Origin of the sequence: Campylobacter felis (assembly GCF_030250085.1) — a bacterium.
GTDB lineage: Bacteria > Campylobacterota > Campylobacteria > Campylobacterales > Campylobacteraceae > Campylobacter_D > Campylobacter_D upsaliensis.
This window is the reverse complement of sequence record NZ_JANURX010000008.1, coordinates 1-55,530: the sequence shown is the minus strand read 5'-3', so window position 1 is coordinate 55,530 and position 55,530 is coordinate 1. Positions and strand designations below refer to the sequence as shown.

The following is a 55,530-nucleotide window of genomic DNA, read 5'->3' as shown; positions in this document are numbered from 1 at the left end:
TGATAAAAGAAAGTCCTAAGGTTAGCGGCACAAATAAAAAATGATAAAGTGCCGTAAGGGCAAATTGCGCCCTTGACCAATCCACGCTACTAAGTTCGCTCATTGATTTTCCTTTGAGATGAGATTTTGTATTACGAAATTTGATTTACTTGCATCATCTTTATAAAGACTTTTAAAATTCACATCAAAAACAAAAAGTTTGAGGATAATAAGAATCACAAAAAGCTTTATAAAGATAATTTTCCAAAGGGTTTTGCCTAAGGTTAAATTTTTAAAACCCTCTTTATAAAAATCAAAAATTTTAAAAATAAAACGCAAAGTCATCAAAATTCCTACTAATTTAATTAAGCTTGGGATTTTATCTCATTTTATGTTATGATAGACTTAAATAAAAAATGAGAAAGGTTTTTATGCAAAAATTGCTAAAATTTGGAATTTTATTGTGTGTTTTATTGACACTGAGTGCTTGTGGGACAAAAGAAATCAATCCGCTTGGCTCTTCTTTTGGAGCTAAAGATGATAGCGATCCTTTAAAACTTGGAGCAAATCCTACCTTCCCAGCCAAGCAAAAAACACCCACTCTCATTGAAGGACGCAATCTTGTCCCACAAACTAATGTCGTCCCCTTGCCACGCCCTATTCTAGGCTCATCAGGGGATAGCCCTTTGGCGAGTGATTTTATGAGTATTTTAGGACCTAGTGGGGCAGCTTTGACCGTGTGGGCTTTAGCACAAGGGAATTGGATTTGGGGCTATACTTTGCTTGATAGTAAAAGTTTTGGAGATGCAAGAGTTTGGCAGCTACTTATAAGACCTGATAATATCGTTTTAATTAAAAATGCGAAAACCTTAACTTGTCTTAATGCTTACAAAAATGGTATAGTGCATTTTTCTTGCGATGCGAGTAATCCTGCCCAGCTTTGGAAATTAAAACCTATGGATAATGGAGCCGTGCAGATTCAAAACATCGCCACTCAAAAATGTATCCAAGCACCTATTGACAATCCTTTGGGAGATTTTAAAGTTTTTAGTATTTTTATTAGCGAGTGTCAAAATAAGCAAAATTTAGACCAGCAGTGGTATCTTACCACTCCGCCTTTTAAGGCACAACCTTTATATAGGGAGAGATGATGAAAAAAATTTTTATACTATTTTTAAGCCTTAGCTTTCTTTGGGCAGATTTGGAAAAATATAATGTCGGCACTTGGAATTTGCAAGGCTCATCGGCGGCAAGTGAAAGTAAATGGAGTGTCAGCATACGCCAACTCATCACAGGCGATAATCCTTTAGATGTTTTAATGGTGCAAGAAGCAGGCGTTTTACCAAATTCGGCAATGATGACAGGTAGAATGGTGCAGCCGGGTGGCATACCGATTCACGAATACATTTGGAATTTAGGCTCAAATTCGCGTCCAAATTCTGTTTATATTTATTATTCTCGTGTTGATGTGGGAGCAAATCGCGTGAATTTAGCCATAGTTAGTCGCGTTCAAGCTGATGAAGTCTTTGTTTTACCTCCTCCTACAACCGCTTCACGCCCTATTATAGGCATACGCATAGGAAATGATGCTTTTTTCTCTATCCACGCTCTTGCTAGAGGAGGTAATGATGCGGGTGCTATCATTACTGCGGTGGATACTTTTTTTAGAGATCGCCCAGAAATTAATTGGATGATAGCCGGGGATTTTAACCGACCGCCTGATACGCTTTTAAGATTAGTCGATTTTGATGTAGCTAATCATGTTAATATCGTCTCTCCATCAAGCTTTACGCAGGTAAGTGGAGGCACACTTGATTACGCAGTTACAGGGAATTCAAACAGAAGACAGCCTTATATCGCACCGCTTTTAAGTGCGATTTTGATGTTAGCGAATCTAAGGACACATTTAGTATCCGACCATTTTCCTGTTAATTTTAGAAAATTTTAAGGAGTAAAAATGAGAAAAATTTTATTATCCTTTTTATTTGCGATAAGTTTTGCTTTCGCAGAAAATCCGGGCGAGGGAGATTTACAAGATTTTACGCAAATTTTTTCCTTGCGTAGTTTAGAAAATGGCATAGTTTTAAGCGTATTTAGAGATAGCACGGAGCTTTTACATCAAAACTGGCGTTTAAGAGAGCTTGTTTTAACCGCGCAACTTAGAGCTAAAGATAAAATGGCAGATAAAGCTCCTTTTGGTTATGTGCAGTTTGTAACCCCTACGCAAGATGATACTTGTATGGCGATTTTACCTAGCGGCTTTTTTGGTGCTAAGTCTTGCTCAAGGGACTTAGAAGAAGGGGCTTTGGAGACGGTTTTTTCTATTATGCCTACCACAACTTCGGCTGTGCAAATTCGTTCTGTGGTTTTAAATTCTAATGAGTGCATAGGCACTTTTTTCAATCCTAATGTCCCCATAGAAAAGCGTTTTGGACTGAAGCGTTGCACCTTTGACCCTTTTTCAGTGATTTTACCTGAAGACTTAATGATAATCACTCCGCCCCTACTTAAGGCTAATGTTTTATAAGAGTTTTTAAAACTCTTATAAAAATTTCTCACAAATTTTTTCAAATTCCTTATAATATTTCCAAGAATCCACGATGTCAGGGCGATTTGCTTTGATATGGGTTAGTTCTTATCTAAGATAAATTTTACTTGCATTAAATAATTTTTCATCTTTAATTTATATATTTGAATAAATTGAGAGACTATTTCATTTAAATCAATTGGTAAATAATTAAAATATTAATTCATATCTTTTATAGAATGGACTTAGACCTGTTTGAAAGTCTATTTATAATAAAGCGACATTTGATAAATGTAGTATATAGTATTTATAGATTTTAAAGATACTATTGTAGATATTACTTCTCTTTTTTGATCACTCCATTTAGCAAAGTATTTGTATTTTTAATACATTTGAGCTTCTTTTGAATGGTTTGCCAATAAGTTTTCTTGGGTAGGAAATATGATATCATCTATAAGTAGCTTTATAAAAGATACTTTTTGTAGATTTTAAAGATGATGAATAAATTAAGATAAGCCAAAGCGAACAAAACAAAGAATAATGGGTAATAAAATTTTTATGCTTCTATATAAATGGCTAGGTTTTATTTATACAGGAGAAAGCATTGCAGATTTTGTTCCGCAGATTAAATTTCAAACAGCGATCATTCAAAGAGAAAAAACAGTTTTGCAAACTAAAAACTTTTATTTTCAATCCCAAAACTTAGAGGCAAGTTTAAGAGGATATAGCGATCCAGTGGTATATAGTATTTATACAGGATTTGGTTATAACGCCCAAAGAAAATTTAAAATCGCAAAAATAGATTATGGCAATAGTATTTACTTTGGTGGAAATTTATCTATAATTTTAAGCCCTAAAATCACTTTGGATTTAGGAGCAGAACAAAGATTTCAAACCGAACAAAAAATCAATGGTGTAAAAAATTCAGAAATCAGATCAATTCCTACAATTAGTGGCGGTTCTACTTATAGCATAAATCAAGATACTGCTGTTTCAGTCAGTGCAAGTCTAGGTGGAAGCTCTGCTGCTCCTGATGCAATTTTTGGTATCAATCTATGGAAAAAATTCTAAAAATAGCATTAATGGTTGCTCTTTTGCCTTTGTTTTTAAAGGCAGAATTTGTAGTTAAGTCTTACCAAGAAATCAAAAATGAAAAAGTTGTAAGGCAAAATTATGAAGAATCTTGTGGTGCTGCTTCTTTGGCTACGCTTATTAATACACTTGATGATAATAATTTAACAGAATTAGATTTATTAAAAACCATGAGTGGACAAAAACTTTATACAGATATGGTAAGCTTTGCGGATTTAAATGACGCCGTTAAAAAGCTAGGCTATGAAAGTAAGGCTTATAAGATCGATAAAGAAATTTTAAAAAAACTTGTCAATGTCCCTATGCTTGTAAAAATTGAAGATGACCCTCGCTTCCCACATTTTGTGGTGATTATTAATCATAAAGGAAATTATTTGCAAATATTTGACCCAAGCTATGGAGAATATATTAGCTCTAAAAGAGAATTTTATAGTGTTTGGGATAGATATAAAAAAGGTGGATTTGCTTTAATTATCAATCCCAAAAAGCAACTTAAAGATTACAAACTCAATTTGCCCAAATCTTTAAATTTTGAAATTGAACATTTTGGATTTTAATATCAAAATATTAAAATCCTTTAATCAAAACCTAAACCCTAGTTTGTCCTATAAGATTATTAAGTCTATCCATTATAGAATCAGCGTAGGAGTTAATGGTGCTAGGTTTTGCTTTCCAGCCATTAGCTTTTGCTTGATTAAACTGATTATCAAACCAAGCTCCACCATAACCTATGCTTGTATTTTGCCAAGCAACTCCTTTTTCCATTGCATATATATCTGCATCAAGCCAACCATCTTGTGCATAGCCTTTTAACAAACTTGCAAAATCTACTTTGCCTGTCATAATGTCGTCTAAAGAAGCTAAAGAGCCATCAAAGCTTTCTTTCGTCATAGCTTCAATATGTGCTTTAACTAATGGATTTAATGTTGTATTACCACCTTCTAAAGCTTCTCCACCGCTAGATTTTAAAAAACTCATAAACAAAGCTTCTTTAGAATAACTTCCATCTTCATTTTGTGGATAAACTGACATATCAGGATTAAAAGTATATTTTGCACTATTTTCATCTAAATTTTGAGTTTGCATACTTTGCGGAGTGAAATTTAATGGTTGTAAGCCTATATTAATATGCCCAAACATTCCTAATTGTTCTGCTTCATTATATCGTTCTTGTGTATTATAGAAATTTGTTATAGTTTGACTATCTAAATTTTGAAACATAAACTTAAAATCCGTATTATGAATACTATACCCCTTTGGTAAAGAATTTAAATCTTCTACACTAAAGCTAGTTTTATTAGAATTACCAAAACTATGATTTATAATTTGATTAAATTTGGAATAGTATTGTCTTATGGTATCGGCCATATCTATGTTTGTATAATAATTTGAAACGCCTAAATCGTTTGCAGTGTGTTCTTTAAAACTTGTATTGAAACTATATATCTCATCCAAAGTAGATTTATGTATCTTAAAATCTTCAGGTAATCCTGCAGCTTTGTTAAAATCACTTCCCATATAGCCATCTTTATCTACACTATAACCATAGGCTGTATTGGTAGAAGTGCTTATATCTGCTTGTTTATATTTTAGAGTATGAACGGTATTTTGAAATTCGCTAAATAAGCCATAGTTTGTGTCAAGAGTGGAATTTGAGCCACTATTTAAAACTTCACTTTTTATTAGAGTTTGTGAATTAGCACTTTGAATTTCATTTAATTTACTAGCATTTTGTTTTAAAAAAGCATTAGCAAAACTTATTTTAGAATTCTCTTTACTAGCTTTTGCTTGTGAAAGTATAGAACTATAGCTTGAGTTATCGTTGATACTAAAGATACTCATATTAATTCCTTAATTTAGATTTTTTTGCCTTCAATCCAAATTCAAAGAAATACAAGCAAAATGTGTTCCATTTTAAGATAAAATGGAAAGCTTTAGCTAATGCTTGATTGCTGTAACACAAATAGCAACATTTATTATCTTGTTTTCAAAATAAATGTTTCCTTGTTGCCATTTAAATCTATTGAATTCCATAAATTTATAAATATCATATCACCATAAGATTTTGAATTATTTATACTATTATCACTTAAATATTTATAAAAATTTCTTTAACACTCATTCTTTAAAAATGAGTGTCTTGAAATAAATAATCCACTTACAAAAAAACACTAGCTTTTATTTATTTTTTATTAAATAAAAAGACGCTCCTACTAAACCACCGATCATTAAGATTATGAAAGCTCCCTCATATCAATCACATAGCGGAATTTTGCTGTGCCGTTAGTCAGTTTTTCATAAGCCTCATCGATTTGACTAGGCTTGATAAGCTCGGTTTCAGGGTAAATTTCGTGCTTGAGTGAAAAGTCCATCATTTCCTGTGTTTCTTTAATGCCACCTATCAAAGAGCCATACACCCTTTTACCCGCTTTATAAACAAAATCTTTCACACTAATGCTAGGCATATTATCGTGCGGAGGAAGCCCCACAATAGCAAATTCTCCGCCAAATTTTAATAAATCCAAATACGCACTTGGCTCATAAAAAGTAGGGATAGTGGAGAGGATTAGGTCAAATCTTTCTTTAACTTCATCTGTATTTGTGCTGGTATAAAAGCCGCTTACTCCCATTTTAAACGCTTCTTCTTTTTTCTTTTCATTTCTGGCAAAAACACTTACTTTAGCACCCATTTTTAAAGCATATTTCACTGCCATCACACCAAGCCCACCAAAGCCTGCCACACCGACTTTAAAGCCCTCTTTGACCTTGCTAAATTTCAAAGGACTATAAGTCGTAATGCCCGCACAAAGTAAAGGTGCGACCTTTTCCATAGGGGCATTTTCAGGCACAGTAATAGCGAAATTTTCGCTCACGACTATATTGTTAGAATAGCCTCCGTAGGTATTAACCCCTCCGTGAAAGATGTCTTTGCTATTGTAAGTAAAAATGGTTTGTCCTCTTTCACAAAATTGCTCTTGTGAGATTTTGCACGACTCGCACTCACCACAAGAATTCACCATACAGCCTACCCCAGCATAATCGCCCACTTTAAATTTACTTACCTTTTCACCCACAGCGACCACTTCACCCGCTATCTCGTGTCCTGGCACACAAGGATAAGTAGCCTCTCCCCACTCACTCCTTGCGGTATGTATGTCGCTATGACAAATTCCAGCGTAAAGGATTTTAATCAAAATATCCTTTTGTCCTAAGGCGTGGCGCGTGAAGTCAAAAGGCGTAAATTTCGCGTCCTTGCTTAACATCGCAAAGCCCTTACTTTGCACCTTACCATTTTCTAAAATCTTGTATGACATCAGCTTTTCTCCTTAATTGCAATTTTAAAAATTCTAAAGCAAAAAGGTTAATTAAAAAACAAGTTTAAAGACTAAATTTCCTCCAAAATAGCCCACTTCATCTTTGTTAAAACTATTTTTATAAAAGCCCTCTAAACCGACCACAGAATAAGGCGTAAGGTAAAAATAAGAACCTGTATTGATGAAAAATTTATAAGTATAAGGCGCCTTATATCTTAAAGGCTCTTTTGTCGTCCCTGCTAAAAAGTGCTGATAATCCTCTGTATTAATAATCGCACCTTGTAAGCCGGTATTAAGCTTTAAATAATTTTTCTCAAAATAAGTGCTAAACTCCACTCCGCCCACTACATCTAAATTATAGGCATTTAAACTTTCACTTTCTAAAGGCACGGCATTACCATTTTCTGCGATTTTACTTCTATGGTTATAAAAATGCTCCAAACCCACATAAGGCTTGATATTGAGAGTATTATTATAAACATAATTATAATTTAGCAAATTTTGCATACTAAGTTGATAAAAATTATAATCCCCCGTTGAGTTAAGATTAAAGGCTGGGAAAATCATAGTCCTAGAAGTGTCAAAAAGCCCTACACCAAGATAAATTCTATTATTCGTAGAAAGTCTATCGTCAAATTCATAATGCTGCGAAATTCCCACACCAAACAAATCGCCCTTTGATGAAGCTTTATGATAATCATCTCTTTTATGTAAAGAGCTATAACCATAATCTAACTCAAATCTTAAAAGATGCTCATACACTTCTTTATAATGATTGATATGAAAGCCAAATGTATAGCCCTTACCCTCGCCTAAAAAGCCTGAAGCAAAGGTGCTAAACTCATAAGGTTCATAATCCTTATTAAAACTCAAAAGCTCTCTATCTCGCATAGCATCTAAACTAGTGTGCGGTAGTGATAAATAGCTCATTCTAATGCCCTTATCCGTATCATCTAAAATGCCTCGCATAATGTCGGCATTATAGGAGCTTACGGCAAAGAAATTTTTTATCGCTTTAGCTTTTCTAAATTTAGTCGTTGAAATCCCCACAATGTCGCCTAAAGCTAAACTCCTTAGCAAGGCTCTTCCATTAGCACTTGCACTATTTCCATAGACAAGCTTTTCAAGCTGCTCGACTTTAGCGGGCGGATTTGAGCCGCCGCCACTTCCGCCTCCACCAGAGCTGCCGCCCCCTCCCGTGCTAGGACAGGTTAAAGTTTGCCCTTGCATACCAACAATGATAGAGCCATCGGGACAGGATAAGGTTTGAGTCATATTTGAGCCGCCGTTGATTGCTATATTTGTATTGCCGCTGATATTTCCTGTGATAAGCTGTAAATTTCCTTGTTGATTTATCCCTGTAATGTCGGCTTTAATTTCGCCATTATTTTGAAGCCCACTTCCCCCTACTTCAAGCTTTCCAAAAGTGCCGCCGCTTTGCGTAAATTCTATGGTTGAATTTATTTTATTTTCCATACCACCCTTAACTACAACGCTACCGCCTTGTATAGAAAGACTTGAATTTGTATTATTTTTATTATCGTCAAAACTCTCATTTGTCAGCTTTCCCTCTATGGTAATGCTTCCTCCCTCATTGACGATTTTACCATTTCCACAAGTTCCCATTTGCGCACAAATATCAGGGTTATTATTACCTCCTTTGAAAAAGCCATTATACACATCGCCTTTGATGTGGATAGTGCCATTTTTATTTGTAACTGTGGCAAGTCCTAGCTCATCACCTAAAACACTCTTGTTTAAACCTTGAATCGTTAAAGAATTCGCGCTAAATGTGCTATTTTCTATCAAAGCATCTTGACTAAAAGTTACTTGCGTCCCAATATCCACAACGGAATTATTTTTCGCGCTGAATTTTCCGGAAGTCGTAAAACTTGCCGTGTTTTTAATCGTCAATTTACTATTGTCTATATCGATATCTCCGTGCGTGGAGAAAGAATTATTTTGTTTATTTGTGCCTGTAAAAATGAGGGAGGATTTATTGGTTAAGTTAATACTTTGCCCAATAAAACTATCAAATCCTCGAATGTCAAAAGTTGCTTGATTTTGACTTAAATTTTGAAAATAAATTGGAATATCTTTGTTGTGCGTCGTAATGCCTCCTGATGGGTCTTGCCGTGTGATTGTGAGAGTGTGCTTACCTGTAATGCTTAAATCATAGCCACCATTACTGCCATTATAATTAAAAGCACACTGCTGATGATAACACGCGGCTTCGGCTTTATGTGTCTCATCTTGCGTTAGTGTAATGCTAGTGCTTGGAAATTTACTTGTATAATCTGCATAAGAATTTATGGCACAAAAACATATTATCGATAAAGTTTTTTTCATAATAATTATTACCTTTTTAAAAAATTTTGTGAAGCGGATTATACAAAAAAAAAAAAATAAGCCATAAAAATCCTAAAAAATTTTGTTGAATTTTTGGGCTTTAATAAGACTTTTTAAATCTTAAATAAAAAAATTTTAAGCTTTTATTAATAAATGTTAGAAAAAATGGAATTTTAAGAATAAATCTATAAATAATATTCTATAATTTGAACTTATCATTTAATTTTAAGGAGAGTCGATGCACCCAGGTAATGTGTTGAACTACGACTATACGGTAGCGAAATACTTTATGTTTGCGACCATATTGTTTGGAATTGTAGGTATGGCGATAGGAACGCTCATAGCATTTCAAATGGCATATCCTGACCTAAACTACTTAGCAGGGGAATACGCCACTTTTTCAAGACTTAGACCGCTACATACTTCAGGCGTAATTTTTGGTTTTATGCTTTCGGGGATTTGGGCTACTTGGTATTATATAGGACAACGCGTTCTTAAAGTTTCTATGGCAGAATCGGCGTTTTTAATGGCAGTAGGCAAACTTCACTTTTGGCTTTATATGATAACGATGATTATCGCTGTTCTTACGCTATTTATGGGAGTAAGCACTTCTAAAGAATATGCCGAGCTTGAATGGCCTCTTGATATCCTTGTGGTATTAGTATGGGTTCTTTGGGGTGTGAGTATCTTTGGACTCATAGGGATTAGACGCGAGAAAACTCTTTACATTTCTCTTTGGTATTACATCGCGACTTTCTTGGGCATCGCTATGCTTTATTTGTTTAATAATATGGAAGTGCCAACCTACTTTATCGCTGGACTTGGAGACTGGTGGCATAGTGTTTCTATGTATGCTGGGACAAATGATGCTTTAGTGCAGTGGTGGTATGGACACAATGCCGTTGCTTTCGTCTTCACCGTGGGAATCATCGCTCAAATTTATTATTTCTTACCAAAAGAAAGCGGACAGCCAATTTTCTCTTACAAGCTTTCTTTATTTGCTTTTTGGGGCTTGATGTTTGTGTATTTATGGGCGGGAGGACACCATTTAATTTATTCGACCGTGCCTGATTGGATGCAAACTATGGGTTCGATTTTTTCCGTTGTTCTTATCTTACCTTCTTGGGGTTCAGCGATTAACATCTTGCTAACAATGAAGGGTGAGTGGAGTCAGTTAAGAGAAAGTCCTCTTATTAAATTTATGATTTTAGCTTCAACTTTCTATATGTTCTCAACTCTTGAAGGTCCTATACTTTCTATTAAGTCAGTGAATGCTCTAGCACACTTTACTGATTGGATTCCAGGGCATGTTCACGATGGCACACTTGGCTGGGTTGGCTTTATGACTATGGCAGCACTTTATCATATGACACCAAGAATGTTTAAAAGAGAGCTTTATAGCAAATCTTTAATGGAGGCACAATTTTGGGTGCAAACAACGGGTATAGTGCTTTATTTCTCATCAATGTGGATAGCAGGTATCACTCAAGGTATGATGTGGAGAGCTACTGATGAATATGGCAGCCTACTTTACACTTTCATCGATACTGTTGAAGTGCTTATGCCTTATTATTGGATAAGAGCGATTGGCGGGTTGTTGTATTTGCTAGGATTCTTTATGTTTGTTTATAATATTTACAAATCAATTAGCTGTGGAAAAGTGCTTGACAAAGAGCCAAAAAGCGCTTCGCCTATGGCAGCATAAAAGGAGAAATAATGTTTGCTTGGTTAGAGAAAAATCCTTTCTTTTTTGCTGTGGCAGTTTTCATCGTCATTGCTTATGCTGGTATTGTTGAAGTTTTACCAAATTTCGCAGATAATGCAAGACCACTTGAGGGCAAAAAACCTTACACCGTTTTAGAGCTTGCTGGAAGACAAGTTTATATTAAAGATAGTTGTAATGCTTGCCATTCTCAGCTTATCCGTCCATTTAAATCTGAAACAGACCGCTATGGTATGTATTCAGTTAGTGGCGAATTTGCTTATGATAGACCATTTTTGTGGGGTTCAAAAAGAACAGGACCTGATTTAGCACGCGTAGGAAATTATAGAACAGCAGATTGGCACGAAAATCATATGCTAGATCCTACTTCTGTGGTGCCTGGCTCTATTATGCCAGCTTATAAGCATATGTTTAGCAATAATGCTGACATTGAAACAGCCTATGCGGAGGCACTCACAGTAAAAAAAGTCTTTAATGTCCCTTATGATGTAGAAGGACAAACTAAACTTGGCACTTGGGAAGAAGCACAAGAGGAAGTTAAGGCTCAAGCGGCTGAGATTGTGGAGCAGATGAAAAATCAAGAGGTTAAAGACGCTTTTGCTAGAGGGGAAATCAAAGAAATCGTTGCATTGATAGCCTATTTAAATAGTTTAAAGTAAGAGTATGCAGAATTTAGAAATTTTTTTTAGCGTCATAGGACAGCTTTTAAGCTTTAATTTGTCCGGTATAGAAAAACGCGAATGGGAGATTTTTCAAGGCTATGGCTTTTTCTCCCTTGTTGTTTTTTTAGTCGTTGTTTTATATGCGTATTGGTTTCATCTTTATAGAAGCGAAAAAAGGGGTGAAAGAAATTATGAAAAATATGCCGACCTTGCTTTAAATGATGAACTTGATGACCGTATTTTAGAAAATAAAAGGAGTGCTTGATGCAATGGTTAAATTTGGAAGATAATATCAATCTTTTATCTTTGATTGGGGCGATTCTTATTATCCTAATCACGCTTGTGGTTGTAGCTAGAATTTTCCAACAGATGAAAGAAAAAAAAGAAAGTGCGGAGCTTAGTGAGCATAATTGGGACGGCATAGGCGAGTATAAAAACCCTATCCCTGTGGGTTGGGCTATTGTATTTTTTCTCACTATTGTTTGGGCGATTTGGTATTTTTTGTTTGGATATCCTTTAAATGCTTATTCAAGAATAGGCGAATATAATGAGGAAGTCGCTGCTCACACAGCCAAATTTGAAGAGAAATTTAAAAATCTTTCCACAGAAGACAAGGTCGCTATGGGTCAAAATTTATTCTTAGTGCAATGCTCCCAGTGCCACGGAATTACCGCTGATGGGATTAATGGCAAGGCTCAAGATTTAAACATTTGGGGTTCTGAAGAAGGGCTTATCGATGTCATCACTAAAGGTTCTAAAGGTATGGGATATCTTATGGGAGAAATGTCTCCAGCAGCTGATTTAGGCATTAGCGAAGAGGATATTCCAGCCGTAGCTGCTTATGTAGCAAAAGAAATTTCAGCCATTAAAAAAACAGCAAACGAAAATTTAGTTGCTAGAGGTAAAGAAGTGTTTGCCACTTGTGTAACTTGCCACGGCGAAGATGGCACGGGCGTTATAGGGGGTGAGGTTATGGCTCCTGATTTAACAAAATATGGCTCTGCTGAATTTGTGGTTGAGGTCTTAAATAGAGGCAAAAATGGTGCGATCGGCTCTATGCCTAAATTTAATAGCGATCTCTTAAGCGATATTCAAAAACAAGCTGTTGGCGAATATGTCATTTCTCTTTCAAGGGGTGAGTAATGGAAAACACTAATCGTTGCGTATTTTCACTTTCGGGTGTTACAGGTATGCTTATAGCGACAGTTTTATTATTGGCGATTTTAGTTGGGCTTACTATTTGGGGTATTAAGGCACAGCAAGATGTTATGCAAAAGCCTTATAAACTTGAAAATCCACAAGCGATCAAGATGATAGGCTCTAAGGAACAAGATCATATAATTATAAAGGACACAAAATGAGTAAAACACTTGAATATTTAATCCTTGTGGGCTTAATCGTTAGTGCTGTGGTAACAGCTTGGTCTGTTTTAACCCTTAATCATCTTAACATAGGATGAAAAAATTTCTTCAAGGTGGCTTTTTAGCCATCTTTTTATCTTCTTTAATGCCTCTTTCTTGTTTTGCGTTAGAGGCGGTGATTTATAATGAAAATGTTTTAAGTCAAAAAGTCAGCAATGAAATTAACCTCATCGGCAAAGAATTATATGAAAAAACGGGAATTTTTTTAGCCATTGCCACTGGAGAACAAAGCTCGTTTGAAAACTTAGTTCAAAAACAAAAAGATTTACCAGAGCCTAATGTCTTGCTAATTCTTTCTAAAAATTCACACAAAGTCGATATAATAGGCTCTAGTGAAGCTTTAAGCTTTTTTGATAAAGAAGCGGTTTTAAGCCCTTATGCTGGCACAGGCACTATATTTCCTATACTAGCCTCTAAAAAAGGCGATATTTATAACGCTGCTCTTTTAAATGGCTATGGCGATATAGCTGATAGACTTGCTAAGTATTTTAATATCAAGCTAGAAAGCTCCATAGGTAATGCCAACAAAGACACGCTAAATATACTTCGCATTTTACTTTATGGCTTTATTTGCTTTGCTTTGCTTTACTACACGCAAAGAAGATTAAAAAAACGAGACACAAAAATAAAAACAAAAAGGAGACGCTTTGGATAAAAAGAAAACTTTTTGGCCTTATGGAATTTTGCTTTCTCTTTTTGCTATTGTTTTAGCTTGTGTGGCGACTATCATTTTTGCAAGTGGGTATCCTGTTTATGAAGACGATAGCTTTTTCTTAAGCTATCAAGAAGTGGAAAACAATTATGATCAAATCGAACTAAAGCAAAAAAAATTTTTTGAAAATTTTGCCTTAATACTTGATGATAGCAAGATAAATTTCGAAGAAAAAATGATTGATGAAAAACGCTCAAAAAAAGCTTATGTTTTAAAAGATGATAATATCACTTTACTTTTAGTCAAACAGCCAGAAGGCAAAATCGAACTAAAAGATATTCATTTAAGTGCTAAACTCACAAGACCTCATACAAGCGAAAATGATATGTTTTTACAAGAAAAAAATGTTAGCATTAAACTCTTTAATAATGGAGCTAAAGCAAAGGCTTATTTATTTAGTTTGCCTACACTTGCAAAAGGCAGGTGGCAGCTTAAAGTAAAGGCTGAAAATAAGGACATTTTAGGCTTTAAAAGTTTTGAGTTTTTCGTGCAATGAAACTTTATGTTTTTAGCTCCTCAAGAAAGATTAAAGAGTATTATCAACAAAGCAAAGGCACAAATGCCCTTATCGACCAAGCCTTAAGCGTAGCCGAATTTTTAGATAAAATTTGCCTAAGTCAAGGCTTTAGAGCTAGTGCTTATGAGCAATTATTATTAATGCAAGAAGCGTGCAAGAAGAGTCAAAATTTAGAACAAAAGCTTGGAATTTCAACCGAATTTTTTGCCTTTTTGAAAAATAATGAATATCTTTTTTCCTTCTTTAGAGAACTTGCCTTAGAAAATAAAAGCATTAAGGACTTGCAAAATAGTGATTATTATGCGAGTTACAATGAGCATTTAGAAATTTTAGACTGCGTTTTTCAAAATTATCTAAATCTTTTAAAAAGAGAAAATTTATACGATGAGCTTTCTTTGCCACTCTCTTACACTCTTAACTTGGACTTTTTGGAAGATTATGAAAGTATTATTTATGATTTGGAGGGTTTTTTAAGCCGTTTTGAGCTTTCTTTACTTTTGCAAATAGCAAAGCATAAAGAGCTTATTTTGCGTTTTAAGACAAGCAAATTTAATCTTGCTTATTTTAAAGAGCTGCCCTTTTTAAAAGATGTAAATTTAAAAGAAAATTACCATTATGAGTTTAACATCACGCAAAATATTTTACTTAAAAAAGAATCTTTAAAGCCAAAAAGTGCCTTTGTAAAAGTTCAGCAATTTGAGCTTAGGATTTTGCAAGCGGCTTTTGTTTTCGATGAAATTTCATCTTTTATAAGAGCGGGACTAAAGGCGGAGGATATTGTCGTCATTACGCCTGATGAGAGCTTTTGCGATTTCTTACGCCTTTTGGATCAAAATAATATGCTTAATTATGCAAGTGGGATTAGCATTAAAGAAAGCCTATTTTATCAAAGATTAAGAAGTCTTTATGAAAGTGCGAATTTGGACGATTTTTATTTTGATGACAATCAAAATTATTTTGACGAAGCACCAAATTTCGACCTGCATAATAGCCTTTTACACTATTTTAAGCTTGATTTTAAGGAATTTAAGGAGCATTTTACTAAAGAGTGTAAATTTTCTTATTTTGAAACCTTGATTAAACAATTTTTAGCAAATGAAAATAGCGAATTAAGCCTTTTTGTAGAAAAGGAGCTTTTTTTCATCAAAAATTTACTTACAAATCAAAAGTTAAATTTAAAGCAAATTTTAGAGCTTTTTTTTATGCAAATTTCTTCTTTCAAACAAAGCTATGTCGGCGGTGGGGCTGTTACTGCTATGGGGATTTTAGAAAGTAGAGGGCTTAGTTTTGATGGGGTGATTGTGGTGGATTTTAATGAAGATCTTATCCCAAAAAGAAGTGTTAATGAGCTATTTTTAAATAATGAAGTGCGTTCTAAAGCTGGACTTATAAGCTATGAAAAAAGAGAAAATTTACAAAGATTTTATTATGAACAGCTTTTTAAAAATGCTAAAAAAATAAGTATTTGCTATGTAGAAAATGAAGAAAAAAGCAGGTCGCGTCTTTTAGAAGACCTTGAATTTAGGCTTGATTTGACTAAGGAATTTAGCCAAAAGGCTTATTTAAACGCCTTAAAACTAAACTATAAAGCAAATATCATCAACCTAGAGCCTCCTCAAGCACCAAAATTAAAACATAATCTTTTCGCCACGCCCCTTTCTTACTCAAGGCTGACTTTATTTTTAGAGTCTAAACGCACTTATTTTTATAAATATATCAAACATTTAAAAGAGCCAAGAGAGCTAAAAATGGACATAAAAGAGCAAAACGATAGAAAGAGGCTTAAAAATTTAGGTATTTTTGTCCATCGTATTTTGGAGCTTTATTATAAACATTATGATTTTTTTGATGAAAAACTTTTTGCTTCCTTGCTTGAAAAAGAGGGGCAAAAAGAGGGACTTGACGCTCTTGATTTAGAACTTTTAAAGATAAAATTTAAAGAATTTGCAAAAAAGGAACAAGAGCGTTTTAAGCAAGGTTACCATATTAAGCATTTAGAACTTAATGTGGATAAAAGCATTATTTTAGAGGGTCAAAGGATAGAGCTTACAGGTAAAATCGACCGCATTGACTCAAATGAGCGTTTTGGGGAGCTGATATTAGACTATAAAAGTGGGAAAATCCCTGAAAAATCCTACCAACTCGCCTTTTATAAGCTTTTATATAATGAAAACGCCCACGCCGCTTTTTATGATTTAAATGATTTTGAGCTTAAAGAAGGTAAAGATACAAAAAGCATTTTTGCCCTTAAAGAGGAGCTTGAAAAGCTTTTAAAAGAGACGGATAAAGAAATCGTTTTTGAAAATGAAAAAAGCGATTTTTGTCCGTATAAATTACTTTATGAAAAAGATTTAAAATGAGTGAATTTAAGCCCTTTTTAGCCCTAGAGGCAAGTGCTGGTAGTGGAAAAACCTTTGCTTTGAGTATGCGTTTTGTTGCTTTGATTTTAAATGGAGCTAAAATTGATGAAATTTTAGCCATTACCTTTACCAAAAAAGCCACAAATGAAATGAAAAAAAGAGTGATAGAAAATTTCTTAACTTTTGACAAAAAAGAAGCCGAAACGAAAGAGCTTTGCAAGCTTTTAGGTAAAGATAAAGAGGAATTAGTCCGCTTAAGAGACGCTAAAAAAGAGGAATTTTTAAGAAAAAATCTAAAAATCTATACCTTTGATGCCTTATTTTCTCAAATTTTACGCTCCTTTGCTTTAAATTTAGGCTTGATGAGTGATTTTGAAAGTGTTGAAAATTCTCAAGATCTAAGAAGGACTTTTTTAAAAAAGCTTTCTAAAGAGGAGCTTAAAAAACTGGCAACTTATATTTTAAAAATTGATGAAAAAGAGCATTTTTTTAATGAGCTTGAAAGCCTTTATCAAAACGCTTATTTTAAAAGTCTTAATATAACAAATCAACCAGATTTATCCAAGCTTCAAAGTGCTTATGATGATTTGAGAAAATACTGCTTAAGTTTTGATAATGAAAAATTAAAAAATAATTTCAAAAGCGAAAAATTACATCTTAAAGAATTTTTAAAAAGTGCTATTATTGACCAATTTGAGGAAAGAAAATATTTGCGAGATTTAGCCCAAGAAGATGTCAATTTTACTGCAAAAAGAGAGCGTTTTTTAGAAAGTTTAAGGCAGTATGCCCTAGAGCTAGAGGACTTTAAAATAGCGAATTTAATGGAACTTTTAAAGATTTTTATCGAGGCAAAAAACGATTTACATAAAAATAAAAATATTTTAAGCTTTAGTGATATTAGCAGAAGGGTTTTAGATCTTATACGAAGTGATTTAAAGGATATGATTTATTTTAGGCTTGATGGGCGTATTAGTCATCTTTTAATTGACGAATTTCAAGACACTAGCGTTGTGCAGTATGAGACTTTAAAACCCATTATCGCCGAGCTTGTGAGTGGAGAGGGTGTGAAAAAAAATCGAAGCTTTTTTTATGTCGGGGACAAAAAGCAAAGCATTTACCGCTTTAGAAATAGCAAAAAAGAGCTTTTTGACCTACTTAGAAACACTTTTACGCAGATTAAAACAGAAAGCCTTGATACAAATTACCGCTCTTTAGGGCATTTAATCGAATTTGTTAATACTCAATTTAAAAATAAATTTGAAAATTTTATCCCTCAAAAGATTTTAGAGCAAAATCAAAATAAAGGCTTTGTTCGCATAGTGCAAAGCGAGGAAACAGACGCTAAAAAGACCAAGCAAGAACTTCTTAAAGTTTTAAAAGAACAGCTTGATTTCCTACATCAAAAAGGTGTTTTGTATGAGAAAATTTGCATTTTATGTTGGCAAAATAATGACGCAAATGAAATTTTAGAATATTTAAAAGAGCATAAAATCCCAGCTTTTACACAAAGTAATATTTTGCTTGAAAATAAGGCTAACGTGCGTTTGGTGTTAGAATATGCAAAATACTGCATTTTTGGCGATGCTTTTTATTTAGAAGTGATGAGGGAATTTTTAGGCTTTGAGCCTGAAAGATTGCAGCTTGATTTAGCTAAAAGTCCTGAGCAAAATGTGCTTTATCTTATTAAAAATTTAAAGCTTGACCTAGCCGATATAGCCTTGCTTCAGTTTTTAGAATATGCCAAGCAAAAGGACAATTTTATGGAGCTTTTATTTAGTCCTTGTCCTTTAAAGATGATGGGCGAGGAAAATTATGGCATTAGCATTATGACCGTGCATAAATCTAAGGGGCTTGAATTTGACTATGTTATCGTGCTTGATAGACTTTCAAAGGGTAAAAATGACAATGAGCAAATTTTACTTGAATACGATATTCAAAAAGGCTGGGAACTAAGGATTAAAAATGCTTTTCACAAAGCCGCGCGTGATACCTCCTATCAAAATTTTTTAGCGAGGATAGAAAAAGCTCAAAAAGATGATGATATTAACAAGCTTTATGTCGCACTTACAAGGGCTAAAAATGCTCTTATTGTCATTAAGAAAAATCCATTTTGCGTTAATGGTAACAATCCAAGCTATTTTAACGGCAAGGGTTATTTAGACCTTGAGTGTTGTGAAATAGGCACTCTTAATGAGCAAACAGCTCCTAAAAACGAGGAGCAAAAAGAGCAAAACACCCTTAAAGAATTTGTCAAAATTCCCCTACAAAATGTCGAAAAAATAGAACTTAAAGAAGAATTTCATTTTGGTAATGCCTTTCATTTTTGTATGCAAAGCTTAAGGCTTCCAAAGGGAGAAAATTTAGAAAATGTCAAGCAAAAAACAAGGGATAAATTCCGCCATTTTTTAAGCGAAGATGAATTTAACGCCCTTTTTAAAAGAGTGCAAAATTTACTTGAAAATAAAGATTTTCAAGCCCTTTTACAAGGTAAAAAATTACTCAAAGAACAGCCGCTTAGTTTTAATGGTGAGCTAAAAAGACTTGATTTACTAGCCTTAGATGAAAAGGAAGCGTTTATCATCGATTATAAAACAGGGGAATTTAATGCTAAAAATGCCGAGCAAATCGCCCTTTACAAACAAGCCATTAAAGAAATTTTAAATAAGCAAAACACAAGGGCTTTTTTGATATATTGCCAAGATGCAATTCAAATTTTAGAAAATTAATGAGAAAATGATGAAGCAATACCTCTACATCGCACAAGGAAGCTTAGAGCCTAGCAAATGCAAAATAGGCATTACAAACGATTTAAATCGCCGCTTGAAAGAATACAACTCCATTACGGGAATTTCAGCTGAAAATTCTTATTCTTATCTTTTTGCCGCCGAGGTGAATGATATGAGGGCTTTAGAACAAGATATTAAAAATAATTTTTCTCACCTAAGAGAACAAAAAAGCCGAGAAATTTATTTTTATAATCCAAGTCTTTTTGATATGTATGTTGATTTCATACAATCAAGCGAACATTTTCTTAAAAAAGTTCTTTTTAAAGAGCCTAAAAAGCCTAATATCGTAAAGCCAAAAGCAGTGCCAAGTATGAAAGAAAGGGGCATTGAAAAAAGAATTGATATTTTAAATAGGGCAAAAAGAGTAAAAGATGATGAATTTTATACGCGTATGGAGGATGTAGAGAAAGAACTCTCAATGTATCCAGCTAAAATTTGGAAAGATAAAGTCGTCTTTTGCAACTGCGATGATGCCATAGGAGTTAAAAGAGACTACACTGACTCTTCTGCTTTTGCCTTATATTTCTTAAAGCATTTCTTTCGCCTTAAGCTTAAAAAGCTTATTTGCACCCATTATAGTGGTAAAGTGGATTTATTTTCTTCGGGACCTAAGGGCTATATTTTTACTAAAGAAGGAGCAAATGAAATCATAGAAACACCAAAGGACTATACGGGGAGTTTTGACTCTGAGCTTTCTCTTAAAATTCTCAACGAGGAAGCTAACATCGTTTGCACTAATCCGCCTTTTTCAAAAGCGATAGAATATTGGGACATTTTAATAAAAAGTAAGAAAAAATTTATCATCATTTCTAATGTTACAATTCCCATAAGCACAGCTTTTATTCCTTATTTTATGAAAAAAAAGATGTGGGCTGGATATAATAGCATTGATGAATATCTTAACCAAAAAAGAATTCCCATAAGAGCTGCGGGACATTTTTTTACAAATTTCCCCATTAAAGATCGCCCTAAAATAAAGCATTTGAAATTCACACCTTTAAAGCAAATTCCTAATGAATATCAAAAATATGACGATAACGGCACACTTTTAGTGGATAATAATTTTATCCCAAATGATTATGATGCACCTTTCGCAGTTTCAGCAAGGCAAATTTTAAATGGAGTTTTAGAGTGTGGTTATGAAATCGTTTCACAAAAGCAATATACACCACTCATTGAAAATAAGCAAAAATTTAAAAGAGTGCTAATCCAAAAAATTAAAGAAAACTAAACTTTAAAAACGCTTAAATTAAGCTAAATTAAAGAAAATATTATTATAATTGCCTTTTTAAAAATTTTTGGCAAAAGGTAAGAAAATGACAAAGATAACAAAGCCAAACGAAGTCAAACGCGAATGGATCGTTTTAGACGCTGAGGGAAAGCGTTTCGGTCGTCTTTTAACAGAGGTGGCGACTATTTTAAGAGGTAAAAATAAGCCTTGTTATACGCCTAATGTTGATTGTGGAGATTATGTCGTCATCATCAATGCTTCAAAAGCTGTTTTCACTGGGGCAAATAAGGCTGAAGATAAGCTTTATCATAGGCATTCTGGCTATTTTGGAAGTGTGAAGAGTGAAAAATTTGGAGATTTACTTGAAAAAAACCCTGCAAAGCTTTATAAATTAGCCGTTAGAGGTATGCTTCCTAAAACAAATTTGGGTAGAGCTATGCTTAAAAAACTTAAAATTTACGCAGGAAGTGAGCATCCTCACACCGCACAAATCGCTAAAGAAGGAAAATAATTATGGCAAAAGCAACATACGCAACAGGTAAAAGAAAAACCGCTATCGCTAAGGTTTGGGTTAAGGCAGGTAGTGGGAAAATCAGCGTCAATGGAGTGGATTTAAACACTTGGCTTGGAGGACACGAGGCGATAAAACTTAAAGTCGTGCAACCCCTACTTGTAACAAAACAAGAAGCAAGTATGGATATACGCGCAACGACTTTAGGAGGAGGCTACTCCGCACAAGCTGAAGCTTTAAGACACGGAATTTCAAGGGCTTTAGCTGCTATGGACGCTGACTTTAGAGCCTTACTTAAACCGCAAGGCTTATTAACAAGAGATAGTAGAAGCGTAGAGCGTAAGAAATACGGACGCAGAAAGGCAAGAAGAAGTCCGCAGTTTTCTAAGCGTTAATGTGGATTTTAAATTCATTTTTGAAAGGTTTGTGATGAAAAAAATATTTTTATGTTTAGGTTTAGCAAGTGCTTTATTTGCAACGGATAATAGTGTCAAATTTGAACTAACCCCTACTTTTAGTTTTAATAAATTTGAGGGAAATTTAGACCTTGATGATAGGGCAGCCCCTGGTGTGAGACTTGGCTATCATTTTGATGATTTTTGGCTTGACCAGCTTGAGCTTGGCTTGGAGCATTATTCTAATGTAAAATATTCTAACACTGATAGAACAAATCTTACGAAAGTATTTTTAAGTGCGATTAAGGGCATTGATGTAGGTGAAAGCTTTTACTTTTATGGTTTAGCTGGTGGAGGTTATGAAAGATTTTCTAACGAGCAGTTTAACAATGAAAGCGGCGGTTTTGGACATTATGGTGCGGGTATGAAGTATAAACTTACAGATTCTTTAGCTTTAAGACTTGAGACAAGGGACCAAATAAGCTTCCACGAAGCAAATCATAACTGGGTTACTACGCTTGGTGTAAGTTTTGGCTTTGGCAGTGCAAAAGACGGAGCAGTTAGTAGAACTAGCTCCAAAGTAAAGGCTATTTGCCCAGTGCAGCCAAGAGAAGGTGCTTTGCTTGATGAAAATGGCTGCGAAAAGACTATTAGCCTAGAAGGACATTTTGAATTTGATAAAACGACTATAAATCCAGCTTTTGAAAGCAGAATTCAAAATATCGCCAAAGTCCTAGAAGAAAATGAAAAATACAATACCATTTTAGAAGGACACACAGATAACACAGGCTCAAGAGCTTATAACCAAAAGCTTTCTGAACGCCGCGCACAAAGAGTCGCAAATGAGCTTATGAAATTTGGCATAGAAAAAAGTCGCATTGAAGTTAAAGGCTATGGGCAAGATAAACCACGCTCAAGCAACGAAACAAAAGAAGGTAGAGCGGATAATAGAAGAGTTGAAGCAAGATTTTTCCTCGCTCAATGAAAGATAAAACTCTTCTTTTCGACCTAGATGGCACCTTGATAGACTCAACGTCTGCCATCTTAAATTCTTTTCACTTCGCCTTTGAAAAGCTGGGCTTAAAGCCTAGCTTAGATGAGGATATTAAACGCTTAATAGGGCTTCCACTTGATGAAGCTTTTAAAGTGCTTTGTAAAGAAAAGGCATATTTAGCCGAGCAATTTGTCGATTTTTATAGAGAAAAATACCGCACCATTTATTTAGACCAAACCACGCTTTTGCCTTTAGCTAAAGAGGCTTTAGAATTAGCCAACGAATTTGCAGATTTAGCGGTTGTAACGACTAAGGGGTCGCAATTTACTAAGCCTTTGCTAGATTTTTTAGGAGTGGGACATTTCTTTAAAAGCATAGTGGGGCGTAATGATGTGCAGTTTGCAAAACCTCACCCAGAGCCTATTTTAACGGCATTAAAAAGATTAAATAAAGACAAAACTCACGCTTTTATGATAGGCGATACTCAATTTGACATTTTAGCGGCTAAGGCGGCAGGAATTTCTCATATAGCCTTAAGCTGTGGTTATGAAAGTATAGAAAGCCTACAAAAATATAGCGATTGTATCAAAAATAACGCTTATGAAGCAGTAAAGCATATAGCAAATTTATAATTTTTACTTCACATTAACTTCACAAAAAAATGTTAAAGTTCTCTTATCAATTTAAAGGAGAAACAATGAAAACAAAAATCGCTCTAGCAGCTTTACTAAGTGCAGGTGTGCTTTACGCACAAGATATAGTTATAAGTCCAGCCCAGCTTCCTAACAATGTACAAAGCTTTTTAAACACACATTTTAAGGGTGTTAATATAGGACTTGCAAAAAAAGACCTAGATTCTTACGATGTAACTTTGACGGACGGAACGGAAGTTGATTTTATCATCAATGGAGAATGGAAGGAAGTTGATGGTAAATATAAGGCTATTCCGCTTGGATTCTTACCTTCTACTCTTGTAGCTAAAGTGCAAGTGAGCCAACCAAACGCACAAATTTTCAAAGTCGAAAAGCAAATTAACGGCTATAAATTTAAATTTAATAATAATATGGAAGTTTATACAGACTTTAATGGCAATATTTTGGGGCAAAAATTTGACGATTAAGCGTTAAAAAGGGAATTTAGTTTTTCTAAATTTCCTTGCATTATTTTCAAATTTTCCTCTACATCTTTTTTAAGATTGACAAAGAAAGGATTCGCCAAACAGGCGATCAAAACACGCCCTTCTTTAGCAAAATAGCTCGAAAGCTCGAAATTTTTTCTCACCACTTTTTCATAAATTTGCTCTTCATCGCCACCATTTAACACCTGCTTTGAAATCAAACAAATTCCACAAAAAAGACGCCCCAAATGATCCTTAAATTTCACATCATACAAGGCAAAATTTTTAAATTTAATGCCCTTTTCGCAATGAAATTCCCTTAAATCTTCGCTTAATTTAAATTGTATAAATTCCTCGCGTGAAAGCTCATTAATAGGAAAATACGCCTTATGACGCATTAAAAAAAGCTTTAAAACGCTAGTTTCAAGCTCCTTTTTGCTTTTTATAAGCTTTTTGCTTGTAAGGCGGTAAAAAAATACGCCTACAAACATAGCACCAATAATAGCAATCACCATATCTTTGATAAAAACAAAAGCTAAAAAGCCCACCAGTAAAGCTTCAATGAAACTTAGGAATTTCAAAATTCCTAAGCGTTTTAAGATATAGAGCCTTTGACTTTCTAAATTTGCCATTAAGATTTGCTCTTTTCCATCCTCTTTCTTTGAGTCGGGTCAAGATAGCGTTTTCTCACACGCACATTAAGCGGCGTTACCTCTACAAGCTCATCCTCCTCTATCCACTCCAGTGCGCGCTCAAGGCTCAGTTTTCTAGGCGGCACAAGCTTTATCGCATCATCGCTTCCACTTGCCCTAACATTAGTAAGATTTTTACCCTTGATAGGATTCACATCTAAGTCATTATTACGGCTATGCTCCCCTATAATCATCCCTGTATAAACCTTAGTCTGCGGCTCGATAAAAAGCACACCTCTATTTTGCAAATTAAAAAGAGAATAGCCCAAAGCCACGCCATTTTCCATAGAGATTAAAGCACCATTTGCTCTTTTTTCCACTGCTCCGCTAAAAGGTCGAAATTCTAAAAAGCTATGATTCATCACGCCCTCGCCCTTAGTATCCGTTAAAAACTGGCTTCTAAAGCCTATAAGTCCCCTTGCTGGGATTTCAAACTCAAGCCTTGTTTGTCCATCTCCTGTGGGCGACATCGTTTTCATTTCTGCTTTTCTTTTGCCTAGTTTTTCAATGACTGCTCCGCTAAATTCCTCCGGCACATCGATGACTAAATGCTCAAAAGGCTCGGTTTTCACGCCGTCTTCGTTTTTGACAATTACTTCAGGGCGTCCCATACAAAACTCAAAGCCTTCTCTACGCATATTTTCTGCTAAAATAGTGATTTGTAGCTCGCCCCTGCCGCTGACTTTAAATTTACCCTCGCCACTGCTTTCATATTTCATAGCGATGTTAGTTTTCATTTCTGCTTCTAGGCGTTCGGCGATTTTGTTAGAGGTTACATGCTTTCCCTCCGTGCCAGCAAGAGGTCCGTCATTAACGGCAAAAACTATGCTTAAAGTTGGCTCCTCAATGTGAAGGGGGTCTAAAGGCATAGGATTGTTAGGACAAACGACACTATCTCCTACATCTAAGGTTTCAAAACCTGCAATAGCCACGATATCCCCACTACCTGCCTCTTCGATATCCATTTTTTCTAAGCCCATAAAGCCTATGAGTTTGGAAATTCTGCCATTAACCTTTTCGCCGTCTGCTTTGACTAACATTACAGATTGATTTTTCTTTACAACGCCATTAAAAATTCTTGCTATGCCTATTTTACCGACAAAATTATCATAGCCTAGTGTGAAAACTTGAAGTTGGAGAGGATTTTGCTTATCTCCGCTTGGAGCGGGAACTCTTTCAAGGATTGTTTTAAAAAGTGGCTCCATATTATCACTTGTATCGTTTAGATCAAGTTTCGCATAGCCATTTTTAGCCGCCGCATAAACAATAGCAAAATCAAGCTGCTCGTCATTTGCGTCCAAGGCGACAAAGAGGTCAAAAATTTCATTAATCACGCGCTCAGGATCGGCGGCTGGTTTATCAATTTTATTAATCACAACTATGGGTTTTAAGCCAAGCTGCAAAGCCTTTTTAACCACGAATTTAGTTTGAGGCATCACGCCCTCTTGTGCATCGACTAAGAGCAATACTCCATCAATCATCTTTAAAACCCGTTCAACCTCGCCGCCAAAATCAGCGTGTCCGGGGGTATCGATGATGTTGATTTTCGTGCCTTTGTAATTAATGGCTGTGTTTTTAGAAAGTATGGTAATGCCCCTTTCTTTCTCTATATCATTACTATCCATAACGCGTTCTGCGATTTGCTCTCTTTCGCTAAAAGTGCCTGATTGCTTTAAAAGCTCATCGACCATAGTCGTTTTTCCGTGATCAACATGGGCGATGACGGCTATGTTTCTTATATTTTCCATTGTAACTCCCAAAGATTTAAAAGGGCTAATTATATAAAAACTTTGCTTAAAGATTGAAAATTTAACTATGACAAAGTTGGAATACTTTTTGCTTTAGTATCTGCAAGACTTAATTTTGAAAGGATACAAAATGTCAAAACCACTTAACGAAGTGCTTTTAAGCGAAATTTTTAACGCAGAGTGTGAAGCAAGGGAAAGCGAAACATTAATGCAAGTTCTTAATTTACTAGAAATTTTAAAAAGTGAAAAAAATAATAAAATGGCACGAATTTCAAGCGAATTAAGCGAACTTTTAGACAATGAGAAAAATTTCAAAAAAATTTCAAAAGCAAAGAATTTAAATGAGCTTTTAGAGCTTTTAACGAAATTACAAAAAGATAAAATGATAAAAGTTTATGAAAATTCTTATTTAGAAAAAAAATTTCCAGCCCTAACAAAGGACAATTTTTTAAAATAAACTAAGGATTAAAAATGTCAAATTTAGCCCCACAAAGCGAGATTTTAAATCTCGCCCCAAGTAAAACTAGTCAAACTTCTTTTAGTAAAACGATTAAAAATAATCCAAAAGAAGAAAAAGCTGGTGAAAATGAAAGGGAGAGCTTTTTAAATGCTTTACTTGCCTCCATTGAGGAGACAAATGAGCATTTGCCAACGCATATGAAGATAAGCGAAAGCGAAATCGTGGGTGAAGTGATACAAAAATTACAAATCGGCAATTTTGATGAGGGGGATAAAATAAGCGTTTTTGAATCCGCCCCTCTAATGCAAATTTTATCCGTGCTTGATAAATTAAAAACGGATCTTTCTAATGTAAAATTAGCCAATCTTGCAAATAATAATACCCTTTTACAACTCATCAAAAATGAAAATAATTTTAATGCTCTTAAAAATGCAAACAGCTTAGGAGAGCTTTTAAATTTGGCTAAAGATATGGGACTTGAGGTTAGGGACATTAAGGTCGATAGATTGCTTGATTTGAAAGCGACTTTTCCAAATTTAGATAAAAAAGACTTTTTTAAGGGGGCTATTGATAATGTTTTTAAAGAAGTTTTAAATCATAAATTAGCCCATATAGAAAAAGGCTTAGATAAAAATTTGCACACGCAAAATAAAACACCTGCAAAAACAAATGAGGCAAATTCCTTGCTTTCTAAAACTTTGCAAAATTTAGACTCTCTTATCAAAAAAGAGGATAAAACTCATCAGTTTGATAAAGCTAAAAAAGAAAACGATGAGGAGATAGAGCTAAAAATCCCTATAAAAACTAATAAAAATGAAATTTTAAACGAAGTTGTAGAAAAATTTTCACAAAAAACTAAAATCAATGAAAAAGAAACGCAAAGCAAAGAAACTCTTAAACTCAAAGAAGAAATAAAAGAGCCAAATTTAGAACCTAAAAAAGAGAATTTAAACATTCAAAAGGAAAATTTTAAGACTCAAAATTTAAAAGAGATGACTCATTTGGGCAAAGAGCCTTTAAATAAACCTGATGAAAATGTCAATTTACAAGAAAAAACTAAATCCCCTCTCAAAGAAGCCGTTTTAAATGCTACTTTAGGTAAAGATATAGCAAAAGAAACGATAAAAGAAACGCCCAATGTTAAAGATTTCATGCAACCTGATGAAAATGTCAATTTACAAGAAAAAACTAAATCCCCTCTCAAAGAAACCGTTTTAAATGCTACTTTAGGTAAAGATATAGCAAAAGAAACGATAAAAGAAACGCCCAATGTTAAAGATTTCATGCAAAAAGAATTTACACAAAAAGAAACTAGCAAAGAAAATCTTAAAGATGTGAAATTAAATCATCTTAGCGAGGGATTAAAAATCACAAGCGAAAATTTAACAAAAGTCGTGCAAAATAAAACGAGTGAAAATCTTTTTAGCGAACTTTTAAATAAAGAAACAAATAAAGAATTATTCACTAAAGAAAATGGCGAAAATACCGCCAATACAGAAAAGTCTGGCATAGATGATTTAAATAATCTTGTCAAAGATTTAAGCAGGGTGAGTCAAAATCAAAAAATCATCTCTCCAAAAGAGACCTTACAATACTTTTCTAAAGATTTAAAAGAGGCTATGGAACAGTATAAAGCGCCTGTTACCAAACTAAGCATTACGCTTAATCCTTCAAATTTGGGTGAAGTTGAAGTAACTTTAGTGCAAAGAGGAGCAAATCTTCACATTAATTTTAATTCCAATCATAATGCGATGAATTTATTTTTACAGCACCAAGCTGAATTTAAAAATTCTCTTGTAAATATGGGTTTTACAGGGCTTGAGATGAATTTTAGCGACCAAGGTAAAAAAGAACAGCAGCAAGAAAAGAAAGCAAAATCACATTATTATGAAGAAAATTTTGAAGAAGAAAATAGTCCTAAAATTAATTTAGAACTTGTTTTGGCAAAATATTTTTAAAGTGGAACAGTTATTGCTAAAACTATAAAAAAACAAAGGAGTGAAAGATGCAAACAAGTTGGAATCCAAATTTAAACTGGCAAAATGGAAGCGGTGGGACTCAGCAAAAACCTGAGGAAAACTGGAACCCTAATCTTAACTGGCAAAATAAACCTCAAACAGAGGATACACAAAAGCCTACAACTCCAAATCAAGGTAACCCAGGTGCAGAGCTAGATAAAGATGCGTTTTTAAAACTTCTTTTAATCGAAATGCAGCATCAAGATCCAACTGACCCTATGGATAGTGATAAAATGCTCACGCAGACCTCGCAGCTTGCCGCTCTTGAAATGCAGCAAAATACCAACAACGCCATGCAGAAAATGGTCGCGCAAATGGAAAAACTCTCAAACGCTATGGGAACAAGCCAAAGCATAGGTGCCTTAGGAGCTATCGGTAAAATGGCAACCGTTGCAGATAACAAAATCAAGCTTACAGGATCTAATGAAGTTATCGCCCTTAAGATGTATTTACCAGAAGCGTCAAATAAAGACGGAATTACCCTAGAAGTCTATGATAAAGATAATAAGCTTGTTTATACGGAAAAAGCGAGCGAGGGCAAGGAAACTCCGAGCGGACTCTTTACTATGGAGTGGCCGGGTAGAAATAATGACGGCGTTTATGCAGGGGATGGAAAATATACGGTTAAAATCGTCTATAACAATCAGCAAGGTGAGAAAGTAACAGCAAGCTATGGAACTTATCCTATCGAGGGTGTAGTGTTTAAAAAAGGGGTTGCCTATGCAAAAATGGCAGGGCAAGAAGTGCCATTTGACGCTTTAGGGGAGATTACAGATTATAAATTTAGTCTAGGTTCTAATAACTCGAACAATAATACAGGTGGAGATAGCGAAAAGCCAGAAACTGACAACAAACCAACAGACCCTAATGCAAAACCCGAAGAAAAACCTAAGGTTTAAGCAATGATGGGTGCATTTTATAACGGAATAAGTGGTGTTAAAACAAATAGTTTTGGTATTGACATCAGTGCGAATAATATAGCAAATGTCAATACCACAGGCTTTAAGTATTCTAATGCTGAATTTAAGGACATTTTTTATAGCACTATCACTTCGCAATCAACTAACCCAGCTCAAGGAGGATATGGTTCAACGCAAGCTTCTTCAAAACTAGTTTTTGAACAAGGCTCTCCTGTGGCAAGTGAGGGGGAATTTGATGTGGCTTTGCAAGGAAAGGGCTTTTTTGGTGTTTTGGGTGCTGATGGTATGCCTTATTACACTAGAAATGGGGCTTTTAAACGCGATGCAAATGGGCATTTGGTAGATTCTTATGGAAATTTTGTGTTAGGCACGATGAATCCAGCCTTTCAGGGTATAACATATAGCGATAGAGTAGCAGGGCTTATGGGCGATTACTTAAACACAGGAACACCCGTTAATAATGGCTTTACGGTAAATTCTAATGACAAATTTACTTTAGGCACCACAGGTTCACAAGGAGCTTTACAAGTGCCTATAAATATGTATCTTCCTCCAAAAGTTACGCAAAATGTGCAGTGGAAGGGAAATTTAAATACCAACACAAAAACTGAAGTTGTAACCATCGATTTAAATCCTAACAATTTTAAAGTGGAAAAAACACCAGATGGAAAATTTAAAGTCAGCGGAAGTGTAAGTAAAAATGAGGTTTTTAGTGCTAAGGAAAATGATAGAATTTTGCTTAATTTCATTGATAAAAATAGCGTTAAACAAAGCTTTGAAGCGACTTTGGATAAGGATTTAAATTTTGTTAGTAAAGAGCTTGACTTAAAGGGTTTAGATACCGACTCTATCAAGCTTGAATCCGCACAAATTAGCACGGAACAGCAAAAGGCAAATAAGGACATTTTAGAAGCTCCAATTTATAACGCTGATGGGAGCAAAAGCACACTAAGACTGACTTTAGAGAGAATTTTGCCTCAAGTAGGCGATACTATGGTATATAAAGCAAGCGCACAAATTTACAATGCTAAAGGCGAAGCGGTAGGAGAGCCAACTGAAGGAAGTATGACCTTTAATCAACACGGAGCCTTATTAAGCAATGACATTAAAAGCGTTAATAACCCTGAAGGAGGAATGATTAACATTGATCTAGGAACGCCTTATGATCCTAATATAGCAGGAAGTGGTTATAGTGGAATTTATGTTCAAGCGGGAAAAGAAAAAAATGTCATCACAAGACACGATGGCATAGCGGAAGGATTTTTCGACCAATACAGAATAGGCGATGGAGGTGAGTTAATCGCTCAATTTAGCAATGGACAAACCACAATAGTCGGCAAAATCGCCCTTTATAACTTCATCAACGAACAAGGCTTAATGGCTATGGGAGATAATATCTTCGCGGCTACGGGAAATAGTGGCGAGGCAAGTTTTATAATGAAAGATGGGGAAATTGTCAATACTGCTAAATTTAAAGGAGGCTTTTTAGAGCAGTCTAATGTCAATTTAAGTATGGAGCTTTCTAATCTTATCGTTACACAAAGGGCTTTTGATGCAAGCTCTAAAAGCATCACTACAAGCGATCAAATGATACAAAAAGCCATTAATATGAAAAAATAAGTCCTAAAATAGGACTTATTGACACATAAAATCTTTTGCACTATAATTTTTCGATTCTCAAAAAAGAATTAAAATGAAAATCAAAAAGGACACAAAATGAGACAATATGAAACTTATCGATGCCAAAAATGTGGCAATGAGGTTGAGGTGCAAAATGTAGGTGGTGGAACTTTAACTTGCTGTAATGAGCCTATGCAGTGCATTACGAAAGATTTAACTGCCATAAATTTAATGAAAGCTTTCGCAGGTGAGTCAATGGCAAGAAACAAATATGATCTTTTTGCCGATATCGCCGAAGAAGAAGGCTGGCACGCTGTGGCAAGGCATTTTAGAGAAGCCGCAGAAAATGAAAAATGGCACGCTAGAGCGGAATTTAAGGCTTATCACGAATTAGTCGATGGTAAGGCTTTAGACATCACGACTAAAAATCTCGTTTGTGCGGCTGAAGGGGAAAATTACGAGCATACTATAATGTATCCTAATTTTGCAAAAATCGCAGAAGATGAGGGTAAAAAGGCTATCGCTAGGCTTTTTACAGCCATAGGTAAAGTGGAGATAGAGCACGAAAGGGAGTATTTAGCCCTTAAAAAAATGCTTGAAGAAGAGGAATTTTTTAATAGCGAAGTTGAAGAATTATGGGTTTGCGAAGTGTGCGGACATATTCATCGTGGCAAAAAAGCTCCAGCAGCCTGTCCTTTATGTAAAGCGCCAAAAGAGTATTTTAAAAGAGAATTTTTAGGCTAATGCTTGTTGGTATCGATGAGGCGGGGCGAGGAGCTTTAGCTGGACCTTTATTTATGGCGGCTTGTGAGCTTTTAAAGCCCCTTAATGAGCTTAAAGATTCCAAAAAATTAAGTGAAAAAAAGCGTGAAAAACTTTATAATGAAATTATCTTAAATTCAAATTATCTCATTTTCGCCTTTTCAAACGCCCAAATTGACACGCTAGGGCTTAGTAAGTGTCTGCAAAGAGGACTTGAGATCATTCATTTGCATTTTGAAAAGCAAAGAAAAATTTTTGACGGCAATACAAATTACGGTGTTTTAGGTGTAGAAAATTTAATCAAGGCTGATAGCCTTATCGCCGAAGTAAGTGCGGCTAGCATTTTAGCTAAGGTTAGCAGAGATAAGGTGATGCAATTTTTAGCCTTAAAATACCCACAATATGGCTTTGAAATTCATAAAGCCTACGGCACAAAAGCACATAGAGAAAGCATAGCAAAATACGGAGCTTGTAAGCTTCACCGCTTAAGCTTTAAACTCACATAAAGCCCTTAAATCCCATAAAAGCAAGATAAATTCCATACCCTACTATCAAAATGGACGAAAGAGCTGAAAAAAGGTGGCTAAAACGCTCTTTAATATAATTTGAAACATAAGTGAAAAAAAGTAAAGCGGGCAAGGTAGAAAGCCCGAAAATAAGCATAATTAAAGTAGAATCGATAATGCTTGACTGACTTAAAGCACTAGCTAAGAAAAAATAAACCAAACCACAAGGCACAAAACCATTACAAAAACCTAAAATCAAAGCACCCTTAAAGCCTTTAAAATGAAGAGCTTTTTTAGCAAGTTTTGAGAAAAAAAGCTCCCACAAAATATTTCTTTCTAAAAAATTTAAAATCTGTCCTTTGAAAAATAAGGCTAAACCCAAAATACTCACAAAAATACCCAAAACAAAAAAACTAAAACTTTGAATTTTTGCATTAAAAGCAAGTAAAGAACCAAAAATTCCACACAAAATTCCAAGTAAAACATAAGCAAAAATACGCGATAAATGATAAGATAAATTTAATAAAAAAGGATTTTTAGCCTTGGAGCTTATCTTTAAAAAAGCGAGATTAAATCCCCCGCACATCGCATAGCAATGGCTAAAGCTCGACAAAAAGGCTATGGATATAATGCTAATGATTTCACTCAAAGCAAATTCGCAAATTCTTTAAAGATATATTTACTCTCATGAGGACCTGAGGAGCTTTCTGGGTGATGCTGCACGGAAATAATGGGATAGTCTTTATATCTCACGCCCTCGACATTATCGCCAAATAAATTTCTATGCGTAATAACCGCAACTTCACAAAGTTCTTCTGGGACATTATAATTATGATTTTGTGCGGTAATTTCGACTTTTTTATTTTCTAAATTAATCACAGGGTGATTTGCTCCGTGCTGACCGAATTTCATCTTATAAGTTTCATAACCAAAGGCATTACTTAAAAGCTGGTGTCCTAAACAAATGCCAAGCATTGGAATTTTAGCTTCTGCAAGTTTTCTAATCTCTGCAATTTCATTTTTTAAAATTTTAGGCTCACCCGGACCATTAGAGAGAAAAACGCCGTGAATTTCACCCTTTTTAAAAAGAGTGATTAATTCTTGTGCTTTCACATTGTAAGGGAAAACTTCGACAGCCAAATTTGCATCCACAAGTTCGTTTAAAATATTTCTTTTAACACCATAATCAATTACGGCGATTTTTTTCTTTGCTTTTTTAGGCTCATTATAAGTTTTGCCGTTCCATACGCCTTGCTCGTGTTTATAGGGCTTTTTAGTCGAAACTTCTTTGACAAAATTCACCTCATCGATCTTTTTACTTGCCAAAAGCTTTTCTTTAAGGTCCTCTTTATTTGAAATTTCTGTCGAAACAATGGCTCTTAAATTTCCGCTATCTCGTATGAGTTTAACCAAAAAACGCGTATCTATATCACAAATTCCTATTTTTTGATGCTTTTTAAGATAAGTATCTAAACTTTCCTTTGCTCTATAATTAGAAAAAGTGGAGCTAAACTCACGCACCAAAATTCCACTCGCAAAAATATCCTTGCTCTCGTCATCGTCCTCATTTGTGCCGACTATGCCGATTTCTGGCATAGAAAAGACGATGAATTGCCCTGCATAAGAAGGGTCTGAAATTATCTCTTGATAACCACTCATCGAGGTATTAAAAACAAGCTCTCCCAAAAAGGTCCCCCCACAGCCAAAAGCCCTAGCACTTAAAAAGACATCGTTTTCTAAATAAATATAAGCCTTCAAAACATACCCTTTTTTCTAAGCTCTTCTTGGTAAAGCTTTTCAAAGATAAGCTCATATTCTTCACTTCCTGGCACGGGCTTATTTTTATAATTACTAATCTTATCATAAACATCATCTTCGATTGTTTCATAAATTTTTAAATAATCTTCAATGCTTGAAAAAATGAGATTTTTTACCCTATTTTCACTCACAATGAAATTAATATAATCATTTTCAACAAGTGCATTTAAAATTTGATGAGAAAGGCGACTGTGTCTTTCCTCTTTATCTAAAATCACATCATATTCAGCAGCCAACTTTCGCTTCACAAGCCAAAACATATTTTTTCTATCAACTTGCATAAGTTCCATTTCATCTTCTTGCTTTTCAAGCAATTCTCTCGCTCTTTCGTCTAATTTTTTTTCTTTATTTAAATCCTCTTCTAAAATATTTTTTACGCATAAATTTAATTTTTCCAACTGGTCTTTAATCTCTATAAAAGAAGAATGGCTAATATCAAGCATAATTTTATTTGCTATATAGGGGATATGTGGAAATTTAATACGCATCTTTAAACCTTTATTTTTAATTTGAAATGATAGCTTATTTTCGGTAAAAAATGGTAATAAAAGCCTTAATTACTCGCGTTATTTTCCGTAGTATTGTCGCTTTTATCTTCTTCTTTTTTGTCTAAGTTTTGAAGCAGTAAAGTTAGCTCACTAGCCTTTTGTGGGTCCATTTTAGAAAGTATGCCTGAAATTTTTCTAGACTCTAAAGAAAGCATTATTTTACTAGCCTCTTCAGCGTCCATTTGACTTAAAACATCTGCCACAGCCGTATCTTTCATTTGAGAATAAATTTCTTTAATGCGACCCTCTGTTTTATTATTGATAGAATTTAAAATTTCCTCATTTTGCTTTAAAAGCCTTTCATTTTCCTCTCTTAAACTTTCAATCTTAGCTAAAGTCGCATTGACCTCGGCTTCTTTTTGATTTAAAGCGTTCATTTTTTCTTTTTGTAAGCTTTCAAAAGAAGCTTTAAAAGCCTCTAAAGCTTGTCTAGCTTCATCAAATTCGCGTGTTTGAATTTCTAGCTCTCCCTTTCTTGATTCAAAATATTGCTGACAATCCTCCGCAAAAACAACTCCAAAAAATAGTGCTAAAATTACAATTTTTCTATTCATCTTTATCCTTTTTAAAAAAACGACTAATCGCAAGCTCATCGAGGAATTTTTCCTCCGCTTTTTGCATAGCCTTTTGCATAGCCTTAAGCTCTTCACTTTGCAAATATTTTATCTTTTCATAATCTAAATGTGCTTTTTTGTATAAAAATTGATAATGATTAACTTCTTTATGAGAAAGCTCTACTTTTTCCTTAGCCCTAGCCAAAGCCTCTCTCGCAACACCTTCCATAAAAACATTTGCTCTTAACTCCTCACTTGAAATTTGACCCTTTAAAGAACCTAAATTTAACAACTCCTCCTGTGCTAACCCCAAAAGTCTCTCATTTTCTTTTTGCCTTTGCAAGGCGGCGTTTAAGTCTGTTTGTGCCTTGTCAAACTGCTGTTTTTTGACCTTGATAACGGCGTTAAATTTGCTTTTCATAAGATGATAGTGTCATCTCTTTCCGCACTTGTAGAAATGAGCTTTACCTTTACGCCGACTAATTCTTCAAGTCTAGCAATATATTTTTTAGCATTTTGCGGCAACAGGTCAAAATCTCGTATCCCAAAGACCTTATCCCAGCCATCAATTTCTTCATAAATGGGCTTAACTTTTTCTAAATCGCTTGGCATATAGTCAATTTCTTCACCCTCATACTCATAAGCACGGCAAATTTTAACCTTCTCAAAGCCGTCCAAAACATCAAGCTTCATCAAGGCTAAATGATCAAGTCCATTAAGCCTTGCTGTATATCTTACTGCCACAGCGTCAAACCATCCGCACCTTCTTTTACGCCCAGTGCTAACGCCTATTTCCTTGCCTATCCTTGCGATTTTCTCTCCCTCTTCGCCCTTATCCTCGCTAGGAAAAGCTCCATTTCCCACCCGAGTCGCATAGGCTTTTACTATACCTGTGATAGAACCAGCCTCCTTAGGATTTAGCCCAAGTCCCGTTAAAGCCCCTGCTGAAATGGTATTTGAGCTTGTTACAAAAGGATAAGTGCCGTGGTCAATATCTAGCATAGAGCCTTGCGCCCCCTCTAAAAGCACCCTTTTATCTTCATCTAATGCCTTCCAAAGCAATCTAGTCGTATCGGTAATATAAGGCGTTAAAATTTCACTAAAACGCTTTAAATCAACCAAAAGCTCATCTTGATTTGGAATTTCCACACCTAAAAATTCCAAAAAAGTTTGATTATTTTCAAAATCTCTCATCAAATTTTCGCATAATTTTTCAGGCTCTAAAAGCTCGGCAACTCTGTGTCCTACGCGGTTAATCTTATCTGCATAGCTAGGTCCTATACCCTTGCCTGTCGTGCCTATGGCGTTTTTGCCTTTAAGTTTTTCTTTTGCTAAGTCTATTAAGGAGTGGTGTTTTAAATTTAAATGCGCCCTATCGCTAATATAAAGTCGTCCTTTAAGATTGTCAAATTGTGCCATTTCGGCGATTAAAATCTCAGGCGAAACAACTACGCCATTACCTATGATATTAATGCAGTTTTGATGTAAAACACCTGATGGTATTAAGTGAAGTGCATAGCGGACACCATTGACCCAAATGGTATGCCCAGCATTATGCCCCCCCGCACTTCGGCATACAAAATCATAATTTTCACATAATTTATCGACTACTTTACCTTTACCCTCATCACCCCATTGAATTCCTACGACTATATCAGCCTTACTCATCGTTTTCCTTTTTTATGGCGAGAAGATGAGAGAATCGAACTCCCCAAAGAATAGCCAGCTACCCTTTCATCTGATTTGAAGTCAGTGGCGCTCACCAGAGTCGCTTATCTTCCGCTTTGATTATAGCATTTTAAGTCAATTTTACAAAATAAGCACTAACTCCTTTTTTCCAAGCTTAAAGAACGCATAATTTTATGCCAAAGCTTAGTATTACCAAGCCAAGCTCTCTTATATGCCTCACCTTTTTTATGCGTATCGTTAAAAAGATATTCTATAAAATGTAGCTTTTCTCCCCACTCTAACTCAACTTTTTTCATTTCCTTACAATTTAAATCGTGGCGGATATTAATAAGAGTATATTTTGCGTGATGAAACGCTCATAGTCACACTCTAAACTCTCCTCAAAAGAAAAATCGTGCATAGAACGCATCCCATTTTGCCTATCTCTTACCCAACGCTTATTTGTGGTGCTAGGCACTTCTTCGTATTCTTTGAAAAAATTTGCAAAATCCTCTTCAAAACAAGCATTAATATCACTTAAAGTATAAAGTCCTAGCCAGTCAAAGGGGGAAGAAAAAGTGCGTAATTTAAATTTTCTCAAATAAAACGCCACCTTACAACCCCCACCTGCACTTATAAAAACATCGGCTCTAAATCTTGTGTGGCGTTTAAAAAATGGTAGAAAATCAATCACCCAAATCAGGCTTCATCTCTAAAATTTTCCAAGGAAGCCCCTGTGAATTAAGTTCGTCCATAAAAGGCTTAGCGTCGAATTCCTCCATATTTTTCACACCAACCCCACTCCAAATTCCACGCGCTACAAGCTTTGCACCTATCATCGCTGGAACTCCTGTGGTATAACTCACTGCTTGAGAAAGAGTTTCTTTAAAACACTCCTCGTGATTGCAAACATTATAGATATAAACTTGCTTATCTTTGCCGTCTTTAATGCCCCTTATTACGCAGCCTATATTCGTATAGCCTTTTGTTCTTTCTCCAAGAGAGGCGGGGTCTGGTAAAAGGGTTTTAAGAAATTCAATAGGCACGATTTCTACTCCCTTATGTTTTACGGGTTTAATGCCTAACATACCGACATTTTCAAGGCATTTCATATGAGTAAGATAGCTTTGTCCAAAGGTCATAAAAAAGCGAATTCTTTTCAAACTTGGGATATTTTTAACTAAACTTTCAAGCTCCTCGTGATAAAGCAAATAGCTATCCTTTACGCCTACTTCTGGATAATCCCACTCGATTTTAATAGCCATAGGCTCTGTTTCTATCCACTGCCCATTTTCAAAATATCGCCCCTTAGCTGAAACTTCTCTAAGGTTGATTTCTGGGTTAAAATTGGTCGCAAAAGCATAGCCGTGATCCCCTGCATTACAATCTAAAATATCGATATAGTGAATTTCATCAAACAAATTTTGCTTCGCATAAGCACAAAAAACATTAGTTACTCCCGGGTCAAACCCGCTTCCTAAAAGTCCTAAAATCCCAGCTTTTTTAAAGTTTTCATCTTTTGCCCATTGCTCTTTATATTCAAATTTAGCTAGGTCTGGATGCTCATAATTTGCTGTGTCTATGTAGTGAATTCCTGTTTTCAAACAAGCGTCCATTAGACTTAAATCCTGATAGGGCAAGGCGAGATTAAGCAAAATTTCCGCCCCAGTTTTTTGGATTAAAGTAACCACTGCTTCGACATTATCCGCATCGACTTCCACTGTATCCACGCTTACACCCAAACGCTCTTTAATAAAAGAGGCTATGGCATCACACTTGCTTTTCGTGCGACTTGCGAGAGTGATTTTAGTGAAAACATCACTATTCATCGCACATTTCACACTTGCGACCCTACTAACTCCGCCCGCACCGATAATAAGAAGATTTGCCATTTCATATCCTTAAATTCAATTTTTGCTTATTGTAACAAATTTAAACTAAACACCATTACGAATTTTTATTATAATTTCTCATCTTTTTTAAAGGCTTAAGATGTTTTCAGCGTTTTTTCTCTCTAAAAAATGGGCTTTATGGGCTTATGCGGGACTTTTTGTGCTTTTAGCTTTTTTGTATTTACAAACAAGCCTTAATGTCGCTATTAACGAGTGGTATAGAGATTTTTATAATATTTTACAAAAACCAAATATCCAAAACGCCCCTTTAATCTTAGACGCAAATGCGACCAAAATTGCTAACGAAAATGCGCAAAAAGCCTTAGAAAATGCGAATTTCATTAATAAAGCCTCCATTTTTTACTACCAGCTTTTAAACGAATACTTTTTTTCTAGCAAAAGCATAGCCGCTCAAAAAGCCTATGCGATGAGTGATTTTTATTCTAGTATCGCTGTATTTTTGTGTATAGCCTTACCTTATGTTTTTATCGCAACGCTTAGTATTTATTTTGCAAGCGTTTATACCTTTAAATGGCGTGAGGCTATAACCTTTGCTTATTTGAAATTTTGGAAAAATAAGGACGATAATATCGAGGGAAGCTCACAAAGAATCCAAGAAGATGCCTATAATTTTTCCAAAATAGTCGAAAGTTTAGGACTTGCCTTTGTGAAATCCTTAATGATTTTAATGGCTTTTATTCCTATTTTATGGACTTTAAGCGAAGATGTTTCCAAAATTCTTTTTAAAAATTTAAGTGAAGATAGCATTTTTTATTTTTTAAAAGATATGCAAGGACTGCTTGTTTATGTGGCTTTGTTTATCTCGCTTGGAGGGCTTATTATATCGTGGTTTGTAGGCATTAAACTACCCGGACTTGAATATAATAATCAAAAAGCAGAAGCCGCCTTTAGAAAAGAGCTTGTCTATGCGGAGGATAATCGCAGGGATTATGCTAAAAGCGAGACGATGATAGAGCTTTTTACGGGACTTAAATTCAATTACAAAAGGCTATTTTTGCATTATGGTTATTTTAATATTTGGCTGATAATGTTTGAGCAAATCATCGTTATCGTGCCGTTTTTAATAATGGGTCCATCACTTTTTGCTGGAGCCATAGGGCTTGGCGTGGTAATACAAATTAACAATGCTTTTGACCAAGTAAGAAGCTCTTTTAGTGTTTTCATCACAAACTGGACTAAAATCACAGAGCTTAGAAGCATACACAAACGCCTTAGCGAATTTGAAAAAAATATCCTTTATAAAAATCAACCTTGACTTAGATTTTTTTTAAGACTTTTCAAAGCAGGAGAAAGTCTTAGCTCGTAGGTTTTTTTCGCATCAAGTAAGCCTTCATCAAGGCTTGAAAGTTGAGCTTTTGTAAAAAGGGCTAATGTTTCAATGCTTTTATTTGCATAAAGTCTTTTTCCCTCTTTAAAAACACAGCTCAAAAGCTCTTCACGCCTTAAATTCGGTGGCAAATTTTCTAAAACTTCATCATAAATCATAAGCTCATCATACAAAGCTTTTTCTCCCTCATAAACGCGAAAAAGTTTTTTAAAATGTGGAATTGTCGTTTTGAAAGAGTCTTGAGAAATTTTGATTTTGGGATAAATTTCTCCTTTAATCTCCACCGCCACAAGCTTATAAACGCAGCCAAAAATCGCATCGCTAAAAGCCGTGATTAAACGCTCTCCAACCCCAAAGCCGTCAATTTTAGCACCATTTTGAAGTAGGGTTTCAATGCTTTTTTCGTCCAAAGAATTTGAAGCGATGATTTTACACTCTTTAAGTCCAGCCTCATCGAGTTTTTTACGAATTTTAAGGCTTAATTCACATAAATTTCCAGAATCAATCCTCACAGCCCCCTTTTTAATGCCAAATTCTTTAAAAACCCTAATCGCATTTTCAAGTCCCAAAAAGCAATCATAAGTATCAATAAGTAAAGTTGCATTTTCAGGGTAAAGCTTCACAAAAGCCCTAAAAGCCTCATATTCGTCTGCAAACATTTGCACCCAAGCATGTGCCATAGTTCCGCTTGTTTTTAATCCATAAAGTTTAGCTGCAAGGGTATTTGAAGTGCCTAAACATCCGCCTATCATCGCTGCTCTAGCACCTTTAAGTGCTGCCTCGCCACCGTGAGCTCTTCTTGCTCCAAATTCTAAAACAGCCCTACCCCTAGCTGCTCTTACAATGCGACTTGCCTTAGTGGCGATTAGACTTTGATGATTGAGAGTGCAAAGCAAAAAAGTTTCTAAAAGTTGTGCCTCAATAGCCCTAGCTTTAATCACCATCACAGGTTCATTTGCGAAGATTACCGCACCTTCTTTAACGGAATAAATTTCGCCACTAAATTTAAAATGCTCCAAATATTTTAAAAAATCCTCATCAAAGCCCTTTTGCCTCAAAAAAGCAAGATCCTCCGCATCAAAATGCAAATTTTCTACAAAATCTAAAACATCTTCAAGTCCAGCAAAAATAGCAAAAGCCCCTCCATCAGGAGCCTTTCTAAAAAAAATATCAAAATAGCAAATCGTGTCCGCAAAACCCTCTTTTAAATAGCCTTGCGTCATAGTAAATTCATAAAAATCACAAAGAAGATGATATTTAAAAGTCGTCAAAACTGATACTACCTTTAGAATAATTTGTAACTTTGCTTTCAAAAAAATTGCTTTTTTGGTCATTGAATTTAGAAAAATCATCAACCCATTTAATCGGATGCTTGGCATTGTAAATTCTATCCAAATTAATCGCTATAAGCCTTTGATCGACTAGATAATGAATATATTCTTCGATAATATCGTCCGTAAAGCCCATAATTTGATTTTGTGTGATGTATTTACCCCACTTAATCTCAAGCTCGCCAGCTCTTTTAAACATAGAATAAATTTTATCGATATTTTGTGCGTTAAATAAATCAGGTCTTTCTTTACGCACAGAATTGATCATATTTTGAAATAATAATAAATGCGTAATTTCATCTCTTTGTATAAAGCGAATCATTTGTGCAGAGCCTAGCATTTTACCCGCTCTTGCTAGAGCATAAATTGCCGTAAAACCGCTATAAAAATACACGCCCTCTAAAATTTGATTTGCCACCATAGCAAGAAGCAATTTATTATCATCAACATCACCTGCTAATTCTTCATAAATGCCTGAAATAAAGTCATTTTTTTCCCTTAAAGTCGCATCGTGCTTTTCCATTTCATAGATTAAATCCGTATTATCACAAATCGCCTCGACCATTACAGCATAGGATTTGGAATGATTTGCCTCCTCATAAGCTTGGCGTGCTAGGACAGCGTTGATTTCAGGGGCTGTGATATAAGGATTAATATTATCGGCTAAATTATTTGTTTGAAAACTATCCATTGAAATGAGTTGAGACCAGACAAGATCATACATTCTTTTTTCTGCTGCGGTTAAATTACAGCGGTAATCAAGAGCGTCTCTTGTCGTATCGACTTCTTTAGGAAACCAAGTGTTTGCTTCCATTAAATCCCAAAGTTTTAAAGCCCAAGTGTATTTTGCCTTAGTGAAATTTAAAATTCCGTGCGGATTACCTGAAAAAACCTTTCTATCGCCTAAACTTTCATTTGAATTTGGATTATAAATTCTTTTTCTTTGCATTTTTACCCTTTCAAAACTATGCAAGTTTGCGTTAAAACATCGTGCAAATTTAAACGATCTTTTCTTAAAAAGCTTACAAATAAGCCAAAAAATAAACCAAAACTAACAATAAAAATTAAATATCTTAAAAAAATTCGCAAAAAGCTTACCTTTTTGCCCGTTTTTTTGTCTATCAAATACAATTCATAGGCTTTAAGTCCGGGACTTTGCGCCTTTAAACTTAAAAATATAGTTTGCACAAAACCAAAAAATAAAGTGCAAAAAAGCGGTATTAAAACACTAGCCAAAAAAGCTTCTTTTGAGCCTAAAACAAAATAAAAAGCGTATAAAATTGGCACATAAATTAAAAAAACATCAATTAAAAAAGCACGGAACCTAAGCCACCTTGACGCAATCCTCGCCTTAGTTTTCATTAATTGCCACGACTTCCTGGTTTAACCGCTTTACTTCCTTGCAAACAAAGTGGGCATTGCCGTGCCTCATAAATTTCAAAATTAAAATTTCCTAAAGCAAAAAGCGGTAAATTGCTAGGAAGTTTGGCATTTTCTTTTCTTTCGTTATTTAAATTTTGAACCGCACAAAAACCGCGATTTGCCAAAGCTGCGTAAGCTACGACTTCGCCACCCAAATTTTCAATAATTTTTGCACTTTCTAAAGCACTACCACCTGTTGTGATAATATCTTCACAAATAATGAATTTTTCGCCCTTTCTCACTTCAAAGCCTCGTCTTAAAGTCATCACTCCCTCGACTCTTTCTGTGAAAATAAAACGCTTTTTACTAGCCCTAGCTAATTCATACCCTGCTAAAACTCCGCCCAAAGCAGGAGAGCAAATGCTATCAAATTCTATCTTATAAGAAGTGATGATTTTAGCTAAATTTTCGCATAATTTTCCTGCTAAAATGGGATTTTCAAGCACTTTTGCACTTTGGAGGTAAAATTGCGAGTGTTTGCCAGAACTTAACAAAAAATGCCCCTCTAAATACGCTCCACACTCTTTATAAATTTGCTCCAAATTCATCATCAAACCTTTAAAAGTTGCGTTTCTTTATCTTTAACGCTTTCGTCAATTTTATGTGTGTAAAGGTCGGTTAATTTTTGCACTTCATCATAAGCTTTTTTAGCTTCATCTTCTGAAATAGCCTTATCTTTTTCAAGCTTTTTAATGGTATCATTGGCATCTTTTCTGCCATTTCTTATAGAAACCTTAGCCTTTTCTCCCATAGCCTTAGCATGCTTGACATTTTCTTCTCTTTGCTCCTTAGTCATAGGAGGGAAAAAGAGCTTGACGCTTTCGCCGTCATTGTTTGGATTAACGCCGATATTTGCTGCCGCGATAGCACTTTCAATAGCCTTTAGCATAGGCTTTTCCCAAGGGGTAATGCTAATGGTTGAAGCATCACTTGCTAACACTGTGGCAACTTGATTAAGCGGAGTTGCACTTCCATAATAATCCACTTGTATAGGATCTAATATATGGATATTAACCTTACCTGTTCTTAGGGTCGTAAAGTCCTTTTTTAGAGCCTCTAAACTCTTTTCCGCTTGAGCTTTTTGCTTTTCATAAATTTCATTTAGCATTTTAAATCCTTATTTGCTTGTATTAACTTCACTTGGAAGCTGTGGAGCACTCGGCGCACTTGGTATATTTGCTGGTAAATTTGGTAAAGTCGCATTAGAGTCAATTTGCACTTTTTCTGCTAAGGAATTTTTATTAGAACTATTATAAAGATAGCCTAAAGCTATGGTATTTGCGATAAGTAAAAGACCCATTATAAAAGTAAATTTTGCCAAAAAACCAGCAGGACCTTTCGCACCAAACAAACTCTCATTGCTTCCACTATAAGCACCAAGTCCTATACTTGAGCTTTTTTGTAATAAAACAGCAACACAAATTACCACAACAATAACAAATTGCAAAACAATTAAAAGAGTAATCATAACCAAATCCTAAGATAAAAAATTTAAATTGACATTGTAGCTAAAAAAGCTTGAAAAGAGTTTGAAACCCCAAAATTTGCGAGAAAACTCGCAAATTTATCGGCTGTTAAAACTTCTTAAAATGTTAAGTAAAGAAATGAAAAGATTGACAAAGTCAAGATAAAGGGCTACCGCACCTTCAATAGGCGTTTCGTAATTTCCGCGTATGATATTTTGCGTATCATAAAGGATATAAAATGAAAAAAGTATCGCCGCCACAGCAGAAACTGCTAAATTTAAAATGCTACTCTGAAAGAAGAGATTGAGTAAAGACGCTGCCACAACGACTATTAAAACGATAAATAAAGCTTTACCCATCATTGTAAAGTCTTTTTTGGTATTCATCGCGAAAATGCTAAGTCCCCCAAAAGCTACCGTTGTCAAAGCAAAAGCCTGCGCCACAATCACTCCACCCGTTGGCAATGCCAAAACAGAAATAAGTAAAGGCGTCAGCGTAAGCCCTGAAACAAAGGTAAAGGCAAAAAGCAAGATAAGATTAAGCGGAGCTTCTTTTTTCTTATACATTAAGCCAAAAAGTAAGCCTAACTCGACCGCAAAAAGTATCCAAAATGTAATTTGAGATTGCATAAAAAACTGCGCTAAGGCAAAAATTCCTATATAAGCACCCACGGTCGCTGCTAGAAGTGAAGCGGCAAAAAGCTGGTAAGTTTGCTTAATAAAAACGCTTAATTCACTTGAACGAGTGTTTTCAAATGCACTAGATTTAGAATAATCTCTATCATAAAGACTCATTATATACTCCTTAAATTTTAAGTTGTGAAATTTAGCATACTTTTTTTAAAAAATAGTAAATTAATCTTTCTTTTACACAAATTTATTATAATCGAGTTTTATTTAGGTAGGGAAAATTATGGAAAATCTTATTAGCGGTGCGATTAAATTTATGCAAGAAGACTTTAAGGAGCATTCTGCACTTTTTGAAAGCTTGAAAAATAAGCAAAATCCTCATACACTTTTTATAGGCTGTTCTGATTCTAGGGTAATCCCTAATCTCATCACAAATACAGGTCCAGGAGAGCTTTTTGTCATAAGAAATATCGCCAATATCGTTCCGCCTTACCGCGTAGGAGAGGATTATTTAGCTACAACCTCAGCGATAGAATACGCACTTACAAGCTTACAAATTAAAAACATTGTCGTTTGTGGGCATAGTAATTGTGGGGGTTGTAACGCTCTTTATAGTAGTGAAGAAGAGTTAGAAAAAGTGCCAAATGTCAAAAAATGGCTCACTATGCTAGAGCCTATCAAAAAAGATGTTTTACTTTTTTCTAACAATGATTTAGCAATGCGTTCTTGGCTAACTGAAAAGCTTAATTTAGTCAATTCTTTGCAAAATATCCTTACTTATCCTGGAGTTGAAAAAGCTTTAAATGAAGGGAAAATCGAGGTGCATGCGTGGTATTACATCATCGAAACGGGTGAAATTTATGAATATGACTTTAAGGCTAAAATTTTTACCCTAATTCAAAATAGGAGAAATGTATGAAAAAAATCTTTTTAGCACTCTTTCTTTCTTTTTTTTCTTTTTCTTTTGCTCTAAGTAGCGATTTAACAGAAAATAATAAAAATGTAAGAACAGAAAATAATCTTTTCAATCTCGTTCAAAGCTATGTCGAGCTAAATACCAAAATAAAAGAATACGCTCAAACAAGCGATACAAATTCAAGCACTTATAAACAAATTATCGATGAATTAAATCAAGAGAAACAAAAAATTCTTTCAAGAATCCCAGAAATCATCGTCTCACAAGAAGTTGAGCAAAAAGATGTCGAGCTTTTTTTACAAAAAAAAGAAGAATTGAAAAAGCTTAAAAATAAAAGTCCTAAACAAAGCTTTATCTACATTAATGCTGACCTTGATTTGCTTTATTTACAAATTTTAGAGGAATTTTATAAGGCACTTGCTGAGCTTAAGGAGCTATTTAAAAATGCCGCAAGTAGCGAGGATATGATTAAGCTTATTGACGCAAGTATGGAAAATTTGCAAATGTTTGTCAATGCAGATTTTTCTCCTTATAAGGATAAAATCACAAACACAGCAGAGCTTGAAACAATCAACACAAAAGAAACGCTCATCAAAAATACCTTTAGCTCATATAGCGAAATTTTAAAATATCTTAGAACTAACGCAAGGCTTTTAGAAAGCAACTATCTCTTTAGTGCTTTAGGACTTCAAATTTGGATTGATAAAATCAATTCTTTTTTTAATATAGAATTTCTTAATGTCGGTAAAATCGTCATATCCTTGCTTGTTTTAGTCTTTTTTATGTCGCTTAGGAGATTTTTCTCTCACATTGTTTATTTTTTTCTTGTGAAATTAATTTATCGTGGCAGGGCAAATGTCGATGAGATTAAAACGATGTTTATAGAAAATATCAAAAAGCCTGTGGGTTTTTTGCTTGTTGTTTATGCTATTAGTCTTTGTCTTACCATAGCTTTTTATCCAGCGCCTATGAATTTAGGACTTAGCAATACCTTTTACATCATTTATGCGATTTTTATCGCTTGGCTTATTTTGACTATTTTAGACGGCTATGGTATGGTTTTAATCTCAAAACTTGCCCAAAAAAGCGGTAAAAAAGAAGTTGTCAATCTCATCATTAAAATTTTATATTTTGTTATTATCGTTATCGCTCTTTTGTTTATCCTAGCACAGCTTGGCTTTAATATTTCAGCCATCATCGCTTCACTAGGAATTGGTGGTTTAGCCGTAGCCTTAGCGGCAAAAGATATTATCGCAAATTTCTTTGCGTCTATACTGCTTTTATTTGATAATAGCTTTAATCAAGGTGATTGGGTTGAAGTTTCAGGCGTGGAAGGCACGGTTGTAGAAACGGGGCTTAGAAAAACGACTATTAGAACCTTTGATAATTCTTTAGTTTTTTTACCAAATTCAATTATTATGGGAGCAAATATCAAAAACTGGAGCAAAAGACGCATAGGACGCCATATTAAAATGTATCTGGGTGTAGGCTATGACGCTACTCCTGAAAAATTAGAAGCTTGCGTTAAAGACCTTAAAGAGCTTTTAAGCACAAGCGCTTTAGTCGCTCACCCTGAAGATAGTGCTTTAAAATACGGCGATAGCTCCGCTAAATATAGACAAAATCTCGTCTCCATTAACGACCTTGAGGGCTATAAAAATGCTTGTTATGTAGGGCTTAGTGATTTTGGAGAAAGTAGTATTAATATCGAAATTTATTTTTACACAAAAGCCATTACAGCAGATGGTTTTAGAGATGCTAGACAAGCTTTAATGCTCGAATTTATGCGTATTGTAGAGAAAAATGGATTAAGCTTTGCTTTCCCAAGTAGAAGCATTTATATAGAAAATTTACCCCCACTTGATAAGGTTTTTAAACAATGAAATTTGTGCATTTTTTATGGAACGGCGAAAGGCATTTAGGTGTGCTAAATGCTGAAAATAAGGTCATTTGCTTTAAACATTTGGGTATTAAAACAAATGATATGAACGCATTTATTATCCATTATGATGAATTTAAAAATAAGCTTATTGATCTTAATGCACATCCAGCCATAGAAGTGCCAAAAGAAAAGCTTTTAGCCCCTATAACAGAGCCTTTGCAAGATATTATTTGTCTTGGGATTAATTTTTTAGACCACGCAAAAGAATCGGCGAAATTTAAGGGTGAGAATTTTGAAGAGAGAAAATACCCCGTATATTTTGGCAAAAGGGTTAATTTTGCAAGTGCGCCTTATGGCAAAATTCCTTTACATAGTGAAGTAACAAATCAGCTTGATTATGAGTGTGAATTAGCCTTTATTTTGGCTAAGGACGCTTATAAAATCAAAGCAGACGAGGCGAAAAATTATATCTTTGGCTATACTATCATTAATGAAATTTCAGCTAGAGATTTACAAGCTAAGCATAAGCAGTTTTACCGTGCAAAAAGCCTAGAGGGTAGCACTATAATGGGTCCTTGCATCATAAGTGCTGATGAGATAGATTACCCTCCCAAACTCGCACTTAAAAGCTATGTCAATAACGAACTTAGACAAAATGACAATACAAAAAATTTCATCTTTGACATCGCTTATGTTTTAGAGGAATTAAGTGCCAGTATGCGTTTAAAGGCTGGAAGTATCATCTCAATGGGAACGCCAAGTGGAGTGGGTATGGGGCTTAATCCGCCGCAATTTTTAAAAGATCAAGATGAAGTGCGTTGCGAAATCGAAAAAATCGGCACACTTTGCAATATTATCGATAAGAACTTATAAATTTAATTGATAAAAGCCGTTTTTAAGTCTTTTAAAAAGCTTTTTTTCTTCTAAAAATTTAAACGAAGCGATAATGGTAGGCTTACTTTGCCCAAGCTTTTTTTCCAACTCGCTTATTTTAATCATCACAAAGCCATTTTCATCGGCATTTTCACAAAGAAAATAAAGTAATTCAAAACGCTTTTTGCCTAGAATTTTTTCTAAAGCTTTTTTAAAATTTTCACACATAAAAAACCTTAAATAAAATCACCCCCCAAGAAAATAAAGCAAAAATAATAGCAAAAAACACAGCCGCACTTCCGCAATCCTTAGCCATTTTAGCCTTTTCGTGCCATTTATTAGTGATTAAATCCACACAGGCTTCAATCGCCGAATTTAAGGCTTCTGTGATGAGTATTAGCACCAAAACCCCTGCTAAAAACAGATGCTCCATTAAAGTAAGAGGTAAAAAATAATTTAAAATCAAAGCGGGGATTATGATAAAAAGCTCTATTTTAAAAGATTTTTCAAATTGAAGTAAGGCTAAGAAACCTTGCAAGGCGTATTTTGTATTAGCAAAAAAGGAGTATTTTGGCTTCACTTTTTCTCTCCAAATTTAAGATTTAAAAAGTCAAATTCTTCTTCATAAAAAGGTGTTTTAATCTCAAAATAACCCAAAATCGTGCTAAAAATACTATCGTGTGAAGTAGCTAAATTTCTATGCTTAAGGGCTATGTTTTGCAAATTTTCATCATTACTCCATAGAATCATAGGAATATGCGTTTGCGTTTTGGGTGCTATGGCGTAGGGTAATCCGTGCAAATATATGCCATTTTCTCCCAAACTCTCGCCGTGGTCTGAAATGTAAATGAGAGTGTTTTGATAATCTTTAATCATCTTAAGCTCGTCAATCATCTCTTCGACCACCCAATCTGTATAAAGTATAGTATTATCATAAGTATTGGCGATTTGCTCTGGGGTGCATTTTGAAAGCTCGTTTGTATCACAAGTGGGCGTAAATTTTTCAAATTCTTTAGGATAGCGTTTGCAATAAGCTGGTCCGTGTGATCCTTGCAAATGCACGATGATAAAATTTGCCGTGTCTAAATTTGTTAAAGTTTTTTTAAGCTCTTCGATTAAAAAACCATCATATTCTTCTTTAAAAATATGCGTTTGTTTAAGCCTTTGGCAAACGCCTTGACAACCACCTGAATTATTATCCAGCCAAGTCGTATTAACGCCCATTTTATCTACAAAATCTAGCAAATTTTCCTCATAAGTTTTATTGGAAAAATCATTTTTTTTCGAAGCAGAAAACATACAAGGCAAACTTATAGCCGTAGAAGTGCCGCAGCTTGAAACTTTGTCAAAATATATCACACCTTCGTGAGGGGTTGCCAAATTAGTTTGATTTTTATATCCTCCAAGAGAATAATTTGCCGCCCTTGCCGTTTCTCCTATGACAAGCACTAGGTTTCTTTTTGTAGTATTATTTTCCCTATAAGCTTCATTACTTAAAATTTTAAGCTCTGCTTTAGGAGCTAGATAAATTTGATAGTAGCGAAACAAGGCGTAAAATTGATAAAAAGGCACATTATACATTCTCATTTCACTATAAGTTCTAAAAAACGGCACAAAGCTTTTAGTCAGCGGTAAAAAAACGGCACAAAAAATTCCAAATGCCAAGAAAATATTTAATAACCTAACGCCAAGTTGCTTTTTAAAAGGCGGATAAAAAATTGTAGTTTTTAAAATCAAAAAACTAACAATAATAAGCCCCAAAACAAGCAAAATTAAAGGTATATTAACCAAATCAAAAGCCTCTTTAGTATCTGTGTTAAAAACATTGCGTAGCATATCGCTATCGATTAAAACCCCATAACTTTGCATAAAATAAGCACTCATACCAGCCGTAATCAGCAAAATAATAGAAAAAAATTTGCTTAAAAATCTTACAAAAAGCACACAAAATATCATATGCACCAAGCAAGCATAAGCGATGATAAGGGCTAAAGTTAGCCATAATTGATTGGATGATAAATTTTTATAAACAAAAATAAAGCCGTTAAAATTCAGTAAAACAATTAAAAATGTATTTAAAAATACAAATTGAAACCAAGAAATTTTCAAATTTTATCCTTTTTAGTGTCCGCTTAAAGAGCGTGATTATATTTTTTTATTATTAATATTTAGCAAAATTTGATAGAATTAGCCCTTTTGAAAAGGATAAAAATGAAATTATTATCGTGGAATATTAACGGTTTAAGGGCGATTTGTGATAAAGGCGGCTTGGAGTGGCTAAGAGAAGAAAAAATTGATTTTATAGGCTTTCAAGAAATTAAGGCGAGTGAGGATAAATTCCCTAAAAAAATTTACGAATTTCCTTTTAAGCATATGTATTTTAATTCTGCTAAAAGGGCGGGTTATTCTGGCGTGATGAGTCTTTGTAATTTTGAAAGCGAAACGAAAAAATGCGAATTTTTTGACGATGATGAGGGGAGGGTTTTAGAGCATAATTTCAATAATATCGTGCTTTTTAATATTTATTTTCCTAATGGGCAAAAAGACGAAATTCGTTTAAATCACAAGATGAAATTTTATGCGGATTTTTTAGTCTATTTAAATAAGCTTTTAAAAGAAGGAAAAGAAGTCATCATCTGCGGCGATGTCAATACCGCTCATAAAGAAATAGACCTAACTCACCCTAAGGCAAATGCCAATACTTCAGGCTTTTTGCCTATTGAAAGGGCGTGGATTGATGATTTATTAGCACTTGGTTTCATTGATAGCTTTAGAGAAATTAACGGCGAGATTAAAGAAAAATACTCGTGGTGGTCTTATAGAATGAAGGCTAGAGAAAGAAATGTGGGCTGGAGGATTGATTATTTCTTCATCTCAAAGGGGCTAAAATCTAAACTTAAAAATGCCTTCATCAAAGATGACATTTTTGGCTCAGACCACGCTCCAGTAGGGATAGAGCTGGACATTTAATCCCAAAATAAATGCGAAATAAGTATTTTAAAGCCAAGCAAAATTAGCACACTCTAATTCCACCTTACCTTTAAGATGAGTGCCAAAGCAATTGCCTATTTTAACGCAATAATACAAAAATAAAAGTAATGCTACCTATAAGAAAAAGTGCAAGAGTGAGTGAAACCTGTAAAAAAGCGAAGCTCACACCGACTAAAAAACCAAGTGCGGGTATTAAAGCCACCAAAATAAATCCAACAAGAAAATAATGCCTTAGCGTAAGAGTTTTAACGCTAAAGCTCTTACATAAAGATACGGCAAAAGCGTCCATTGCCAAGGCACAAGAAAGCAAAACAAGCTCAATAAAACTCGCAACTTAGTCCTCATCCTCTTCATCTTTTATTTTTCAAAAAGCATTTTGGCAATCTCCGGCTTTGTAAAATACTCATCAAATGATTATTGAGATTTTTCTCATCACGCCACCATTGACATATTTTAAAGTCATTTTTGTCCTTATATATTTTTCATAATTATAGCAAATTTCAAATTTTCGCCTTAAAAAATTTACATCTTTGGCATAAATTTTCTAGTCTTTCTCCTCTTTCAAAGCCTTGCTTTAAATCTAAAAATTTTTTTGTTTCTAGCAGATTTTGAAAGGAATTTTCAAGCACATTACCCAAATTAATCGCTCCGCTGCTATCCAAACAGCAAGGCACAAGTGTGCCATCGCTTAAAATCCCCACCTGCTCTTTTAAAGCGTAGCAAAAGCCCTTTTTAGAAATAAAAGGGGCGTTTAAACTAGGCCAAGTAAAACGCCTTGCTTGGTGCAATATGATATGCCTTTGAAGGCGAATTTTTGACATTTGAAAATTAAATTTCCCCTCAAAACTTCGTCTTAAAAGCTCATAAATCGCTTCATTTTCTTTAGGTGCTTTAAAATCCATATTAAAATTCCATAATCTTAAATTAATAAAACTTGAATTTTTACACTTAAAATGTCTCTCGCAAAGCTTTAAAATAGGCTTTAAATAGGCGTTTAAATCGAGCCTTTTTTGCGAAAAAAAAGCAGCAAGAGAAAAATTTATTTGATGGATATTTTCATAATTTAAAAGCAAATTTTGATTTTTCTCACTGAGATAAAATCCGCTTGTTGTGATTTCAAGTCTCATTTTATAAGCCTTAGCTATGCTTAAAAACTGCTCTAAATTATCTAAAATCAAAGGGTCTCCCAAAAGATGAAAGGTAAAAATTTCAGCCCTTTCACAAATTTGCATAGCAATTTTTTCAAAATCTTGCAAAGACAAAACGCCTCTTCGTGCTTTTTGAGAAGGGCAAAATTCGCATTTAAGTCCGCAAATATCGCTTAATTCTATGTAAATTTTTTTAAAACGCATTTTGAGCCTTAAAGATTTGTAAAGCCTTTAAAGAAAGGTTTGAAAGGGCTAAATTTTCAAGCTCCTCTAAGCTTTTAAACTCAAATTCCATATTTTCTTTTTGTAAGATTTGATGATAAATTTTAATCTTTAATTTATATTTTGTATAAGTATGCTTAAATTCCCCTAAAAACCTTGCTTTATAGGGTTTTAAGTTCTCTTTAAAAGGGAAATTATAAAGCCCATTATAAAGCTTTTTTGTGCTTTTTTCAAGGGCAAATTTACCTCCAAATTCTAAAAAAACTAAATCAAGTTCTAAATTTTCGTAGGATTTTTTAGGGCTTTTTGTGTAAAGTTCAGGCGTATTTTTACCCTTACAAAAAGCATTTAGCGGACAAAGCTTACATTTTGGATTTTTGGGAAGACAAAGTAAGGCGCCCACATCAAGTAGGGCTTGATTATGATTAAAAGGTTCTTTTGCGTTTAAAAGAAGTTTGGCTCTAAATTCAAGCTCTTTTTGCGTAGGATTTTCTAAGGCAAAAAGGCGTTTTAAAATACGGCTAATATTCGCATCGACAAAGCTCTCACACGCATCATAACCAAAGCAAGCCACCGCCCCAGCAGTGTAAGCTCCTATTCCGCATAATTTTAGCAAATCGTCTTTTTTACGCGGTAAAAGCCCGCCAAATTCCGCCACACACTGCCTTGCTGCCTTTTTTAAATTTCTAGCCCTTGAGTAATAACCAAGCCCCTGCCAAGCCTTTAAAAGTTCGTCTTCTTTAGCATTTGCAAGGCTTAAAAGCGTGGGGAATTTTTGTAAAAAAGGGAAATAAAATCTTTCTAAAACGACCTTAACTTGCGTTTGTTGAAGCATTATTTCACTAATATAAACGGCGTAAGCTCTATTTACATCATTTTGTAAATTTCTCCAAGGAAGCGTTTTGCGTCCGTTATTTTCATACCATTTGAGTAAATTTTTTTGTAATTTTTCTATCATCTCTTTTTGCATGAGGGCAAAAGTATAGCAAAAATTTTCATTTTTTTGTTAAAATTCATCAAAATATAAACATTAAGGAAAGAAAATGCTAACATTTTTTAAGGGTTTAGGCGTAGGATTTTTGTGTCTCTTGCTTTTTGTGGCGGGAGTTGTTTTTAATGTCGAGTTTTTGGGTAAAAAAGCGAATTCTAATGCAATGCAACTTAGCACACAAATTGAAGCTTATACGAAGTTAAAGCCCGATACTTACGAGACTGAAATTAATTTTTGGGCAAATGAAAAATTAAGCACGACACCAAATTTAAGCGAGGCAGAAAAGGAGCAAATTTCACAAATTTTTAAAGAAATTCTAGCAAGAAGTGCGAAAGATAATTTTTGCATAGGCGGAGCTTATAGTTTAGGGGCAAATTATTCTTACGAAAATAATCTTAAAATTCCTAAAGGACAGAGGCTAAACGCTACTTTACAATGTGAGATAAAGGGCGAAAATTTAAACGCCTTTAATGCTTTTTTAAAGGATCTTAATGACATCGTTGCAAAAAGCGAATTTATCGGCGTTTCGACACCTGCCTTAGTGGCGGTTTATTCTAAAGAAATGCAAAGAAACGCAACAGAAAAGTTAAACGATGAGCTTTTAAACAAGGCTTATGAGTATGAAAAGGTTTATTCTGCTAAACTTAATAAAAAATGCGTTTTAACGGAATTTAGTTTTAATCAAAATGGTATGGCAAGGAATTTTCAAGGCGTGATGATGAGTGCGAAAAGTTTAGAAAAAGAGGCTGTGTCATTGCCTTTAACTAAAAAAGAAGAATTAAACGCTAGAGCAAATTTACTCTTTACTTGCAAATAACTTAAAGCAAAATAAACTCTATTTAAGTTTATTTTGCTAGAATTTCGCTTTTAACTTTATGCGGGAATAGCTCAGGGGTAGAGCACAACCTTGCCAAGGTTGGGGTCGCGAGTTCGAATCTCGTTTCCCGCTCCACCTGCCCGGGTGGTGGAATTGGTAGACACAAGGGACTTAAAATCCCTCGGAATTTTTCTTCCGTGCCGGTTCAAGTCCGGCCTCGGGCACCACACTTATGAAATTTAGACTTTGAGGCGACATAGCCAAGTGGTAAGGCACGAGCCTGCAAAGCTCTGATCCCCGGTTCGAATCCGGGTGTCGCCTCCATAACGGGAGATGGCTGAGTGGTCGAAAGCGGCGGTCTTGAAAACCGTTGAGGGTAACACCTCCAGGGGTTCGAATCCCTTTCTCCCGGCCACGATACCCACTATCTAAATAAAATTAAATGCTAGTCAAATTTAATTATTTCAATGCGAAGAAACGAAGCGTGAGCCAGTAGTTAAACTCACCACCACCAAGCATATCTAAACATAAGGGCGTGAGATCTTATAATATTAGCTGAAGAGAAAATTCCACTATATCCTAAAGAAATATCAGAATC

The 55,530-nt window shown here is 34.7% G+C and carries 61 protein-coding genes, 5 tRNA genes and 2 pseudogenes (1 of these 68 only partly in view); 37 read left to right on the top strand and 31 right to left on the bottom strand.

Annotated elements, in window-relative coordinates:
- Both NYG92_RS05815 and NYG92_RS05810 read right to left on the bottom strand, forming a co-directional pair.
- A protein-coding gene (locus NYG92_RS05815) for a cytochrome ubiquinol oxidase subunit I (RefSeq protein WP_220519423.1) crosses the window boundary here: on the bottom strand, window positions 1–103 show its start. 1,433 nt of this gene lie to the left of the window's left edge; 103 of the gene's 1,536 nt are visible here — the first part of the coding sequence; its start codon is at window positions 101–103; the stop codon falls past the left edge of the window.
- Window positions 100–324 (bottom strand): DUF4492 domain-containing protein, encoded by a 225-nt coding sequence (locus NYG92_RS05810; protein ID WP_027304355.1) that lies wholly within the window; start codon window positions 322–324, stop codon window positions 100–102. The genes NYG92_RS05815 and NYG92_RS05810 overlap by 4 nt, the downstream gene beginning before the upstream one ends.
- Before the next feature lie 86 nt (window positions 325–410).
- Here NYG92_RS05810 and NYG92_RS05805 point away from each other — a divergent pair, with 86 nt between their 5' ends.
- Genes NYG92_RS05805 through NYG92_RS05795 form a run of 3 tightly spaced genes read left to right on the top strand, consistent with a single transcriptional unit; the run spans window position 411 to window position 2,506 of the window.
- Window positions 411–1,130, top strand: a complete 720-nt coding sequence (locus NYG92_RS05805) for a cytolethal distending toxin subunit A/C (protein WP_270977384.1) — start codon at window positions 411–413, stop codon at window positions 1,128–1,130.
- Window positions 1,130–1,927, top strand: coding sequence for a cytolethal distending toxin subunit B family protein (locus tag NYG92_RS05800; RefSeq protein ID WP_270960762.1), 798 nt, complete (start codon window positions 1,130–1,132; stop codon window positions 1,925–1,927). Before NYG92_RS05805 ends, NYG92_RS05800 begins: the two co-directional genes overlap by 1 nt.
- Window positions 1,928–1,936: 9 nt before the next feature.
- Window positions 1,937–2,506, top strand: coding sequence for an RICIN domain-containing protein (locus NYG92_RS05795; protein WP_004276668.1), 570 nt, complete (start codon window positions 1,937–1,939; stop codon window positions 2,504–2,506).
- 15 nt (window positions 2,507–2,521) lie between these two features.
- Here NYG92_RS05795 and NYG92_RS05790 read toward each other — a convergent pair whose 3' ends face one another.
- Window positions 2,522–2,578 (bottom strand): DUF2972 domain-containing protein, encoded by a 57-nt coding sequence (locus tag NYG92_RS05790; protein ID WP_270984958.1) that lies wholly within the window; start codon window positions 2,576–2,578, stop codon window positions 2,522–2,524.
- Between the two features lie 501 nt (window positions 2,579–3,079).
- On the opposite strand from NYG92_RS05790, the pseudogene NYG92_RS05785 reads away from it, so the two are divergent.
- Together NYG92_RS05785 and NYG92_RS05780 are read left to right on the top strand one after the other, a co-directional pair.
- A pseudogene (locus tag NYG92_RS05785) lies at window positions 3,080–3,577 on the top strand (hypothetical protein); the annotation flags it as partial.
- Window positions 3,562–4,155, top strand: coding sequence for a cysteine peptidase family C39 domain-containing protein (locus tag NYG92_RS05780; RefSeq protein WP_289233797.1), 594 nt, complete (start codon window positions 3,562–3,564; stop codon window positions 4,153–4,155). The pseudogene NYG92_RS05785 and the gene NYG92_RS05780, both read left to right, overlap by 16 nt.
- 31 nt (window positions 4,156–4,186) lie before the next feature.
- Here NYG92_RS05780 and NYG92_RS05775 read toward each other — a convergent pair whose 3' ends face one another.
- The 3 genes from NYG92_RS05775 to NYG92_RS05765 all read right to left on the bottom strand — a co-directional run bounded on the left by NYG92_RS05775 (window position 4,187) and on the right by NYG92_RS05765 (window position 9,261).
- Window positions 4,187–5,440: a Cj0814 family flagellar-dependent secreted protein gene (locus NYG92_RS05775; protein WP_289233796.1), complete on the bottom strand. Its 1,254-nt coding sequence runs from the start codon at window positions 5,438–5,440 to the stop codon at window positions 4,187–4,189.
- A 392-nt stretch (window positions 5,441–5,832) separates the two neighbouring features.
- The gene (locus NYG92_RS05770; RefSeq protein ID WP_270977387.1) at window positions 5,833–6,912 is read right to left on the bottom strand and encodes an NAD(P)-dependent alcohol dehydrogenase; all 1,080 of its coding nucleotides are present in this window, start codon (window positions 6,910–6,912) and stop codon (window positions 5,833–5,835) included.
- Window positions 6,913–6,963: 51 nt separating this feature from the next.
- Window positions 6,964–9,261, bottom strand: a complete 2,298-nt coding sequence (locus NYG92_RS05765) for an autotransporter domain-containing protein (protein WP_270977388.1) — start codon at window positions 9,259–9,261, stop codon at window positions 6,964–6,966.
- Window positions 9,262–9,499: 238 nt separating this feature from the next.
- On the opposite strand from NYG92_RS05765, the gene ccoN reads away from it, so the two are divergent.
- The 16 genes from ccoN to NYG92_RS05685 all read left to right on the top strand — a co-directional run bounded on the left by ccoN (window position 9,500) and on the right by NYG92_RS05685 (window position 23,693).
- On the top strand, window positions 9,500–10,966 hold the full coding sequence (gene ccoN / locus NYG92_RS05760) for a cytochrome-c oxidase, cbb3-type subunit I (protein ID WP_289233795.1): 1,467 nt from the start codon (window positions 9,500–9,502) through the stop codon (window positions 10,964–10,966).
- A gap of 11 nt (window positions 10,967–10,977) precedes the next feature.
- Window positions 10,978–11,643 carry a cytochrome-c oxidase, cbb3-type subunit II gene (gene ccoO / locus NYG92_RS05755; protein WP_270960767.1) on the top strand — a complete coding sequence of 222 codons (666 nt, stop codon included), beginning with the start codon at window positions 10,978–10,980 and terminating at the stop codon, window positions 11,641–11,643.
- 4 nt (window positions 11,644–11,647) lie between these two features.
- The gene (locus tag NYG92_RS05750; protein WP_289233794.1) at window positions 11,648–11,911 is read left to right on the top strand and encodes a cytochrome c oxidase, cbb3-type, CcoQ subunit; all 264 of its coding nucleotides are present in this window, start codon (window positions 11,648–11,650) and stop codon (window positions 11,909–11,911) included.
- Window positions 11,911–12,789, top strand: a complete 879-nt coding sequence (gene ccoP / locus NYG92_RS05745) for a cytochrome-c oxidase, cbb3-type subunit III (protein WP_289233793.1) — start codon at window positions 11,911–11,913, stop codon at window positions 12,787–12,789. The genes NYG92_RS05750 and ccoP overlap by 1 nt, the downstream gene beginning before the upstream one ends.
- Entirely contained in the window at window positions 12,789–13,007 is a 219-nt protein-coding gene (locus tag NYG92_RS05740; RefSeq protein WP_270966946.1) for a DUF4006 family protein, read from the top strand. The genes ccoP and NYG92_RS05740 overlap by 1 nt, the downstream gene beginning before the upstream one ends.
- Window positions 13,004–13,105, top strand: coding sequence for a hypothetical protein (locus tag NYG92_RS05735; protein WP_223293652.1), 102 nt, complete (start codon window positions 13,004–13,006; stop codon window positions 13,103–13,105). Before NYG92_RS05740 ends, NYG92_RS05735 begins: the two co-directional genes overlap by 4 nt.
- On the top strand, window positions 13,102–13,722 hold the full coding sequence (locus NYG92_RS05730; protein WP_289233792.1) for a hypothetical protein: 621 nt from the start codon (window positions 13,102–13,104) through the stop codon (window positions 13,720–13,722). The genes NYG92_RS05735 and NYG92_RS05730 overlap by 4 nt, the downstream gene beginning before the upstream one ends.
- A complete protein-coding gene (locus NYG92_RS05725) occupies window positions 13,715–14,275 on the top strand; it encodes a hypothetical protein (RefSeq protein WP_270965077.1) in 561 nt (186 codons plus the stop codon). The genes NYG92_RS05730 and NYG92_RS05725 overlap by 8 nt, the downstream gene beginning before the upstream one ends.
- Window positions 14,272–16,656 carry a PD-(D/E)XK nuclease family protein gene (locus tag NYG92_RS05720; protein WP_289233791.1) on the top strand — a complete coding sequence of 795 codons (2,385 nt, stop codon included), beginning with the start codon at window positions 14,272–14,274 and terminating at the stop codon, window positions 16,654–16,656. The genes NYG92_RS05725 and NYG92_RS05720 overlap by 4 nt, the downstream gene beginning before the upstream one ends.
- Window positions 16,653–19,382 carry a RecB-like helicase gene (locus NYG92_RS05715; protein WP_289233790.1) on the top strand — a complete coding sequence of 910 codons (2,730 nt, stop codon included), beginning with the start codon at window positions 16,653–16,655 and terminating at the stop codon, window positions 19,380–19,382. Before NYG92_RS05720 ends, NYG92_RS05715 begins: the two co-directional genes overlap by 4 nt.
- A 10-nt stretch (window positions 19,383–19,392) precedes the next feature.
- Window positions 19,393–20,673 carry an adenine-specific methyltransferase EcoRI family protein gene (locus NYG92_RS05710; protein WP_214146495.1) on the top strand — a complete coding sequence of 427 codons (1,281 nt, stop codon included), beginning with the start codon at window positions 19,393–19,395 and terminating at the stop codon, window positions 20,671–20,673.
- 85 nt (window positions 20,674–20,758) lie between these two features.
- On the top strand, window positions 20,759–21,184 hold the full coding sequence (gene rplM, locus NYG92_RS05705) for a 50S ribosomal protein L13 (protein WP_027304373.1): 426 nt from the start codon (window positions 20,759–20,761) through the stop codon (window positions 21,182–21,184).
- 2 nt (window positions 21,185–21,186) lie between these two features.
- Window positions 21,187–21,579: a 30S ribosomal protein S9 gene (rpsI, locus tag NYG92_RS05700; protein WP_004276650.1), complete on the top strand. Its 393-nt coding sequence runs from the start codon at window positions 21,187–21,189 to the stop codon at window positions 21,577–21,579.
- Window positions 21,580–21,613: 34 nt separating this feature from the next.
- The gene (locus NYG92_RS05695) at window positions 21,614–22,564 is read left to right on the top strand and encodes an OmpA family protein (RefSeq protein WP_289233789.1); all 951 of its coding nucleotides are present in this window, start codon (window positions 21,614–21,616) and stop codon (window positions 22,562–22,564) included.
- On the top strand, window positions 22,561–23,205 hold the full coding sequence (locus tag NYG92_RS05690) for an HAD family hydrolase (RefSeq protein WP_289233788.1): 645 nt from the start codon (window positions 22,561–22,563) through the stop codon (window positions 23,203–23,205). The genes NYG92_RS05695 and NYG92_RS05690 overlap by 4 nt, the downstream gene beginning before the upstream one ends.
- Before the next feature lie 65 nt (window positions 23,206–23,270).
- A complete protein-coding gene (locus NYG92_RS05685; RefSeq protein ID WP_289233787.1) occupies window positions 23,271–23,693 on the top strand; it encodes a PepSY-like domain-containing protein in 423 nt (140 codons plus the stop codon).
- Here the strand turns inward: NYG92_RS05685 and NYG92_RS05680 are convergent.
- Together NYG92_RS05680 and typA are read right to left on the bottom strand one after the other, a co-directional pair.
- Window positions 23,690–24,322, bottom strand: a complete 633-nt coding sequence (locus NYG92_RS05680; RefSeq protein WP_432264562.1) for a poly(A) polymerase — start codon at window positions 24,320–24,322, stop codon at window positions 23,690–23,692. The genes NYG92_RS05685 and NYG92_RS05680 overlap by 4 nt on opposite strands.
- Entirely contained in the window at window positions 24,322–26,130 is a 1,809-nt protein-coding gene (gene typA, locus NYG92_RS05675) for a translational GTPase TypA (RefSeq protein ID WP_289233786.1), read from the bottom strand. The genes NYG92_RS05680 and typA overlap by 1 nt, the downstream gene beginning before the upstream one ends.
- A gap of 130 nt (window positions 26,131–26,260) precedes the next feature.
- Here typA and NYG92_RS05670 point away from each other — a divergent pair, with 130 nt between their 5' ends.
- The 6 genes from NYG92_RS05670 to rnhB all read left to right on the top strand — a co-directional run bounded on the left by NYG92_RS05670 (window position 26,261) and on the right by rnhB (window position 32,416).
- Window positions 26,261–26,587, top strand: a complete 327-nt coding sequence (locus tag NYG92_RS05670) for a hypothetical protein (protein ID WP_270977412.1) — start codon at window positions 26,261–26,263, stop codon at window positions 26,585–26,587.
- 14 nt (window positions 26,588–26,601) lie between these two features.
- Window positions 26,602–28,548: a flagellar hook-length control protein FliK gene (gene fliK, locus NYG92_RS05665; RefSeq protein WP_289233785.1), complete on the top strand. Its 1,947-nt coding sequence runs from the start codon at window positions 26,602–26,604 to the stop codon at window positions 28,546–28,548.
- Window positions 28,549–28,595: 47 nt separating this feature from the next.
- Window positions 28,596–29,507 (top strand): flagellar basal body rod modification protein, encoded by a 912-nt coding sequence (locus tag NYG92_RS05660; protein ID WP_289233784.1) that lies wholly within the window; start codon window positions 28,596–28,598, stop codon window positions 29,505–29,507.
- 3 nt (window positions 29,508–29,510) lie between these two features.
- Complete coding sequence (locus tag NYG92_RS05655; protein WP_289233783.1) at window positions 29,511–31,148, top strand: flagellar hook-basal body complex protein; 1,638 nt, start codon at window positions 29,511–29,513, stop codon at window positions 31,146–31,148.
- Window positions 31,149–31,244: 96 nt separating this feature from the next.
- Window positions 31,245–31,892 (top strand): ferritin family protein, encoded by a 648-nt coding sequence (locus NYG92_RS05650; RefSeq protein ID WP_027304384.1) that lies wholly within the window; start codon window positions 31,245–31,247, stop codon window positions 31,890–31,892.
- Window positions 31,892–32,416, top strand: a complete 525-nt coding sequence (rnhB, locus tag NYG92_RS05645; RefSeq protein WP_270960787.1) for a ribonuclease HII — start codon at window positions 31,892–31,894, stop codon at window positions 32,414–32,416. The genes NYG92_RS05650 and rnhB overlap by 1 nt, the downstream gene beginning before the upstream one ends.
- On the opposite strand, the gene NYG92_RS05640 is transcribed toward rnhB, so the two are convergent.
- From NYG92_RS05640 to NYG92_RS05595, 10 genes are all read right to left on the bottom strand, one after another.
- Window positions 32,409–33,065 carry a sulfite exporter TauE/SafE family protein gene (locus NYG92_RS05640; RefSeq protein ID WP_270977420.1) on the bottom strand — a complete coding sequence of 219 codons (657 nt, stop codon included), beginning with the start codon at window positions 33,063–33,065 and terminating at the stop codon, window positions 32,409–32,411. The genes rnhB and NYG92_RS05640 overlap by 8 nt on opposite strands.
- Window positions 33,062–34,174 (bottom strand): glutamine-hydrolyzing carbamoyl-phosphate synthase small subunit, encoded by a 1,113-nt coding sequence (gene carA / locus NYG92_RS05635; RefSeq protein WP_289233782.1) that lies wholly within the window; start codon window positions 34,172–34,174, stop codon window positions 33,062–33,064. Before carA ends, NYG92_RS05640 begins: the two co-directional genes overlap by 4 nt.
- Window positions 34,171–34,722 carry a DUF507 family protein gene (locus NYG92_RS05630; protein WP_027304388.1) on the bottom strand — a complete coding sequence of 184 codons (552 nt, stop codon included), beginning with the start codon at window positions 34,720–34,722 and terminating at the stop codon, window positions 34,171–34,173. The genes carA and NYG92_RS05630 overlap by 4 nt, the downstream gene beginning before the upstream one ends.
- Window positions 34,723–34,787: 65 nt before the next feature.
- A complete protein-coding gene (locus tag NYG92_RS05625; protein ID WP_004276087.1) occupies window positions 34,788–35,336 on the bottom strand; it encodes a MotE family protein in 549 nt (182 codons plus the stop codon).
- The gene (locus tag NYG92_RS05620; RefSeq protein ID WP_270977424.1) at window positions 35,329–35,757 is read right to left on the bottom strand and encodes a flagellar export protein FliJ; all 429 of its coding nucleotides are present in this window, start codon (window positions 35,755–35,757) and stop codon (window positions 35,329–35,331) included. Before NYG92_RS05620 ends, NYG92_RS05625 begins: the two co-directional genes overlap by 8 nt.
- Entirely contained in the window at window positions 35,754–37,004 is a 1,251-nt protein-coding gene (locus tag NYG92_RS05615; protein ID WP_289233781.1) for an adenylosuccinate synthase, read from the bottom strand. Before NYG92_RS05615 ends, NYG92_RS05620 begins: the two co-directional genes overlap by 4 nt.
- Window positions 37,005–37,019: 15 nt before the next feature.
- Window positions 37,020–37,117 (bottom strand) — tRNA-Sec (locus tag NYG92_RS05610).
- 42 nt (window positions 37,118–37,159) lie between these two features.
- Entirely contained in the window at window positions 37,160–37,321 is a 162-nt protein-coding gene (locus NYG92_RS05605; protein WP_250325235.1) for a hypothetical protein, read from the bottom strand.
- 11 nt (window positions 37,322–37,332) lie between these two features.
- Window positions 37,333–37,698 (bottom strand): DUF1796 family putative cysteine peptidase, encoded by a 366-nt coding sequence (locus NYG92_RS05600; RefSeq protein WP_289233780.1) that lies wholly within the window; start codon window positions 37,696–37,698, stop codon window positions 37,333–37,335.
- On the bottom strand, window positions 37,691–38,896 hold the full coding sequence (locus NYG92_RS05595; protein WP_289233779.1) for a saccharopine dehydrogenase family protein: 1,206 nt from the start codon (window positions 38,894–38,896) through the stop codon (window positions 37,691–37,693). Before NYG92_RS05595 ends, NYG92_RS05600 begins: the two co-directional genes overlap by 8 nt.
- Window positions 38,897–38,996: 100 nt before the next feature.
- On the opposite strand from NYG92_RS05595, the gene NYG92_RS05590 reads away from it, so the two are divergent.
- Entirely contained in the window at window positions 38,997–40,172 is a 1,176-nt protein-coding gene (locus NYG92_RS05590) for a putative transporter (protein WP_289233778.1), read from the top strand.
- Here the strand turns inward: NYG92_RS05590 and NYG92_RS05585 are convergent.
- From NYG92_RS05585 to NYG92_RS05555, 7 genes are all read right to left on the bottom strand, one after another.
- Window positions 40,163–41,596, bottom strand: coding sequence for a nicotinate phosphoribosyltransferase (locus NYG92_RS05585; protein WP_289233777.1), 1,434 nt, complete (start codon window positions 41,594–41,596; stop codon window positions 40,163–40,165). The genes NYG92_RS05590 and NYG92_RS05585 overlap by 10 nt on opposite strands.
- A complete protein-coding gene (locus NYG92_RS05580) occupies window positions 41,502–42,524 on the bottom strand; it encodes a ribonucleotide-diphosphate reductase subunit beta (protein WP_270977431.1) in 1,023 nt (340 codons plus the stop codon). Before NYG92_RS05580 ends, NYG92_RS05585 begins: the two co-directional genes overlap by 95 nt.
- A 2-nt stretch (window positions 42,525–42,526) precedes the next feature.
- A complete protein-coding gene (locus tag NYG92_RS05575; protein ID WP_289233776.1) occupies window positions 42,527–42,937 on the bottom strand; it encodes an RDD family protein in 411 nt (136 codons plus the stop codon).
- Window positions 42,937–43,545 carry an orotate phosphoribosyltransferase gene (pyrE, locus tag NYG92_RS05570; protein WP_289233802.1) on the bottom strand — a complete coding sequence of 203 codons (609 nt, stop codon included), beginning with the start codon at window positions 43,543–43,545 and terminating at the stop codon, window positions 42,937–42,939. Before pyrE ends, NYG92_RS05575 begins: the two co-directional genes overlap by 1 nt.
- Window positions 43,546–43,547: 2 nt before the next feature.
- Complete coding sequence (frr, locus tag NYG92_RS05565) at window positions 43,548–44,105, bottom strand: ribosome recycling factor (protein WP_027304396.1); 558 nt, start codon at window positions 44,103–44,105, stop codon at window positions 43,548–43,550.
- 9 nt (window positions 44,106–44,114) lie between these two features.
- The gene (gene secG / locus NYG92_RS05560) at window positions 44,115–44,465 is read right to left on the bottom strand and encodes a preprotein translocase subunit SecG (protein ID WP_289233775.1); all 351 of its coding nucleotides are present in this window, start codon (window positions 44,463–44,465) and stop codon (window positions 44,115–44,117) included.
- A gap of 96 nt (window positions 44,466–44,561) precedes the next feature.
- Window positions 44,562–45,257 (bottom strand): Bax inhibitor-1/YccA family protein, encoded by a 696-nt coding sequence (locus tag NYG92_RS05555; protein WP_257434956.1) that lies wholly within the window; start codon window positions 45,255–45,257, stop codon window positions 44,562–44,564.
- Window positions 45,258–45,375: 118 nt separating this feature from the next.
- Between NYG92_RS05555 and NYG92_RS05550 the strand changes: the two genes are divergently transcribed.
- From NYG92_RS05550 to NYG92_RS05540, 3 genes are read left to right on the top strand one after another with little or no spacing between them, the layout of a single operon-like run.
- Window positions 45,376–46,011: a carbonic anhydrase gene (locus NYG92_RS05550; protein WP_004276623.1), complete on the top strand. Its 636-nt coding sequence runs from the start codon at window positions 45,376–45,378 to the stop codon at window positions 46,009–46,011.
- The gene (locus NYG92_RS05545; RefSeq protein WP_289233774.1) at window positions 46,008–47,891 is read left to right on the top strand and encodes a mechanosensitive ion channel family protein; all 1,884 of its coding nucleotides are present in this window, start codon (window positions 46,008–46,010) and stop codon (window positions 47,889–47,891) included. Before NYG92_RS05550 ends, NYG92_RS05545 begins: the two co-directional genes overlap by 4 nt.
- Window positions 47,888–48,763, top strand: a complete 876-nt coding sequence (locus tag NYG92_RS05540; RefSeq protein WP_289233773.1) for a fumarylacetoacetate hydrolase family protein — start codon at window positions 47,888–47,890, stop codon at window positions 48,761–48,763. Before NYG92_RS05545 ends, NYG92_RS05540 begins: the two co-directional genes overlap by 4 nt.
- Here NYG92_RS05540 and NYG92_RS05535 read toward each other — a convergent pair.
- The 3 genes from NYG92_RS05535 to NYG92_RS05525 are packed head-to-tail and all read right to left on the bottom strand — an operon-like array spanning window position 48,758 to window position 50,872.
- Entirely contained in the window at window positions 48,758–48,991 is a 234-nt protein-coding gene (locus NYG92_RS05535) for a replication/maintenance protein RepL (RefSeq protein WP_004276620.1), read from the bottom strand. The genes NYG92_RS05540 and NYG92_RS05535 overlap by 6 nt on opposite strands.
- Complete coding sequence (locus NYG92_RS05530; RefSeq protein ID WP_027304403.1) at window positions 48,984–49,343, bottom strand: diacylglycerol kinase; 360 nt, start codon at window positions 49,341–49,343, stop codon at window positions 48,984–48,986. Before NYG92_RS05530 ends, NYG92_RS05535 begins: the two co-directional genes overlap by 8 nt.
- Window positions 49,340–50,872, bottom strand: coding sequence for a phosphoethanolamine transferase (locus tag NYG92_RS05525; RefSeq protein WP_289233772.1), 1,533 nt, complete (start codon window positions 50,870–50,872; stop codon window positions 49,340–49,342). The genes NYG92_RS05530 and NYG92_RS05525 overlap by 4 nt, the downstream gene beginning before the upstream one ends.
- Before the next feature lie 102 nt (window positions 50,873–50,974).
- On the opposite strand from NYG92_RS05525, the gene NYG92_RS05520 reads away from it, so the two are divergent.
- Window positions 50,975–51,733 carry an exodeoxyribonuclease III gene (locus NYG92_RS05520; protein WP_289233771.1) on the top strand — a complete coding sequence of 253 codons (759 nt, stop codon included), beginning with the start codon at window positions 50,975–50,977 and terminating at the stop codon, window positions 51,731–51,733.
- Here the strand turns inward: NYG92_RS05520 and NYG92_RS05515 are convergent.
- From NYG92_RS05515 to mutY, 3 genes and pseudogenes are all read right to left on the bottom strand, one after another.
- Window positions 51,730–52,043 (bottom strand): annotated as a pseudogene (locus NYG92_RS05515) (manganese efflux pump). The gene NYG92_RS05520 and the pseudogene NYG92_RS05515 overlap by 4 nt on opposite strands.
- 211 nt (window positions 52,044–52,254) lie before the next feature.
- Entirely contained in the window at window positions 52,255–53,106 is an 852-nt protein-coding gene (locus tag NYG92_RS05510) for a radical SAM/SPASM domain-containing protein (RefSeq protein ID WP_270977440.1), read from the bottom strand.
- Window positions 53,096–54,094, bottom strand: coding sequence for an A/G-specific adenine glycosylase (gene mutY, locus NYG92_RS05505; RefSeq protein ID WP_289233770.1), 999 nt, complete (start codon window positions 54,092–54,094; stop codon window positions 53,096–53,098). The genes NYG92_RS05510 and mutY overlap by 11 nt, the downstream gene beginning before the upstream one ends.
- A 73-nt stretch (window positions 54,095–54,167) precedes the next feature.
- Between mutY and NYG92_RS05500 the strand changes: the two genes are divergently transcribed.
- The 5 genes from NYG92_RS05500 to NYG92_RS05480 all read left to right on the top strand — a co-directional run bounded on the left by NYG92_RS05500 (window position 54,168) and on the right by NYG92_RS05480 (window position 55,347).
- On the top strand, window positions 54,168–54,932 hold the full coding sequence (locus tag NYG92_RS05500) for a hypothetical protein (protein WP_289233769.1): 765 nt from the start codon (window positions 54,168–54,170) through the stop codon (window positions 54,930–54,932).
- A 60-nt stretch (window positions 54,933–54,992) separates the two neighbouring features.
- Window positions 54,993–55,067 (top strand) — tRNA-Gly (locus NYG92_RS05495).
- A gap of 3 nt (window positions 55,068–55,070) precedes the next feature.
- Window positions 55,071–55,159, top strand: a tRNA-Leu gene (locus NYG92_RS05490).
- 23 nt (window positions 55,160–55,182) lie between these two features.
- A tRNA-Cys gene (locus NYG92_RS05485) sits at window positions 55,183–55,256 on the top strand.
- Between the two features lie 3 nt (window positions 55,257–55,259).
- Window positions 55,260–55,347, top strand: a tRNA-Ser gene (locus tag NYG92_RS05480).
- The last annotated feature ends 183 nt before the right edge of the window (window positions 55,348–55,530 follow it).

Bases quoted from the DNA above. Each gene is read 5' to 3' on its own strand.
- NYG92_RS05690 (WP_289233788.1), top strand. From the start codon at position 22,561: ATGAAAGATAAAACTCTTCTTTTCGACCTAGATGGCACCTTGATAGAC.
- NYG92_RS05765 (WP_270977388.1), bottom strand. From the start codon at position 9,261: ATGAAAAAAACTTTATCGATAATATGTTTTTGTGCCATAAATTCTTAT.
- NYG92_RS05605 (WP_250325235.1), bottom strand. From the start codon at position 37,321: ATGAAAAAAGTTGAGTTAGAGTGGGGAGAAAAGCTACATTTTATAGAA.
- NYG92_RS05695 (WP_289233789.1), top strand. From the start codon at position 21,614: ATGAAAAAAATATTTTTATGTTTAGGTTTAGCAAGTGCTTTATTTGCA.
- NYG92_RS05575 (WP_289233776.1), bottom strand. From the start codon at position 42,937: ATGAAAACTAAGGCGAGGATTGCGTCAAGGTGGCTTAGGTTCCGTGCT.
- NYG92_RS05555 (WP_257434956.1), bottom strand. From the start codon at position 45,257: ATGAGTCTTTATGATAGAGATTATTCTAAATCTAGTGCATTTGAAAAC.
- NYG92_RS05585 (WP_289233777.1), bottom strand. From the start codon at position 41,596: ATGATTTTTCTAAATTCAATGACCAAAAAAGCAATTTTTTTGAAAGCA.
- NYG92_RS05655 (WP_289233783.1), top strand. From the start codon at position 29,511: ATGATGGGTGCATTTTATAACGGAATAAGTGGTGTTAAAACAAATAGT.
- NYG92_RS05650 (WP_027304384.1), top strand. From the start codon at position 31,245: ATGAGACAATATGAAACTTATCGATGCCAAAAATGTGGCAATGAGGTT.
- rplM (WP_027304373.1), top strand. From the start codon at position 20,759: ATGACAAAGATAACAAAGCCAAACGAAGTCAAACGCGAATGGATCGTT.
- pyrE (WP_289233802.1), bottom strand. From the start codon at position 43,545: ATGAATTTGGAGCAAATTTATAAAGAGTGTGGAGCGTATTTAGAGGGG.
- NYG92_RS05500 (WP_289233769.1), top strand. From the start codon at position 54,168: ATGCTAACATTTTTTAAGGGTTTAGGCGTAGGATTTTTGTGTCTCTTG.
- NYG92_RS05590 (WP_289233778.1), top strand. From the start codon at position 38,997: ATGTTTTCAGCGTTTTTTCTCTCTAAAAAATGGGCTTTATGGGCTTAT.
- NYG92_RS05680 (WP_432264562.1), bottom strand. From the start codon at position 24,322: ATGGCAAATTTAGAAAGTCAAAGGCTCTATATCTTAAAACGCTTAGGA.
- NYG92_RS05730 (WP_289233792.1), top strand. From the start codon at position 13,102: ATGAAAAAATTTCTTCAAGGTGGCTTTTTAGCCATCTTTTTATCTTCT.
- NYG92_RS05770 (WP_270977387.1), bottom strand. From the start codon at position 6,912: ATGTCATACAAGATTTTAGAAAATGGTAAGGTGCAAAGTAAGGGCTTT.
- NYG92_RS05800 (WP_270960762.1), top strand. From the start codon at position 1,130: ATGAAAAAAATTTTTATACTATTTTTAAGCCTTAGCTTTCTTTGGGCA.
- typA (WP_289233786.1), bottom strand. From the start codon at position 26,130: ATGGAAAATATAAGAAACATAGCCGTCATCGCCCATGTTGATCACGGA.
- NYG92_RS05750 (WP_289233794.1), top strand. From the start codon at position 11,648: ATGCAGAATTTAGAAATTTTTTTTAGCGTCATAGGACAGCTTTTAAGC.
- mutY (WP_289233770.1), bottom strand. From the start codon at position 54,094: ATGCAAAAAGAGATGATAGAAAAATTACAAAAAAATTTACTCAAATGG.
- NYG92_RS05685 (WP_289233787.1), top strand. From the start codon at position 23,271: ATGAAAACAAAAATCGCTCTAGCAGCTTTACTAAGTGCAGGTGTGCTT.
- NYG92_RS05670 (WP_270977412.1), top strand. From the start codon at position 26,261: ATGTCAAAACCACTTAACGAAGTGCTTTTAAGCGAAATTTTTAACGCA.
- secG (WP_289233775.1), bottom strand. From the start codon at position 44,465: ATGATTACTCTTTTAATTGTTTTGCAATTTGTTATTGTTGTGGTAATT.
- NYG92_RS05595 (WP_289233779.1), bottom strand. From the start codon at position 38,896: ATGGCAAATCTTCTTATTATCGGTGCGGGCGGAGTTAGTAGGGTCGCA.
- NYG92_RS05630 (WP_027304388.1), bottom strand. From the start codon at position 34,722: ATGCGTATTAAATTTCCACATATCCCCTATATAGCAAATAAAATTATG.
- ccoO (WP_270960767.1), top strand. From the start codon at position 10,978: ATGTTTGCTTGGTTAGAGAAAAATCCTTTCTTTTTTGCTGTGGCAGTT.
- NYG92_RS05780 (WP_289233797.1), top strand. From the start codon at position 3,562: ATGGAAAAAATTCTAAAAATAGCATTAATGGTTGCTCTTTTGCCTTTG.
- NYG92_RS05535 (WP_004276620.1), bottom strand. From the start codon at position 48,991: ATGTGTGAAAATTTTAAAAAAGCTTTAGAAAAAATTCTAGGCAAAAAG.
- fliK (WP_289233785.1), top strand. From the start codon at position 26,602: ATGTCAAATTTAGCCCCACAAAGCGAGATTTTAAATCTCGCCCCAAGT.
- NYG92_RS05550 (WP_004276623.1), top strand. From the start codon at position 45,376: ATGGAAAATCTTATTAGCGGTGCGATTAAATTTATGCAAGAAGACTTT.
- NYG92_RS05715 (WP_289233790.1), top strand. From the start codon at position 16,653: ATGAGTGAATTTAAGCCCTTTTTAGCCCTAGAGGCAAGTGCTGGTAGT.
- NYG92_RS05795 (WP_004276668.1), top strand. From the start codon at position 1,937: ATGAGAAAAATTTTATTATCCTTTTTATTTGCGATAAGTTTTGCTTTC.
- NYG92_RS05520 (WP_289233771.1), top strand. From the start codon at position 50,975: ATGAAATTATTATCGTGGAATATTAACGGTTTAAGGGCGATTTGTGAT.
- rnhB (WP_270960787.1), top strand. From the start codon at position 31,892: ATGCTTGTTGGTATCGATGAGGCGGGGCGAGGAGCTTTAGCTGGACCT.
- NYG92_RS05710 (WP_214146495.1), top strand. From the start codon at position 19,393: ATGAAGCAATACCTCTACATCGCACAAGGAAGCTTAGAGCCTAGCAAA.
- NYG92_RS05580 (WP_270977431.1), bottom strand. From the start codon at position 42,524: ATGCAAAGAAAAAGAATTTATAATCCAAATTCAAATGAAAGTTTAGGC.
- NYG92_RS05805 (WP_270977384.1), top strand. From the start codon at position 411: ATGCAAAAATTGCTAAAATTTGGAATTTTATTGTGTGTTTTATTGACA.
- NYG92_RS05720 (WP_289233791.1), top strand. From the start codon at position 14,272: ATGAAACTTTATGTTTTTAGCTCCTCAAGAAAGATTAAAGAGTATTAT.
- NYG92_RS05625 (WP_004276087.1), bottom strand. From the start codon at position 35,336: ATGAATAGAAAAATTGTAATTTTAGCACTATTTTTTGGAGTTGTTTTT.
- NYG92_RS05660 (WP_289233784.1), top strand. From the start codon at position 28,596: ATGCAAACAAGTTGGAATCCAAATTTAAACTGGCAAAATGGAAGCGGT.
- ccoN (WP_289233795.1), top strand. From the start codon at position 9,500: ATGCACCCAGGTAATGTGTTGAACTACGACTATACGGTAGCGAAATAC.
- NYG92_RS05545 (WP_289233774.1), top strand. From the start codon at position 46,008: ATGAAAAAAATCTTTTTAGCACTCTTTCTTTCTTTTTTTTCTTTTTCT.
- NYG92_RS05735 (WP_223293652.1), top strand. From the start codon at position 13,004: ATGAGTAAAACACTTGAATATTTAATCCTTGTGGGCTTAATCGTTAGT.
- NYG92_RS05615 (WP_289233781.1), bottom strand. From the start codon at position 37,004: ATGAGTAAGGCTGATATAGTCGTAGGAATTCAATGGGGTGATGAGGGT.
- NYG92_RS05775 (WP_289233796.1), bottom strand. From the start codon at position 5,440: ATGAGTATCTTTAGTATCAACGATAACTCAAGCTATAGTTCTATACTT.
- NYG92_RS05810 (WP_027304355.1), bottom strand. From the start codon at position 324: ATGACTTTGCGTTTTATTTTTAAAATTTTTGATTTTTATAAAGAGGGT.
- NYG92_RS05620 (WP_270977424.1), bottom strand. From the start codon at position 35,757: ATGAAAAGCAAATTTAACGCCGTTATCAAGGTCAAAAAACAGCAGTTT.
- NYG92_RS05540 (WP_289233773.1), top strand. From the start codon at position 47,888: ATGAAATTTGTGCATTTTTTATGGAACGGCGAAAGGCATTTAGGTGTG.
- NYG92_RS05510 (WP_270977440.1), bottom strand. From the start codon at position 53,106: ATGCGTTTTAAAAAAATTTACATAGAATTAAGCGATATTTGCGGACTT.
- rpsI (WP_004276650.1), top strand. From the start codon at position 21,187: ATGGCAAAAGCAACATACGCAACAGGTAAAAGAAAAACCGCTATCGCT.
- NYG92_RS05740 (WP_270966946.1), top strand. From the start codon at position 12,789: ATGGAAAACACTAATCGTTGCGTATTTTCACTTTCGGGTGTTACAGGT.
- ccoP (WP_289233793.1), top strand. From the start codon at position 11,911: ATGCAATGGTTAAATTTGGAAGATAATATCAATCTTTTATCTTTGATT.
- frr (WP_027304396.1), bottom strand. From the start codon at position 44,105: ATGCTAAATGAAATTTATGAAAAGCAAAAAGCTCAAGCGGAAAAGAGT.